Source organism: Vibrio sp. V30_P3S12P165, from assembly GCF_009904905.1.
Taxonomy (GTDB): domain Bacteria; phylum Pseudomonadota; class Gammaproteobacteria; order Enterobacterales; family Vibrionaceae; genus Vibrio; species Vibrio fujianensis.
The window spans coordinates 1-47,359 of sequence record NZ_WXWH01000010.1 but is presented as its reverse complement, the minus strand read 5'-3'; the positions used below and the strand labels follow the sequence as shown (position 1 = coordinate 47,359).

The window sequence follows — 47,359 nt, the reverse complement described above, 5'->3', positions numbered from 1 at the left end:
TTTTGCTCGTTGCGCGTAAGAGGGCATCTGATGCTGCTGCAAATGATGTTTTACGGTATTACGAGAAATGCCTAATTGACGGGCAATGTTACGAATGCTTTGGCCTTGTGCAAAGCGAACATGAATATCCACAAATGTCTCCTTGGTTAACATAAATCACCCGTATAAAAAATAAACGGATGATACCAAGTGGATCAGTTTTCGATGATCGTTAGTGGATCAGTTTTGCATGATCGGTGACAGCAGTGAACAGTTGGAAGGTATCCCGTAAATCTTACCGTTATTTCTAAGCTGCCTGTGCGGCAGTGAACGTTTCATCAGTCCAACCTTGAGAGATCATCGATTTCTAAGCTGCCTGTGCGGCAGTGAACCAAAAGTGATTAAAGTACCTGATTATTTGCAATTTCTAAGCTGCCTGTGCGGCAGTGAACTATCCCTATCGCTCGCATCAACACCAAGGAACTTTCTAAGCTGCCTGTGCGGCAGTGAACTGGGGTCTATTTCTTGGGATGGTTCAAAATACTTTCTAAGCTGCCTGTGCGGCAGTGAACGTGATCCAAATACCGATGAACGCGCATGTGAATTTCTAAGCTGCCTGTGCGGCAGTGAACCAGACGAAATAGGACGGTCAGAAGGTGGAAAATTTCTAAGCTGCCTGTGCGGCAGTGAACCGAGTATTTTGTACGTATTAAGCTTAACAATTTTTCTAAGCTGCCTGTGCGGCAGTGAACGCACCGCCCCGGCGGAACCGGGATTCCTGATATTTCTAAGCTGCCTGTGCGGCAGTGAACGTCTGACGCCGAACGGCAGCGAGCCAGTACCATTTCTAAGCTGCCTGTGCGGCAGTGAACAAATCCCAAAAGCCGCTGTGCCTGATAAAAAATTTCTAAGCTGCCTGTGCGGCAGTGAACGTTCAAGGTGGGCGATGGGAAGGTTCTTCGATTTTCTAAGCTGCCTGTGCGGCAGTGAACTACGTAAAGCGTTAGATAAAGTACCTAAAATTTTTCTAAGCTGCCTGTGCGGCAGTGAACTTGTTGTTAACCAGGCGAGACAAGGAGCAACATTTCTAAGCTGCCTGTGCGGCAGTGAACAGATCACTCAAGTATGTGCTGAACAAAGGCGGTTTCTAAGCTGCCTGTGCGGCAGTGAACAAAAAAATGCTGCCAAAGATATTGTCCGTCACTTTCTAAGCTGCCTGTGCGGCAGTGAACTTGCGGGTATTTTTTGCGGTATGCGCTCAAAATTTCTAAGCTGCCTGTGCGGCAGTGAACGCTATCGCAAAGCGGTCGAGCATAACTCAGGCTTTCTAAGCTGCCTGTGCGGCAGTGAACGTTTCCCCATCCTGCTCAAACGCACCGCGCAGTTTCTAAGCTGCCTGTGCGGCAGTGAACAAACACCGCTGGGCGGCATTGCTGCATGATGCTTTCTAAGCTGCCTGTGCGGCAGTGAACTCCGACTCCAACAGCTCCACCTGAGTCGGCACTTTCTAAGCTGCCTGTGCGGCAGTGAACAATTATCCGTGTAATGAACGGCTAACCATTATTTTCTAAGCTGCCTGTGCGGCAGTGAACGTTCGCGGCCCTACGGCATTTACAAGCACAGCTTTCTAAGCTGCCTGTGCGGCAGTGAACGTTTAGCTACGCTAATGCGTGATGCCGAACAATTTCTAAGCTGCCTGTGCGGCAGTGAACGCTTACTATGACAATTGTCATGTTGATTTGGATTTCTAAGCTGCCTGTGCGGCAGTGAACCGCTTCGTAGCTTTTCGCTTTATCCATTGCTATTTCTAAGCTGCCTGTGCGGCAGTGAACAAATAAGAATCAGAATTTAGAAGAACGTCCAAATTTCTAAGCTGCCTGTGCGGCAGTGAACGCTCGATAAAGAGCTGAACATCGCCGCCATCGTTTCTAAGCTGCCTGTGCGGCAGTGAACGACAATTTTTCCCAGCCGTCAATGGTGCCGGCTTTCTAAGCTGCCTGTGCGGCAGTGAACCTTGTTAAGCGATTCTCTTTCCTAAGCATCACTTTCTAAGCTGCCTGTGCGGCAGTGAACGTTTGAGGGCGGTGGTAGTTCTTCGACGTCTCTTTCTAAGCTGCCTGTGCGGCAGTGAACATTTTATTGCATTCAATGATTTTCCAGTGCCTTTTCTAAGCTGCCTGTGCGGCAGTGAACAAATACTATTGTTGATGCTCTGCTTTTAGCGATTTCTAAGCTGCCTGTGCGGCAGTGAACCACTGGTCATACTACACGTACTGATGATGATGTTTCTAAGCTGCCTGTGCGGCAGTGAACATGTTCAATACAAACAAATTGCTCATGACTTATTTCTAAGCTGCCTGTGCGGCAGTGAACGTAATTCGTAAAAATGAGCAACTAGCATTACTTTTCTAAGCTGCCTGTGCGGCAGTGAACGGATTCTCACGATGCCGTTAATTTATCTAGTCTTTCTAAGCTGCCTGTGCGGCAGTGAACGGGGTGGGGACTTTCACCCCGTATTACTATACTTTCTAAGCTGCCTGTGCGGCAGTGAACAAGGACACCGTGGCCAATGCCTTGGCCCGTGATTTCTAAGCTGCCTGTGCGGCAGTGAACCGGCGCTTTCATCAATCGGCACCGCCCACAAATTTCTAAGCTGCCTGTGCGGCAGTGAACTGCATAGCAATGCATCCCCGTGTAGTAATACGGTTTCTAAGCTGCCTGTGCGGCAGTGAACAAAAACTCAAAACCAACGACACAGCCGGAACCTTTCTAAGCTGCCTGTGCGGCAGTGAACATAAATATATAACCAGCATGTAATTAAAAAAATTTCTAAGCTGCCTGTGCGGCAGTGAACAAGTGTGAGAACGGTCAAAGAATGGGACAAAGTTTCTAAGCTGCCTGTGCGGCAGTGAACAATAGAATAAATCAATAAAAATAAGTTACAACAGTTAGTTAGGATAAAAAATGCATTTTTACCTTATAAAAAACCACCCATTGTAACTTATTGTATTTAAAGCTTATTTTTAAAGAGCAAAAATAAAGGGTAAAAACTACCCTTTTTCGTTCAATTTAAAAGTGCGGTACGGTCGCCAATGCGGATTGTCCATTCGCTTTGCTACTTAAACCATAGCAATCAAAGCTCCCATCTTGAGATGTGCTTTGGGACTGCATCTCAATAAACAGCGGAAACTTGCTGTTTTTTTCTGGTGAGCGTTGCTTGGTTTGCTGGCTATGCAAGTAAATAAACGGCAAAGAGCACAAGGCTGTCGGCTTGCTTTGTTGCAAATCCGCTAGACATTCCACCAGTGGTTTACCGGATTTTGCTGCCCATAGTTCGGCTTTTTGCTGCATATCCCGCTCTATTCGTTCGGGCGATTTCACCTGCTTGCGTACAAAGCTGACGTAAGTCACATCATTCGGTACGGATTTGATCCCTTTGATATGTACATAGTCTTCAAGCCGAGTTAGCCAGCGGTGGATATCTAACTTTTCCAATGTCGCTTGCTCTTTAGCAAATAGGCGCAACTTACTGCCCAGTGGAAACTTCGCTTGACGATAATCAGGGAAGCCAACTGCAACCAGAGATTGGTTGCTCGCCACTTTGTGCTCCACCAAGGCTATGTGGACTTGTTGAAAGACTTTTTGCCACAGGAAGCCTACTGCGATGTCGGCATCTGGCAATAAAGTGATCTCTTGGTAGTAGTTCATGACTTTCTCACTATTCTGCTTTACCACCAAATACACCACCGCGAATTAAGTTCGCCAGCACAAATTTTTTGTCATTTTCGTTAACTTCTTCGTCGTTTACCCATTTCATCATCAGAGTATAAAGATCTGTTTTCGTCTTTCTAAATGCTTGGCCTTGCTGGGTAACAGCCCCAAATGGCTCTATTGCAATGGGTAACTCTGCATTATCATACCAATCATCAATCGTTCTAATCGCATTGCCAATTTTCACACAAGTCATAGCCGCATGATTATCCAGCTTAAACAATACTTTTTTCTTTTCTCCCATATTCATTACCTGAGAGGGGAATATATGCTGCCCTTTTCCGAGTTTGACAAACGCATCAATCGTTAAACATACGAACTTATCGTCACTATTTAAGCCTTCAAAAATAGCGTTGGCCGCTCTCATTAGGTCAGCGTTGTCTCGCTGATTTTCGAAAGTTTTGAGTGAGAAATCATAACCATTAAATACAATCGTATCTTGGTTATTCACTGTAATTTGAATATACAGTTTTTCTGCAGCAACACGGTTGCGCCATAAAAAACGCCCTGCAGCAATATTATGTGCATATCGATAGGCCAGTTCCCTCAGCCCTTCTGATTTATAAGCCAAAACTTTTGTTTTGATCTTTGTAGAAAAGTCAGGATCATTACAACCAAAAGGCGCTCCCAAATCACCAATAACTCGCAGTGAAAAGCTAACCTTTAATGTATCATCGCCATGATATAAATTCGCATCATCGTTATCAGATGAAACTGGGTTCGGCTTTGTTTTATCTTCATCTTTTGTTCCAAAAGCACTCTGTGTGGAACGATTTTTTCTTTGCGCAACTTTTATTGCAGTCCAATTATCCATTTGGGGTTTCTGGCCACCCCCCCATATACCTGAAAACATCAATGCATCTGATGGCTCTAACTTACGCTCAAACGCCAACATATTTGGTAAAGTAAATTTTTTAGTCATTATATAAATCCTTATTTATTAAACTAATTCGTCGATTGGATCAAAAAGCGTTAAAACTTGCTGTTCTAATTCACTATCTTCTCTGTATGTTTCTGAGGTTTGTTGGCATAAGTACCAGCCATCATCATATTTATAGTTCCACAGGCAACTAGCGATATCTTCACTATTTTTTAAGCGATTAACTCCTAACCATTCACCGACCGAATGAACGGCCTCAACAAAACAAACAGGCGTTTCACTATCACGCGTATTGGCAACGTCACAATTGTCATAAACTGGAGATATGGCTTTATAACCCGTCATAATCGGAACGAGATAACCAATCTTAGGTTTAGGCAAATACTGCCAATCAGCATCCGTTTTACTCGTTGGGGTTATGTATTCTTCCCATTGCTTCAGTAAGGGTTTTGTTGGTTTTGACTCTTCTAGTTTCGAAAAATAGTCAGAGAGTTCTTGCGGAATATTATTACTGTAGGGTTGTTCTAAATGTTTAAGCCAGATTTCATATAACTTGAGATCATCCATTCCTTTCAAATGTTTATTTATCAAAGTTGAAACTGGCCTAGCTTGCTGTTTTAAAGCTATAAAATCTAACCAAGCATTTAATTGCTCAGATTCTGGATTTTCGCTTAAACAGTTTTGATAATGCTCCGCTAAATAGTTTGACCTATCCATTAACACAAAACCTGGCAACAGTGCTTGTTTTAGTTTGAAGATATCCTGCTGGTTATTGCCATCAAAAAGCTTTACGTCGCCAATAGTCAGAATGCTACCACCCGCCAATCTCTGCATTAAGCTCTTCTGCTTTATCCATGAAAGTAGCTCACCGACTTCTCTACCGATAAAACCGTCAAACTCGATAACCAAGGAGACTATCATATTCATTTTTCCCTCTTCGACAATCGAGGGCGCGCCACCTTGGACAACTTTATCTACATCACCTCGCAAATAAGCAGGGTTTTTACTTTGCAAAAATCTATCGTTGTATTTCCCAAAAGTATGCACATGATGCTCATGGGCAACAACAGCACAGCCTTTCAGGCTAGTATCTTGGTATTTTGACCTAGCTAATTTACGCGACAAGTTATGTGTAAAACCCAAAAAGTGCGTAATCGCAGGGAATCCCCATGTAAAGCCAGCAACCGCATTGGCATTCTGCACTTTAATACGGCTTAACAATAAATACTGTGTCATACCGTTTTCTCCGTGTTTTTTGGCGCTATCGTGATGTCCCGTAAAGCATTACTCATCAATAACGCCCATAATTTGGTGTGCTCTGGTTGTGGTGTAAAGCGCTTATCTTTACCGATCAACTTGCCATTGACCCACTTAGCAAAATCTTTGCTGACTTCCGATTGCCAATCAGTCGTTTTTCGGGCCGTTTGAAAGGCCTCATCATCTCGATAAGGGTCAAGAAAATACTGCTGCGATAGCTTAAGCTTAATACTCTCTACCCCACTCCAGCCCTCTGGTAGCAACTGTATCTGTTGTGCATAAAACAAAACGGTATCCGTTAAGCTTTGCCCCCACTTGATTAACCACTTTCTTTTCTGTGGATTGCGTGTGCTTAAAGAAAGCCTTTCGTTGCGCAACAAGAAATCTCGTAAATAATCAACGTCAGTTTTAACTACTGAATTTGGAATACCGTTGTAAAACCAAGATTTTTGATTGATTGGTGGTTTTATTTGGACTACCCATGTAGGTGGCTGGGTATTAAATAATCTTTGAATACCTCCTCTTTTGCCATTAAATACTGTCGCATTTTGGTGCTGACTTTGTGTAATCAAGAGCTTGCTAACACCCACAAAACTTTGTTGCACGCCAGGTATAAATTTGGATGCGTTTCTAGATTTGGTAAATTGGTCTTGTTTCTTACGGACTTCTTGATCAAAACATCGCTCATAAAGCTTTTGAATCAAAGAAGATGGTTGTAATAAAGCTAGTAAGTGGTAGTTTTGAGCTAAAGGGAAGTACAATTGCTTTTGTAAAATATCAGCCCTTAGTTTTTTATTAAGTATTGCTTGGTAACTCTCTAGCCAATAACTTAACTCTTCATCATCTTCTGCAAAATAAGCTAAAGAAGATCCATTACCCTTTTGTATATCTTCAAATAGATAAGAATCATTATGTTTAAGCATTAAGAACTTAACTTGTTTAGAAAAAACCGCATTAAGATATGTACCATCTATGGTTCTCTCTTGCATGCTACTGGTGCTGATATATTCAGTTCGACTATTGCTTGAAGTGTCTAAAATTGAAGAACCAGATGAACTTGAATGAGTTAACTTAGCACAATGCGTGGCTGGTAGAACGCCTTCGCTTATCTCAACTGAACGCGCTATCCAAATATTATAAAAATTACTTTTTCGCTTTATTTTTTCAATTTCATCAGAAATTGAATTTATCCACCCTCTTTCTAATGCAACTTGATAAGAGGCCATAAATTTGTCTTTGTTTTTCGCCGTAACAGGTATTTTCTGAATCTGACTTAAGAATTTTTTGACTTCCTTTTCATTTCCCCCTGAAACCTCAGCTAAAAGCTTTTTAGAGACAAACGTTGAGAGCAATTCATTGAGATAAGCACTTTCTTTACTATGCTCCTCAAGATTTGCTATGTAACTTTCGATTACATGGTGCCAGCTAAGCTGTTGAATTTCACTCACAGTTTTTAACCTCCTGATATAACCCAAAATTATTGTGATAGCAGTACTCACGATTACTGCTGTTTTCAAACTCCGTAATTCTCAACTCACCAAAGAGCTTACCTACTTCACAGATATCCATCTTGAGATCATTTACTAATTTTTGATAAATATTTTCAACTGATTGATCGAACCAAAGATAACTGTTTTCTCCGAGCTGTATTTTTGGCACTGTTGTTATGCCAATTTCTGTTACCTCACCAAATTTAATGGGGTGAACATTTTCATTAAGCCAACACCAGTATGGTTTACCAAATTCACCATCAAACATTAGGTAATAAGCTTCATCTTGATGACTTTTTCTAAATTGCTGTTGTCGCTGTACTTCTGCGCACCAATAGGGCATTTGTTGTTTTTCAGCATTCCACCAAACTTTAGCATTTCTATCACCAGAGAATAATTGCCAAGCTAGTGCCTTGTGCTCTAGCCCATTTAAGTCAATATAAAAGCCATCCTTGTTGGGCAAATATTGTTCTTTATCTGGCAACGTTATTCTTGGTATTGCATTGATAATTTCATAGGTCTCTTTCCTCAGTAGTCCTTCGAGCTTGAGATCCTTATCTAGTAACAACCTTTCTGTACTCGATTTCATTTCAAAACCGGGCCGTGTAAAGCAAATTTCTCTGCCATTTAATGCTTTATAGTTTTGATTCAATAACACTATATTTGGCTCTGTTATTGATTTATCTCGGTGTCTTAACACTCGACCAGCTAACTGAATAATAGAGCGCATAGAGCTGGGTTCGACAATTGCCCAATCATAATCATGGTCGCGCCCTACTTCTGCGACGGGTGAAGCTAACACGACAAAAATATGGTGCTTTTGTGGAAAGTCATTAATGACTCCTCCCACAGGATGGGAAGATTCAAAAATATTATTTGCATGCTTACGCTTTAATGCCATATCTAACTTATTTTCAATTTCGCTTCTTACCGCCAACGGATAACGACTATGGTAGATACAGAAGTGGATACAACAGTCATTATTTTGTTCAATAACTGGCGCATCAAAGGCTATTAAATTTTGCGCAACATTAACCAAAGGGTTTATGTTAGCCATGCGTACTAAGCCAATTGAAACTGTTTTCCCATTTTGGCTTGTATGGTGCTTTCTATGTAACTGACTAAATTGGTTGTAGATTGTTCGGGCTATTGCTTGTAAAGGTGAATCTCCATCACTTCGCTCAATCCCTACTATTTTCCCAATTCGTTTAGCTTTTGATTGTTCGCTGTGTAAAAACGACAAGCGCTTATTAACAAACTTACTATGTTCAGATTTAAACGACGTTAAATCTGCTATTTGACTCTTTTCAGCGTCTGAGACTGTATTCTCATCAAACCAAGCGCAGCAAATATTACCAGACCAATCGGTTAAATTTGCCTTAGCATATTGCTGCCAACCCGTTCTATATGATTCAAAAAGCGAAAATGCCAATGCAGGTGGCATGGTTGCTGTTGAAAGTAAAACTCTACTGCCTAGCATTCCAGCCCAATTAACTAAGCGGCAAAGTGCGGGTAGATCAGATAAGCCAAAGTCGTCAGGTTCATCCAGAACAAGATCTGAACTCAGTAAACGCAACATCGCTGCTGTTTGTCTACCACCCTTTGTCCCCTCGGTCGCTGAAATTAAATGGTCAATTGTGCAAACAAGCACTGGTGCACTGAGCAATTTATCAATGTTTTTATCATGCGCAGTCCATTGGCTTAAGCTATGGACTATGTTTCCTTCATAGTGCGTATAAATTTCTTCGTTTAAGTTCTCTTCCGCAGATTCGCTGCCACAACTTCTCTCATTTGTACCGTTTTCTTTATTTTGTGCATTTTCAAAGAGCTGTTTTACTGCTGAGCCACCGACAGCAATAGCCAACTGCTCATCATTTAAGCCAATGCTATCTTTAAACTCTCGACCAGTTTGCAGTGTTAATGTACGCAACCCCAGTGCGACAGAAAAACGCTTATTCCCCGTTTGCTCACCAATTGCATACATAATTTTCGCATTAGTTATGGTTTTCCCTTTACCTGTGGAGGCCATGTTAATGGCGAAAAAACCATTGTTAGTGCTTTCCCTGCCAAGCTTACTTGCCAACTTTTGAGCGCTATTTTGCCACCCATACTTCTCAAATTCTTTATCAGACTTTCTAATTAGCTCCGACAAAGATTTGGCATCTTCAAGCTTAGGCAAACTAAACTTCAGTTTGGGTAAAGCTCGTACAATATCCTTACTATGGATTGCTACACCGATTAAATGTTCATCGAGTTGTTGCTTTAAACCAGTTTTTCCCGCCGATTTATCATAGGTATTCGCGTGAGTATAATATTTAGAACTTCGCCACTCAGGCGTGACTTCAGGTTGAGACGAGTAATAACGATCAGCCAACATCATTGCTAATCTAGCTAGATGGCTGGTGAATACATGGTCGTTTATATAATCTTGTTCGAAATATTCTCTAGATAGTAAATTCGCCAGCGCTATTGACGCGACATTAGACGCGTGTGAACACCATTTTTTACTGTGATAAGGCAATGCGCCTTCGGAAAAACTCCAGTTTTCTTGTACCCGATGCTTCTGCTCAACAGCATTACACTGATACGAGTTCCAATTCGCATCAAAACTATTAATTAACCACTTATCAATATCTTTCAACGCTGGGGCATTAATACTGTCTTGCCAAGCAGGGCAAAGCGGTAATTTATGGTGAGAAACTATAATCCATGCAACTAACTGAGCAAATGGCGGTAAACTGAGAATGGGGTGTACGCCAAATCCATGTTCAATACCATCCTTGAAACAATCTGGTATATTTTCAAATTGTTGTTCTGCCAATTTTTCTAGCCATTTGACATCATCATGACTACCAACAAAAGCCTGAAACAAGCGTAATGAAACCCACTCATGCCTATATGGCTCTGAGTTTTCAGTTTTAACGTTAGGATCTAACTTCTTCTGGAATAGAACATTTGCTTTTCCAAAATCATGAAAAAGACCAGCGATTGCTGCCGCACTTGCTATAGCGTCTAACGTTTTCCAATTTGCACTATCGTAAAACACTGTCATTTCTTTTTCTGTGTAGTTTACTGGCACATATCCTTCTGCATTAAATTTCTTCTTGTTACCCACCACCCATAACAACTGACTGCGCGATCGAGAGCGGATCCAGTGGCAACTGACGGCGGTGCTGCGGCTAGCGGTTTGGCCTAGCATTTTTTTAACGGTGAGTAACCCATCTTCGGTGATCAGGGTTTGCCAAGTGTTATCACCAATGCGGTTGGCGAAAGCATCCAGTACACGGCGAGTTTTCTTGAGGGCGTTTTTCTCACACTGAGAAACAAAGGTGACCATCATAAAGCGTGTTCCTCGCGCTCTTCTTCCTCTTTGCCTTGCAGTGCGATGTGTTTCACTGTGTCGAACATATAATCGAGCGCTTTGTGTTCAATGAAAGATTGTAAAACTTGTTGGCGAAACTCTTGCTCGGTGGCGTTTTCTTTGGCGCAAACAAAGGCCCACGGCAGGACAATGGCATCTTTGATTAAGTCGGCGACATCAAACACCAAAGCGCCACGGCGAGTTTTGCCATGCATGACGGCAAAACCGTGCGGAATGCCAAGCACCCACAAGCAACTTGCCGCAAGGCCATAGGCTAAGTAGTTACCATGATTCAAAAAGTCATTGGCTTTATCGGTGGATTTTTTGTTTGGCTGATGTTGGCGAGTAAAGTCTTCTTTCCCCGTATTATTGGCAGCGTACTTGTACAGTGCTTTGGTGAGCTGCGCTTCAGTGAGGAGCAGATCGGCTGGTTTATTCGCGGCTTCAGTACGTTGGTGGAAAGTATCAAGGGATTGCTGTATTACTTCATCTTGAACATTGAATTTTTCAAGGGTTAATTCTCGGTCTGATCGCCAAACGCGCTGCAAGTAATCAATCCGTGCGTTTTGAAATTGTTTGGCGGCGGCCAAGCGCTTTTGATCATCAAACCAGAATGAGAGCCAGCCTTGTAAGTATTCGGTTGGGCGATACTCGCTCTGCGGCGTAAACCATTCCACCTCGCAAGCCATGTGCAGTGGCGTACCGCCGCCACCACAAAACCCGACCAATACGCCAGCCTGTGAGAGCATGCGCATGGCCGCTTGAGTAATGGAGGTGCCGTTGCCGAGCATGAGTACGGTGGTATTAGCAATCGGAATATTGAAGTAGAGGTTTTCTTTGTCGGCTTCGGTCAAATAGAGTACACGACCATCTTTTTGCATCACGCGGCAATATTCAAGGTAATACATATTGGCGCGCTTTGAGTGCAGGATGACTTTAAGATCGGAGGGTGAGAGATCGTCCATTTTTTGCTCCATGCCTGATGATTATGCATCGACTTTATCCCCTTCCTACTTGAATCTGCTGGGGTGTTGGCTACGTTCGCTTACCCCCAATCACATAAGCCTGTCTATACTCATGGGGATAATGAGAGTCATCTGTGGTTTTCATCAAAGGCCAGCCTACCTGCAACGCTAAGTTGTTTGGGTATGGGTTTGGCTAGTGGTGGTTTCAGTCAACACGGTGTCACATAACAACTTACCACGTTTAATCAACCGATTGCATGGTCATGGCACAGAGAAAAAGAGAAGTATGATGAGCTGCATATTTTTTAGAGTTATGCGGAGCTTCAGCAACAAAATGATGGCGCAAATATCTTCCATTTATCGGATAACCAATAATCTGATAAGACGATTCTATCGTTGACGCATGAAACGGAGAATTATGTTTAAAGGTAAAAACAAAAAAAACGCTCAAAAGCGCAGTGTTCGAATGGAAGTTTGGGGTTTGATAATAAAGTGACGTTACTGGGGAGTTGGAGCGTGCAGCGGGAATCGAACCCGCATCATCAGCTTGGAAGGCTGAGGTAATAGCCATTATACGATGCACGCTTTGTGTCTTGGCTTGCTGTCTACGGGAGTTATATTGCCACATTTATGAGAAAAGAAAAGTCTTTTTTAAGGATTTTTTTCTGTTTGCTCGTAAAATAAACAAAATAATATCAATAGGTTACTTTTCAAGCTATCCATCCCCTCAATCCTTGCTTACCCATCGTTCTCTGTATGGGACTCAGCGCACTTACCGTTTATTAGATTGATGAAGTTAAGTGGATGACAGGCGTTAAAACGCAAATTATCCGCATCAACCGCATCTAGGGTCTGTTGATCTTTCGCGATTAAATTTTGTTCAAAAAGTCAACGGATCGTAAAGAATAAGCATTCCATGTGAATCGGCAAAATTTATCAACTGGGTATATACTGACCAAGAGCAGCCAGTAACTCCCAACTCAAGTGAATTACAGGAGGTGTCAGATGAACATCAAAGACAGCATCGATGTACTAGAGCAACAAATCTATGTCGCTTGTTCAGAAGGTGATTACCAAACGGTTAATCAACTTGAGCAACAACTGGAAAAGTTACGTGGAGAAATGGAGTACCCTCTTGATGACGATCCATACGCACTCGAGGGGCGGACATTTCTTGATGATGACTGGCGATAAACCATCAAGGGAGCAATTAAGCTCCCTTTTTACTCACTTTAGATTTTTCACTTTAGAAAAAACGAATCGCACTGCGTCCACCTTTGGTGCTGGATGGTGCCTCTTCAATCGTCTCTTTCGTCGGCGTTTGCCTTTTATTAGACGGAGTTGGTTTTTTATTGGTGGATTTTTTTTCTGTTTTTTTTGCCGAATGACGCGCTTTGGGTTTGCTGACTGCTGGTGGCGGCGTGGTGTTGGTCATCAAACTTTGCTCTGATTTTTGTGGTTCAACCATCTCGGTCGTTGGAACATCACAAATCACTAAATAATACTCTTGGTCAAACTCCACTAAATCACCATCATATAGTTTTCTGCGTTTGCGCGTCTCTAATTCGCCATTGACCGCAACATAGCCTTCGGCGATTGCATACTTTGCCTCGCCTCCGCCACTCACGGCATTAGCAAGCTTTAAAACTTTATAAAGTTCGATGGGTTGAGCATCAACCTCAATACCGATGGCTTCAATTTCTACTTCTTCTGGATGATCACTCATTGGGAATTCTACTTTTCTGACATAACCATAGTGTATACTGAATCGATATCATGACAATGTTTCTATTCTACTGGGCGGGATTGCATTGAACACGATGTATGGGATTGGTACTATTTCCGCCATTCTTTTCCGTTTTATTATCAAGGCTTGGCCATGAAACTTATCGCAACACGTCTATTACCGGGCACCGATCTTAAACTGGCGATACAGTCGCTGGTCGCTCAGCATAATATTCGAGCGGGAACCATCGCATCTTGTGTCGGTAGTTTATCAACGTTAGCCATTCGCTTGGCAGATAGTACCACCACTCTACAGCAAAGTGCTTACTTTGAAATTGTCTCTCTTATGGGTACATTGACACCGGAACATCAGCATCTACATATCTCTGTCGCTGACCATCAAGGGCAAGTATGGGGTGGACATTTACAAGTGGGTAATATTATCCACACAACGGCTGAGCTGATGATACATCACTATCCTGAACACCAATTTTCACGCCAGTTTGATCCCAACACTGGATTTACCGAGCTTACCATTAGCCCCAATTAGCCTGCAGACAGCCGCACCAAAGTTTGAGTATAAGGGTGACTCGGGGCAGAAAAGAGTTGTTCTGTTGGCCCTTGCTCTACTATTTCTCCCTGCTTCATCACAATGGTGTAATGGCATAACGACTTCACCACATTTAAATCATGACTGATAAATAAATAAGTTAACCCATATTTTTCCTGTAGGGACTTCAATAGATCGAGCACTTGCGCTTGAACCGTACGATCCAGCGATGAAGTCGGTTCATCAAGTAAGATAAATTCCGGTTTTAAAACAAGCGCACGAGCAATGGCAATGCGCTGCCGTTGCCCTCCCGAAAATTCATTGGGATAACGATGTCGCGTTTCAGGATCAAGCCCAACTTCTTGCATCGCTAAACAGATAGCTTGATCAATTTCTGAGGCAGAGTGTTGGCTATGTACAGTCAGCCCTTCACCAATCACTTGAGCCACCGACATGCGAGGGTTTAACGCAGAAAAGGGATCTTGAAAAACCACCTGCATTTTACGCCGAAATGGCAACATCGCCTGCCTATCAAGTGATTGGATAGTCTGATCGGCATAACGAATCTCACCACTCGAATTGACCAACCTTAATACCGCCATGCCTGTGGTCGATTTTCCTGAGCCACTTTCCCCAACTAATCCAATCGCATGCCCTTGACGCAACTTAAATGTCATCCCTGTGACCGCTTTGATGTGATCCATGGTGCGTTTAAAAATCCCGCCTTTAATTGGAAACCACACATTCATTTGCTGAGTTTCTAATAAAACTGGGTTATTTTTATTGACGGCAACCGGTGTGCCACGCGGATCTGATTCAATCAGTAATCGGGTATAAGGATGCTGCGGCGCAGAAAATAATTCCGCGCAATGATTTTGTTCAATCACGCGCCCAGCCTGCATCACCGCGACCCGATCGGCAATACGTCGGACAATGCTTAAGTCATGGGTAATGAACAACATGGCCATACCTAACTCTTGCTGCAAAGATTTGAGTAGATCTAAAATCTGCGCTTGAACCGAAACATCCAAAGCGGTGGTTGGCTCGTCAGCAATCAAGAGTTCGGGCTCATTGATCAACGCCATCGCAATCATCACCCGCTGCCTTTCTCCTCCGGATAATTCATGAGGATAAGCATTAATTTTCACCTGTGGTTGCCGAATCCCAACTTTTTCTAACCAAGTCATGGCTAAGGATTCTGCGTGACGTTGACGCATCCCACGGTGAATCGCTAAGGTTTCAACCAGCTGTTTACCGATTTTATGCAACGGATTTAATGACACCATAGGTTCTTGGAAAATCATACCTATCCGTCCCCCGCGAATACCCCGCAGTTGACGCTCTGAACAGGTGAGTAGATTCAATCCCGCAAACTCAATTCTGCCCTGCTGATAATGCGCTGAACCCTTCGGTAAGAGTTTTAAAATAGCATTGGCGGTGACTGATTTGCCGGAACCACTCTCCCCGACTAATGCCAGTGTTTCCCCTTTATGAATGGAGAGGGAAACTTGATGAGTCACCGTTTCGATCGTTTGTGCTCGACCAAATCCAATCGAGAGATCGGTAATGGTTAATAATGGTTCGCTCATTAACTTCTTCCTTGCACATGTGGATCAAACGCATCACGCACCGCTTCACCAATAAACACCAGCAACGTGAGCATCAAAGATAACACTACAAACGCTGAAATACCGAGCCAAGGAGCTTGTAAATTCGCTTTGCCTTGCGCTAATAATTCACCAAGAGAAGGTGAACCCACGGGTAAACCAAAGCCGAGAAAATCCAGTGAGGTTAAGGTGGTGACTGAACCCGATAAAATAAAAGGCATCATAGTGAGTGAGGCAACCATAGCATTAGGCAACATATGTCGGAAGATGATGCGGGTATCCTTTACTCCCATCGCTTGTGCTGCGCGGATATAATCAAAATTTCGGCAACGCAAAAACTCAGCGCGTACCACGCCCACCAAACTCATCCAACTAAATAGCACCATGATGCCAAGTAACCACCAAAAGTTGGGCTCGACAAAACTAGACAGGATAATCAACAAGAATAAGGTCGGCATACCTGACCAAACTTCAATAAAACGTTGTCCGAACAGATCCAGCCAGCCGCCGTAGTAGCCTTGGGTTGCCCCGACCAAAATACCAATCACCGATGAAATAATCGTTAATGCAAAGCCGAATAATACTGAAACCCGAAAGCCGTAGATAATTCTGGCTAATACATCACGCCCTTTATCATCTGTACCTAACCAGTTAACAGAATCCGGTGCAGACGGCACCGAGCCGACCACATTGAGATTGATGGTATCGTAACTAAACCGAATCGGTGCCCAGATGAGATAGCCTTTTTGCTCAATTAATTCCACCACATAAGGGTCGGTATAGTCTGCTTCTGTCTCGAACTCGCCCCCAAAACGGGTTTCGGCATATTGAGTCACGACAGGGAAAAACCACTGATGGTCATAAGAGACCAGCAGCGGTTTATCATTGGCAATGATTTCAGCAAACAGACTCACAATAAAGAGCAGTGAAAAAATCCACAGCGAATAGAAACCTCGCCGATGAGATTTAAACCGTTGCCAGCGCGCCTGAGTTAATGGGTTGATCCTTGACTTGTTTACCATACTTAGCGCGCCTCAAAATCAATACGAGGATCCACCCAAGTGTAGGTAAGATCGGAAATAATACTAAGCAGTAACCCAAGTAACGTCATGATATAGAGTGAACTAAATACCACAGGATAGTCACGTTGAATGGTTGACTCAAACCCGAGCAAACCGATACCTTCTAAAGAGAACATCACTTCAATCAACATCGATCCGGTAAAGAAAATACCGATAAAGGCGCTAGGAAAGCCCGCAATGATGATCAACATAGCATTGCGAAAGACGTGTTTATATAAAATAGTCCGTTCATCCAACCCTTTGGCTCGTGCCGTTACCACATATTGCTTATTAATTTCATCAAGAAAGGAGTTTTTGGTCAGCATACTTAACGTCGCAAACCCACCGATCACCATGGCAAAAATGGGCAGCGCCAAATGCCAAAAGTAGTCAATTATTTTTTGATACCAGAGCAGTTGGTCAAAATGATCAGACACTAATCCTCGTAGTGGGAACCAACTAAAATAGTTTCCGCTCGCAAAGAGAATAATCAAAATGATGGCAAATAAAAAACCGGGAATCGCATAGCCTACAATCACCAGTGCACTTGACCAGACATCAAAACGAGAGCCGTGATGAATCGCTTTCATAATGCCAAGGGGAATGGAGATAAAGTAGATGATGAGGGTACTCCATAACCCCAAAGAAATCGAAACGGGCAAACGTTCTACAATCAAATCAATCACATCTCCGCCACGAAACAGACTCTCACCAAAATTAAAGGTCAGATAGTTTTTCAGCATCTCAAAGTAGCGTTGATGTATCGGTTTATCAAATCCAAACTGGCGTTTGATCGCCTCAACCACTTCGGGATCTAAGCCTCGTGATCCTTTGTAACCTGAACTATCATCCAGTTTGCTGGCGATAACCTCTTGCCCACCGCCAGAGAATCGTTCCATGACGCCAGAAGTGTGCCCTTCTAACTGAGCAATCGCTTGTTCAACAGGGCCACCTGGCGCAATTTGAATAATAAAAAAGTTAATGGTGATGATCGCCCACAAGGTGGGGATCACCAGCAATAATCGGCGAAAAATATACGCAGCCATGTCGACCTCTTAACGGCGTTTGGCAGGCAGTTTCTGCGCTTTTTGCTCAGAGATCCACCACGTGTCTAACCCTAAATCATAATCTGGCATCACATCGGGACGGGCAAATTTATCCCAACTGGCGACCCGATACATTCCGGTATACCACTGAGGAATTAGGTAAAAGTTCCATTGTAAAACGCGATCTAATGATCGTCCTAATGCGACTAACTGCGATGGATTTTGTTGATTTTGTACGATTTGCTCAGTAAGCGCATCAATCACCGGATCATTCACTCCCGCAGTGTTATAGGTAGAATCCATATAACTTGAGTGCCAAACAATCAGTAAATTGGGGCTCGGATAAGGGTTAGCGAAAAAGCTGGATGAGACCATGTCAAAATCTCGATCACGCAGCCGTTTAGTATATTGCGTGGTATCAATGGTGCGAATTTTCATATCGATACCCATCAACTTTAAATTGCGCTGGATAGGAATGGCAATTCGCTCTGCCGTTGGGCTATAAATAAGTAATTCAAAACTCATCGGCTCTCCGGTGGCAACGTTTTTCATCACTTTATTCTCCAGTTCCCATCCCGCCTCTTTTAGCAATCGGAAAGCTTCTCGCATCTGTGGGCGAATTCGGCCACTGCCATCGGTCACTGGCGGCTGATATTCTTGAGTAAAAACCCGAGCGGGGAGCTGTGCTTTAAACGGCTCAAGTACCGCTAATTCTTGTTCACTCGGTAAACCTTTTGCTTCATAGCGAGTATTTTGGAAATAGCTGCGAGTACGGGAATATTGATCGTAAAACATATTCCGATTCATCCACTCAAAATCCATGGCATAATTTAATGCTTCACGTACTCGAACATCTTGAAAAATCCGGCGCTGAGTATTAAAAACAAAGCCTTGAGTTGCAACTGGTGCATGATGTGGAATCTCTTCTTTTTTGATCCACCCCCGATCAAAATTAGCACCGGTATAAGAGGTTGCCCAAAATTTCGCCTGACTCTCTTGGCGCAGATCAAACTCACCGGCCTTAAAGGCTTCAAGCATCACAGTATCATCGCGGTAATAATCATACTGCACTTGCTTAAAGTTATTTCGTCCAACATTCACCGGTAGATCTTTCGCCCAATAATCATCCACCAGTTGATAAGTCACACTTTGACCGGGTTTAAAATCAACCACACGGTAAGGCCCGCTACCGACGGGAGGCTGATTTAAAGGTTCAGATAAATTTTTATCACGCCAAAAATGGGCGGGTAACACTCGAGTCGATTGAGCAAAACTAAAGAGCTTCTCACGGTTGCCTGTTTTCATTTCAACGCGGACAGTACGCTTATTTAAGGCTTGCACTGATTTGATTTCTTGATAGTAAACTCGGTACTGAGCAACGCCTTCGGTCATAAATTTATTAAAGGTGAACTCCACATCATAAGCGGTGATCGGAGTGCCGTCGTGAAAACGTGCCGCAGGGTTTATATCCAATTCAAGCCAGAGGTAATCGTCAGAATAACGGACTTTTTCGGCGATAAGTGGATAGTAGGTATCGATTTCGTCACTGGGTGAAAACATTAATGCATCGTATAACTCACCCGTTCCCGCAGCCGCCACTCCACGTGAAGCATAACGGTTAAAGTTATCAAAGGTGCCAATCTGCCCATAAGTGATTTTTCCATACTTGGGCGCTTGAGGATTCACATAATCAAAATGGGTAAAATTGGCTGGATATTTCGCTTTGCCGTAACCGACTAACTGGGTCGTCTCTATAACATCCGCCCAAGCCATCTGGCTGGATGTGACCAATAATGCTCCCAATACCCATCGTGAATATTTCCCCATGTAAACGTCCTTTTGGTTAACTGGTTATTTTTCGTCTTATCCTATTGTTTTTACTATACTCAACTCTGAATAAGATACCAATGCATAACGGATCTGATTTCATTCAATTGCCGCGCTTCGAACGAGATCGTATTAGCGACTTACGATTTCATTCTGTCCAAGCGTTTAATTCGCCCTAAATCTTACAGCAATTCTTTGGCAATCAAGCGCAGTAAAAAAGTTTCTCGCTCAATACTCATGCCTTTTTGTGTACTATGTGCCATTGTCTGCTCATTATGGGCAATGGCCTGATGAATATTCATCCACACAGGCTGCATACCATTGTTGATCTCATACTCTTCCAAACGCATTTGACCAAGCTGACGATCGGCTTTGCAGGTATAGCAATAAGAGATCATATGCATCACATCAGCATCCTCTCGATACCAAGGACGAAACTCTTCATATAAGCCAAATGGTTGGATCATTTGAATATTGCTTGCACCTGTTTCTTCTTGTAATTCACGCACCATGGCTTGGATGATATCTTCCTGTTTATCAACGCCCCCACCGGGTAAGGTGTAATCATCATAGCGCTCAGTATAGAGCAATAAAATCTCTTCACCTTCAAGCACAATGGCTCGAGCGGCTTTACGCTGTATGATTGAATAATGGCTTAAGTTAGCGATATCTGGGTGGGTTGCTGTCTGTAAATGTCTCATGAGTCTCTCGCTTTAATCCTTGCAGTGAATTTTATCATGTAGACTCATCGACCAGCGAATCCGTTCATTATTTTTATCGATAAATTATTGTAAACGACAACGATTATCATTGCCGATACGTAAAATTATCGTTATGGTAAGCCAGATAAAGTCAGCGAGATAAATACTATGAGTCATCCAAATAATCAACGCCCTTCTTACCCTGTCACCGTGGTAAAAACTGAACGAATCTCTCCGCACATTCAGCGTATTACTCTGCAAGGTTCAAGCATTGCTCACTTTGGAAAAGAGAGTGAAGGTGGCTATATTAAACTGCTGTTCACTCCGCAAGGATCCAGTGATCTCAGTCAACTTGGCAGTGAAGAACGCTCCGTCATGCGCACTTATACCATTCGTCAGTTCGATACACAGACTCACAGCCTTGTGGTCGATTTTGTTCGCCATTCCAGTGAGGATTTGGCTTGCAGTTTTGCCTCCCGCTGGGCAGAAACTGTACAAGTGGGTGAAAGCATTGCCATAGCAGGGCCGGGTAAAAGCCAAGACCCAAACTGGAAAGCAGCTGAATGGGTATTTCTTGCAGCAGATATGACCGCCCTGCCCGCCTTGTCAGTGACACTGGCGAGTCTTGATGCAAAAACAAAAGGTTATGCTGTGATAGAGATCAGCGATCCCGCCGATCAACAACGCTTAATCTCCCCAACCGGCGTGCAAATTATATGGGTCAATGCAGCGCAAGGAGAATCCTTAACTGAGGTTGTCAAAGCTCAATCTTGGTTAACGGGTCAATGCGCGGTGTGGTGTGCCTGTGAATTTGATGCCATGCGGACACTGCGGCAATATTTTCGAAATGAACGAGCCGTTGCGCGAGATTTTATTTACATCAGCAGTTACTGGAAAAATGGAGTAACGGAAGATGGGCATAAAGTGATCAAACGCCAAGATGCGGAAGAAAACAGTTAGCCATTCACTATTCAGTGGTATAAGTCAAATCACCTCAAACATGGCCTGCGGGCCATGTTTTTCTCATTTATCGTTTTTCTCACTTATCGGCACGAGTTAAACACGATGAGAGATCCGATTCAGCGGGGTGTGATAGCTCAGCCACCGATTCGATACTAATGGCATCATGTCGCCAATATTCAATACCACAGTCGATTAACTCGCCGTACTGGTTGTAATTCACTCGCTCAACTACCGTTGCCGGTGTTCCTGTTGTCGATCTCAAGGCCTGCGCAGTTTCACCGAATAGTGAACGAGTGGTGATCCGATAGCGTATTTTTTGATATTGTATCGAAAAGTGACGTTGATAGGTGTCAGTCAATGATTGTGACAAATCAAAATCTAACAAGTTAGGACAATATTCTGGACGCACGTAGTGAGTCACGAACGCCACCGGACGATGATCTAAATAACGAACACGCTCAATACAATACACTTCCGAAAATGGGGCTAATTGCAAAAGTTTCGAGGCTAATTTATTAGCCACCTCTACTTTGGCACTCACAAGCTCAGTTTTCGGCTGACGATGTTGTGCTCGTGCCATATTGGTAAAATTTAAAGTTTGAGTTGGGTCATAACGCAGTGGTGGTGGAGAAATAAACCAGCCTCGCCGATCTTCTCGATAGATTCTTCCTTCCGCTTCTAATAATGAAAGCGCTTCACGCAGCGTTACCCGTGTTGTATTAAAAGTCTCGGCTAATTGACGTTCAGCAGGTAATTTCTGCTTAGCCGTCAACATGCCTGCTTCAATTTGTTCAACAATGACATCTTTAATTTTTATGTACTGCACATTCGCCCTTATTTATTCCTAGGGTCTGTTGCCCCTAGCACATCATCAGCCACTAACACGACAAAACTGTGCGCGCAACGATTGAATTTTATCACCATTCAGTTTATGTTCTAGACACAATAGATGCAAAATTGCATACTGGACATGTTTTATGCCGCCCTGATTCGTTCGGGGCGGTATTTCTTTTGGAGAAAATAAAATGCCAAACAATCATTCAATTATCGTGTCAACCCTCGACATGGATCGCATCAGTGCATTAATGGATAACATGCCTAAGTTATCAGCAGAGCTGGAACGTCTAGAAGATGAGTTGGATCGTGCAACCGTACTCGCTCCTGAAGAAATCCCAGCGAATGTTGTCACAATGAATTCTACGGTGAAGTTTAAATTTTTGGGCAGTGATGAAATTATGCAAAAAAACCTAGTCTACCCCAAAGACCTAAAAACAAGCGACGATATCTCGATTTTTGCCCCAGTAGGCAGCGCATTGCTCGGTTTATCAGAAGGGCAGCAACTCTCTTGGCCAATGCCAAGTGGTGGCGAAAAAACGATTGAGATCATTGAAGTGGTTTATCAGCCAGAACGAGAAGGTGAATATACTCGTTAATCATCCCTGACACTTTGGTGCAAAGGCCACTCTTTGCACCAAGAGCGATGGACTTACGCCAGTAAAATGGTTTGCAACTCATACAAGGAAGCCACTTCATAGTGAGCATTAATCCCTTCTGGGCATGGGTGTTGATGTGTATTTAGCCAGCATGTTTCAAACCCAAAATTAAGCCCTCCCAAAATATCTGAGTGAGGATTGTCTCCTACCATCAGGACTTTTTCTTTCGAAGGATGCCCCATCCTCTCCATCGCATGGGCAAAAATTCCCGCATCGGGTTTAGCAATACCGACTTGCTCAGAAATAACAATATGCTCAAAATAATCCGTCATACCTGTTTTTGCTAAACGCACATCCTGCAGCTCTGTAAAACCGTTGGTAATAATCCCTAGCTTGGCTTTTCCTTTTAATCCATCTAATAACTCTTGTGCACCAGGTAATAAAGTACAAATATCTGCCATTGCGGTTAAAAATGCGCTATTAAGCTCTGTGGTGGTGGTCTCTAATTGTTCAGCCCAGTGCGTAAAGCGAATATGTTTGAGTTGCTCAGCGCTAATATCGCCATTTTGGTAGTCCACCCACAGCGGTTTATTAACCTGTTGGTATTGATGGAAATCCTGCTCAGTAAAATCGACCCCTTTACGCGCAAACATTAATTGCATGCCTTTAAAGGCATCAAAGTGGAATAACGTTTCATCCGCATCAAACAAAATCCAATCGTACTTCATTACTTGCTCCTCAAAATTATCCGCGCAGTGTAGATTGTTTTTAATAAAATGTTAACCTCATAGAGAGGTCTTATCGATGAAATAAGTAAGGAGCCTATCAATGAAAAAAGTGGCCGTAATTTTAAGTGGATGTGGTGTTTTTGATGGCGCTGAAATTCACGAAACGGTATTAGCCCTGTATGCCATAGAAAAGCAAAGAGCCAGTTGGCACTGCTTTGCGCCCAACATTGAGCAACAGGTCGTCATTAATCACTTGACGGGTGAAGTAATGAAAGAAACCCGTAATGTCTTGGTTGAAGCGGCCCGCCTCACTCGTGGTAACATCCAAGATCTAACCCAACTGAACGTTCAGGACTTTGATGCATTACTGCTTCCCGGTGGGTTCGGTGTGGCAAAAAACCTAAGTGATTTTGCCGATAACGGCGCTGAATGCGGTATTAACGAGCAAGTTGCGACGATTTGCCGAGCTTTTGCGAAAGTGGGTAAACCGGCGGGTTACCTTTGTATTGCTCCTGCGCTTATCCCCCATATTTACGAATCTGGCGTTGAAGGAACCATTGGTAATGATCCTGATACCGCTTGTGCATTCACTAAAATGGGGGGTGAACACGTAAACTGTCCGGTCGATGATTATGTGTACGATCAGCAGCATAATGTGCTTTCTACCCCTGCTTATATGCTCGCAGAGAATATCACTCAAGCAGCAAGTGGGATTGATCGATTAGTTAAAAGATTGATTCAATTGGCTTAATAGCATTCAGAATCCATCCTTAAGCTTTACATACTTTACTTAAATGATGGATTCTGATCTGCATATCACGACTTAGTTTAGCGAATGCTGTGTAAAAACTCTGCGCGAGTGGAAGGGTTTGACTTAAAAATCCCGCCTAATGCTGTCGTGGTTGTCATGCTGGTTGCGTCCATCACACCGCGAGATTTAACGCAATAGTGGGTCGCATCAATAGTGACCGCCACATCATCCGATTCAAGCAAGGTTTGCAATGCCACCAAAATTTGCTGGGTGAGCCTTTCTTGAACCTGCGGACGCTGGGCAAAAAATCGAACAATGCGGTTAATTTTTGATAAACCAATAATTTTCCCACGCGGGATATAGGCAACTGCGGCTTTACCATCAATGGTAACTAAATGGTGTTCACAGGTGCTGGTCAAGGTGATGTCTTTCACGCATACCATCTCACTGACCTTCATCTTATTTTCGATGACGGTGATTTTAGGGAAGTTCTTATAGTCAAGCCCAGAGAAAATCTCATCCACATACATTTTTGCGATGCGATGGGGCGTTTCTTCTAAGCTGTCATCAGTGAGATCAAGCCCCAGCAGATTTAAGATTTCACGCATATGATGTTCAATTTGCGTTTTTTTCTCTTCACGGCTGATCACATTGGGTTGCATTGGCGTTTCCTGGCCGCGGCTTTCGAGAGCCGCTTTCACTAACTGGGCGGATTCGCTCAAACTTGACATTTCCCTACCTCTTGTTTACCCCTTTTGAATGGCAAACAAGAATACTCGTATTTTTGAATAATTACATCCCTATTTTATGAGAGGGCATTATTGTCTCGCCCTTTGTATGCTAAAGTACGCCAAAAATAATAACCACAGGACGATTAATATGGGCTGTTGCGATGCACAAAATCTCATGCCAATTGAAGATGCTCTCAACTCAATGCTTGCACGCATTACACCGATTAATGACACACACCAACTTCCGCTAGCCGATGCCCTCGGTTTTGTGCTCGCAGAAGATATTCTCTCCCCAATCCACGTTCCTCCTTTTGATAATTCAGCCATGGATGGATACGCGGTAAGACGCGCGGAACTCGCACAACAAGTCCAGTTGCCCGTTGTGGGCAAATCATTTGCAGGACAACCTTATACCGGCAATTGGCCAGCAATGACATGCATCAGAATCATGACCGGTGCTCAAATCCCATCGGGATGCGATGCAGTGATCATGCAAGAGCAAGCCCAAGTGACAGAGCAAGGTATTCGGTTTGCGGTCTCTGAAGTAAAGCCGAACAGTAATATTCGCCCCACAGGTGATGATATCCGACAAGGTGATGTGGTGCTCAGCGCTGGTTCACGTTTAACCGTGCGCGATATTCCGATGATCGCCACCTTAGGGATAAGCCATGTGCGTGTGTTTCGTAAACCCAAAGTAGCCTTTTTTTCAACCGGCGATGAATTAAAGCCACTGGGTGAACCACTAAAGGCTGGGCAAATTTATGATAGCAACCGCTATGGCATGAAGCCGTTAATTGAAAAATTTGGCTGTGAAGCGATTGATTTAGGAATTATTCCCGACTGTCCTGCCCAATTAACCACTGCATTTGAGCAAGCACAAACTCAAGCCGATGTGGTGATTACTTCCGGAGGCGTGAGTGTCGGCGAGGCGGATTACACTAAAGATATTCTGGCTAAACTTGGTGAGATCGGCTTTTGGAAATTAGCCATAAAACCCGGTAAACCCTTCGCGTTTGGCTCACTCAATCATGCATGGTTTTGCGGCTTACCGGGTAATCCGGTTTCTGCTATGTTAACTCTATATGTGCTCGTGCAACCCATGTTGGCAAAACTTGCTGGGCACACGGCTTGGCAAGCCTCTCCCTCGATCCCAGCGACGACTCGCTCTCGTTTTAAAAAATCTCCCGGACGCACCGATTATCAACGAGGAATCTACTCAATTGAAGATGGGCAGTTTGTCGTTGAAAGCACAGGTAACCAAAGTTCTGGTGCCTTCCGTTCCATGAGTTTAGCTAACTGTTTTGTGGTGCTTGAACGAGAACGTGGCCATGTTGAGGTTGGAGAAACGGTTCACATTCAGCTATTTAATGCCAGCTTGTATTGAGGAACATTATGGATCTTTTGTCTGATCAGGAAATGCTGCGTTACAACCGCCAGATCATGCTAAAAAACTTCGATTTCGAAGGGCAAGAAGCGCTGAAACAAAGTTCTGTTTTAATTCTTGGTGCAGGGGGGTTAGGTTGTGCCGCAAGCCAATATTTAGCGACCGCGGGCATCGGTAGCCTGACGCTGATTGATGATGATGTGGTTGAATTATCTAACCTACAACGCCAAGTGTTGCACACGGATAACGATCTTGGCCGCCATAAAGTTGACTCGGCGGCCGAGTCACTGCATAAACTCAACCCACACTTGGTGATCAGGACGATTGCGCAACGCTTAGAGGATGAAGCGTTGAATGCGCTGATTGCCACTCATAGCCTTGTGCTGGACGCGTGTGATAACGTTGAAACTCGCAATCAGCTTAACCGCCTATGTTACCAAAACAAAACACCGCTCGTTTCTGGTGCGGCGATTCGAATGGAAGGGCAAGTCAGCGTATTTATGTATCAACACCCTGACGAACCGTGTTACCAATGCTTAAGCGCTCTATTTGGCCATAATTCACTCACGTGTGTTGAAGCGGGAGTTATGGCACCGATAGTCGGTATTATCGGTGCAGTGCAAGCATTAGAGGCAATCAAAGTCATTGCTAATTACGGCCAACCTTTGAGTGGAAAAATTTTGATGCTTGATGCATTAAGCATGACATGGCGAGAAATGAAATTACCTAAACAGGCTCACTGCCCTATTTGTCATGCTCAATCATGATCACGAAAAAGACGACAGAGCACCAGTGATAAGGACGCCCTGCCATATTTTGTTACTTAAGGAATCGTAACCATGTCCCCACTCGTAACTCCAGCTTGGCTATCTCAGCACTTAGCCTCTCCAGAAATCATCCTCCTCGATTGCAGTATTGAATTTCAAATGGCTAATGAAACGGAGAAGGATTGGCTCAATAAAATTCCTGGCGCACAACGCTTTGATTACGATAAAGAATTTTGTGATCCATACAGTACCCTGCCGCATATGATGCCAGATGAAATTCGGTTTAATTGTCTTGCACAAGCACTAGGGATCAATCAAGACTCTATCATTGTGGTGTACGACAATAGTGGAACTTTTGCTTCACCTCGTGCTTGGTGGATGTTTCAAGCCTTCGGCCATAAGCAAGTTTATATTTTGGATGGCGGGCTACATGAATGGAAATTGGCAGGGTATGACGTGTCACAGGAATACACCCAGACGCCACGTCGAGGTAACTTCGTGGGTAAGCTTTCACCTGACTATTTTGTTGATGCGGGCTATGTTTTCAATAAAATTGCCGACCCCACCAGCTTAACGATCGATGCTCGCTCTGCTGAACGATTTTTAGCGCAAGTCCCCGAACCAAGAGCCGGTGTGCGCAGTGGTCACATCCCAAACTCGTGTAATATGCCGTTTGCACAGGTAATGGATGGGCATAAAATGAAATCGTCACAAGCTTTAGCTCCTATCCTTGCCCAAGCTTTCGCACCCGCTAATGAGTATCTATTTAGTTGTGGATCTGGGGTGACCGCTTGTATTGTTTTGCTGGCCGCTTATCTCTGCGGCTATCCCAATCTCGCCATTTATGATGGTTCATGGACTGAATGGGGCCAACGACACGAATTACCGATTGCATAAATCCTATTTTTACCCAAACAACTTTGAGTTACAGGTAGGCAGCAAAGACGAGGCCTAAAGCCTCGTCTCATTCGAACGCCTAACCGTTTATTCTTTTAAGGTTATGATAGGCAACTCATCCCAAATTTTACTTTCATCCGATGCGCCACCAGAGAAGTTCCATGGCCCTTTGTCTTGATTTAACGGACGATAATTGGCCGATAAACCATCCAAATCCCAGGTAGTAACATAAAAGCGGACATCATCGAGTGACTCAGGTCGACCCAGCGCATCGCTGGCAAAATCGATCGAGATCGTGTTGTTGGCTTTTTCCACCGTGACCTTAGGTGCTGGTGTCACAGCCTCTCCCCATGTGGTGGCATTTGCTCCTTTGGTGTTGTAAATCGAGCTTTGCCAGCCAAAAATAACCGCATTGCGACTCCAGGTTCCGCTTGGCATCGATGCGTTGATCTTTGGCAGTTCCGTTAGGTTGGTTGCCGCTTCTTCTGGTAAATCAATGAAGATGGTGAAACCCACGTGGTCAAAGCCGTTTGGCGGTAACCAAGTATCGGTGATCTTGTCCATGGTGAAGGTCAAACGTACGTTACTGCCAACGGTAAACACCTCTGCTTGGTTGATTGCGAGTTGGCTGTTGTCTTTGTCGAACGTTGGATCGGTTGGCAACGAGTAGTTACCGTTAAGGCCGCCTGTACCGTCTTGCGCATCGCCCGCATCATCAATAGTCTCATCCGGCATGTTTGACCAACTTAGGTTCGAGATAAAATTCACATCCTCGATACCTGCTTTTTTCTCGGTGGAATAAATCGCGAAGCGGTGCTGTTGCTCACCAATCGCAAAGTGACGCGTCGACAGCGTGACGCTAAACTGACCATCAGCGCTTACAGTAATGGTTTGCGCGGTTTCCAAGTTACCGTCGACGACAAGGTTTAATTTCTCGTTCGCGTTAGCACTACCCGCGATAACAATATCACCAGTGATGGTTTGTCCTTCCCAATTCTCCGCCAGTTGGATGTTGAGATCCGGTCTGTCTACTGATTGGGTATCGGCACTTTTAAAGTAAATGGCGGCAGATTTCGCGGGCAATTCCAGCGTCACATGACCATTGTCATCGGTAACTAACTGTTCTGGCGCACCTGCCCAGTTCGACATAATTTGTTGTTGGAATACGGTACCGCCGGCTTGCTCTACGTCGAGTTGGTTCATCAACATCGGTGAGTTGGAGGTGTTCATCACCACTAAGACTTCGTCGTTATCCAATGTTCGAGTAAAGGCGAATACGCCCGCGCCCGCTTTATCGCTGCCAATCACTTTTATTTCGCCACGTGTCATGACTTTGTTTTCGGTGCGCAACTTAGCCAGTTCTTGAATAAACAAGTACATCTCACTGTTTTGGTCGAACGAGTCTACGTAGTTGCCATCTTCACGGTACCCTCCGGCGAACATCGCATCACGCGCCGCTGACATCGCTTGCTCTGTACCTTGGTAAATCACAGGGATGCCCGGCACTGCCATCATTGTGATCAGAGCTTGCTTCATATCGTTGACACTGCCTTGCGATAGAAAACGCGGCATATCGTGATTATCAATGAAGTTCGGCATGATGTATGGATTCGGGAACATCTCCATCATTTTTTCTAGCCGGAAACGCAAATAATCAGTTGGTTGTCCTGAAGCAAATACGCGCGTCATGGTCGCTTGCAGTGGGAAGTTCAATACCGAGGTTAGCTGTTTCGGCGAGCCATTTTCACCGATGTAAGTCAGCATCTTTTCTTCACCTTGCGTCTGGTAAGGTGTGGATGTTTCGAATACTTCACCAAAAGTGAGGAAGTTGTCACGCCCGGTATCAACCGCTTGCGTCATCACGCCATCGTCGGCGTGCAAGAAATCATGCCAAAAATCGTGTTCGACAAACTTTGCCGTGTCGATACGAAAAGCGTCAACACCCACTTCGCGAATCCATTTTCGGTAGCTCTCTTTTAGATAAGCGCGTACTTCTGGATCGGACGTGTTGAGATCATCCAAATCAGAAAGCTGCCAGGTTTTTTCTTGTATCGGATCATTGTGATCGGTGATGCTTGGTGTCCAGTGGTAACTGCCTGTGCCGTCTGTTTTACATTCGTTCATGTTGAGTGGGTAAGGCAGCTCTTGCCCTGCTGGCAACGCATTTTCAATCAAACGGAAGCCCTGACAAGGGAGGCTTGGATCATAATTATAAGGATTATCGTAGGTGAAGAAGTTGCCTACATGATTAGTCACGATATCCTGAATTAAGAACATATTGCGAGCATGCACTTCGCGCGCTAACGCTTGATAACTTTCTAGATCCCCAAAATGCTCATCCACTTTTTGGAAGTCACGCGCCCAATAGCCGTGGTAACCGCCGTAGTTTTGCTCTGCATCCCACCATTGGTTTGCAACCGGAGGCGTAATCCAGATCGATGTCGCGCCCAACTGCTCAATGTAGCCCAGTTTATCGCTCACCCCAACAAGATCGCCGCCACTGAATTTTTTCTCAGAGGTGGGGTCATATTCGTTCTGTCCTTGGTCATTAATCGCATGATCACCATCATTAAAGCGGTCAATCATTAAAAAATAAATGATCTGATCTCGCCAGTCAGGAGATGCCACGTGACTACCGGCTTCTACTGATGTCGTTTCATCACTTCCACAGCCAGAAAGAGCAAGAGCAATCGATAAAGAAAGTATTTTTATTTTATTCATAGGTTTAGGTATTATTTCAAACACAGTTATTGTCTCCGTTATGCAGCAATAACAGAACAATAAAGTAAAGGTTTGAAATCGATAGTGTCATTTCACGCCAAAAAAGACGTGAAATGATGTCACGTGATACAGTATTTGATCTCGCCGACAAATTTTATGTCAATGGCTGCACAATCGTGTATTGGACAGGATAATGTTCTTTCGCTTGTTCATTTCCCGATGAGTCATAAAGTCGAAATCGACACTGCTTCACCTTTTGATTGATTGGTAATTGAAGTGTCCAACAGCCGTATTCAGATGACGCTAGCGTACGGCTCATGATATGGGATGCGGGATCGTCATCAATAAAACACTCAATGTTCGCCACATGATTAAGCCTGCAGGCTAACTCAATAAATAACGTGTACTGTTCACCAAATTGAATGAGTTGGCATGTCCGGACAATGTACTCCGTCTCTCCAAGCAAAAGTCCTTTTGCGACGACATAATCTCGCTGGTGGTTGTTGTCGATATAGCGTTCACCATCCACTTCATAACAAAGCCTAAAGGTAAGCGGGTGAGCCACCGGTAGCTCTGTCGTGACCCAAAGCTCAGTCCCTTGATTTAAAAAACTCTCGAAAAACGCAGGGTAATGACGCCAAACTCCATCACGATCTCGACATTCGACCGACACCACTTTTTCAAACGCAATGTTATCGACTTCTAACCAAATTTTACCAACCGGTTGATTGATATCATGCTCAGACCATAAATTCGCTTTGGCGTAATATAAACGGATCGGTTGTTGGCGCAGTGGCGTGCGGTTTTCTAAGCACTGCTGGCGATACTGCATAGGAGAAAAAGGATACCAACGGCGAAACGTTCGATGAAAATTAGAAGGCTCTTCATAACCAAGCTGATAAGCAATTTGTTGGATCGTCAGTTGGGTATCTGCTAATAACGCCAGGGCGTGCTTCTTCTTAGCAAAGTCAACGCATTGCGAATAGCTCATGTGCTTTTCTTTCAGTCGGCGTTGCAAAGTACGCTTTGATACGCCCAATTTTTGCGCCGCTTGTGCTAATTTGAGCGCATAATTGCTATTTTGTGTAAAAATGGCATTTAAAACGCTAAGTAATTCAGGTTGTTCAATCGATTGATGAGAAAGCAATACATAGCACTGTTTCACCAATTCAAACACACTTGAACTGTCGTTTGAAACCGTACGCGGCGATATGCGAACCTCTATGCCAAATGGCGACTGAGTATGAACCGACAATTGCACCCAACGAGTCAAATTAAGCAGCTCTAATTGCATCATTAACAAATCAAACACCGCTTCCGACCAATTAGGCAATGTCGCGACTCTACATTTTAACGTCATGCGCATATGGTTATGATTCTGCTCAACGCTGATGTACAAGCGACGATCGAATAAAGACACCGTTTTACTCCACCATCGCAAGCCTTCTTCTAGGCTAGGTGCGGCTTCTAAAAGCATGCACTGCAGAGTAATCAGCTTTTCAATATGCCAATATTCACCGGCGATCCGTAGGTGATTGTGGCCCAACTTTTTACACCAAAAGGAGGTAATGTGGGTGTGTTCAGCGAACATATTTATCCTCTTACCGGCGCTAACACAGCTAAACGATTACTGCACATGACACATCTGCTCATCTAAGTTGAGAACTGTTAACGCATTACTCACACTGGTTGCAATAACATCAATCGCTCCGGTACGAAGTGCGCCCAATAGCGCAAGGGGCTTACTATTTTCAGCCGCAATGGCTATCACTTCCGAGATAGGTCGAAACTCATCAATGCCTAATCCGATCACTCGATCACTCATCACAGTATTCGCGATTTGGCCGTGGATATCGAAAAAATCATAACCGGCAAAATCGCCCACCACCCCTTGCTGAAGACGTGATTGCACAACTTCATCAGGAGTAAACCAGCCCAAATCGACCATGTAACTGTTCTCACTCATATCGCCAATTCCTACCAAGGCAATATCGGCTTTACGTGCTAAGTCTAATGTTTGTTTCACCGTCGCGTTTTGCATAAAAGCCAGTTTTTGCTCACGATTTTCGGCATAAGCAGGGGCATATAAGGTTTCCGATGTACCGCCATATTTTTTCGCCATTTGTCGACAGATATGATCCGCATTAAACATCCCACCTCGAGGATGAATACCGCCAATACTACAAACGAATTTACAATCTCTTGGCGTGATCACACCAATATGATGAGCAACCGCAGACACGTTTCGCCCTTGCCCAATGCTAACCACCAGACCATTTTTTAAATTACTGGATAGGTAATTGGAAACCAAACCAGCCACTTGTAACCTTTGCTGCTCTTCATTCGGTTGATCCAAAGCAACCAATGCGCGTTTTATACCAAAGCGTTCAATTAATCGTTGCTCTATTTTGGCACTAAACACGGGGTGGTATTTCACCGTAATTTCGACAATCCCTTCATCTCTTGCCTGTTTGAGCAAACGCCCAACCTTCGCTCGGGAGAGGGAAAACTTTTTTGAGATCTCCTCTTGAGTCGCACCATCTTGATAATACGCGACTGAAATTTCAGTCAGTAGATCGGTATTTTCCATTGAAAAATCTTTAGTTGAATGACTCATACCCTGCTCTCATGCGCAATTTTACCCTTAACTTATCATATAAACTTGAACATATGCTCATGGTGCTAGCATATGTAAAGCGGGCAAGATAATCAACATTTGCTCAGCAGCATGACATTTTCTCAGCCAGATTTTTTACGCCTATCCAGAGCAATTCATCCACAGACCACCTAGGCAAACGTTTATTTTCTTATACTGATTTATCATACGCAAAATTAGTGCGTTGAGGGCGTCATTCCACCGTCATGATGATTGACTTTCTGTATAGATAAGATAAATATGGGGTCATCATTTACTCATCGATAGAGCAAATGTTCAATGCATTTGTTTGGTCGCTGAAAATTAACGTTCGCATTAGCAATATCGAGCAAGTTAGCTAGCCAGAACTTTGCTAATTCGCTGCCAGCCTTCCAGCTGGTTTTGCCACAAGAAATAGGATGACCGAAATGAGCAACAAATTAGAGCAACTTCGTAAACTTACCACTGTTGTCGCCGATACCGGTGAAATTGATGCGATAAAAAAATATCAACCTGAAGATGCAACAACTAACCCATCTCTGATTCTTAAAGCAGCACAAATTGCTGAATACGCCCCCTTGATTGATGCCGCTATCGCATACGCCAAAACACAAAGTTCCGATAAAGCGCAACAAGTGCAAGACACTTGCGACATGCTTGCGGTTAATATCGGTAAAGAAATTCTCAAAACGATTCCGGGCCGAATTTCAACCGAAGTTGATGCTCGACTCTCTTATAATACCGAAGGCAGTGTGGCAAAAGCGCGTCAACTGATCAAAATGTATAATGATGCTGGGATCAGCAACGACCGTATCCTGATCAAACTCGCCTCAACTTGGGAAGGCATCCGCGCAGCTGAAATTCTAGAAAAAGAAGGCATTAACTGTAACCTCACGCTCCTTTTCTCTTTCGCACAAGCTCGTGCCTGTGCAGAAGCCGGTGTGTTCCTTATTTCGCCTTTCGTTGGCCGGATTATGGACTGGTATAAAGCCAAAGAAGGACGTGATTTTGCTCCGCAAGAAGATCCGGGCGTGGTGTCTGTCACCACCATCTATAACTACTACAAAGAGCATGGTTATAATACTGTCGTTATGGGTGCGAGCTTCCGTAACATCGGGGAAATTCTAGAGCTTGCAGGCTGTGATCGTTTGACGATTGCCCCTGCCCTACTGGCAGAATTAGAAGCGGCAGAAGGAGAAGTAATCGAGAAACTCATCGATTCGAAAGGCACCAAAACACGGCCAACCCCAATGACGCACGCAGAATTCCTTTGGGAACATAACCAAGATCCAATGGCAGTTGAAAAGTTAGCCGAGGGTATCCGTAACTTCGCTATTGACCAAGGCAAATTAGAAACCATGATTGCGGCAAAATTGTAACTCAAAGGCATCAAGCAGCTAGCTAAGCAGGATCGCAACGCGGTTTTTCTTGGCTAAGTCTAGCTTGTTAAGCGCTATTCTCTGATGGTGCTTTATGCACCATCGATATACCCAGACCATTTGCTGGCAAGCCAATGTGCTGCTCATAACCCTGGTAATGAACGAAAGTTACTTATATACCCAAACAACTTGGAGTTGCAGGTAGGCGGCAAGTGAATAAATCCCCATGAGCATAGACAGGCGATGTGATTGGGGTGAACGAACATAGCTACCCCCCCTGCAGCTTCAAGTAGGAAGGGAATAACCATTTCGTTGAGCGGTCGGGGGTCACTTTATTTAAATAATTCTGTTTTCAAATAACTCTGTCTTCAAATAACTCAGGAAAATATTATGGATCGTAAACAACTGGCCAATGCAATTCGTGCGTTAAGCATGGATGGCGTACAGCAAGCCAATTCGGGTCACCCCGGTGCCCCGATGGGAATGGCAGATATTGCCGAAGTACTTTGGCGAAACCATTTGAACCACAACCCACAAAATCCCAAGTGGGCCGATCGAGATCGCTTCGTCCTCTCTAATGGCCACGGCTCGATGCTGCTTTACTCACTACTTCATTTAAGTGGTTATGAACTTTCGATTGATGATCTAAAAAACTTCCGCCAGTTGCACTCTAAAACACCAGGTCATCCTGAATACGGTTACGCACCGGGCATTGAGACAACCACAGGCCCGTTAGGCCAAGGAATTACCAATGCTGTCGGTATGGCTATCGCGGAAAAAGCTCTTGCTGCTCAATTTAATAAACCCGAGCATGACATTGTAGATCATTTCACTTATGTCTTTATGGGTGATGGTTGTTTGATGGAAGGTATTTCTCATGAGGCCTGTTCACTAGCTGGTACATTAGGGCTGGGTAAACTGATTGCCTTCTGGGATGACAACGGTATCTCTATTGATGGCCATGTAGAAGGCTGGTTCTCTGACGACACACCTAAACGTTTTGAAGCTTACGGTTGGCATGTCATTCCCGCGGTGGATGGCCATGATGCGGAGGCGATTAACGCAGCGATTGAAGCGGCAAAAGCAGAAACAGCTCGCCCCACACTCATTTGTACCAAAACCATTATTGGTTTTGGTTCTCCCAATAAATCTGGTTCACATGACTGTCATGGCGCTCCTCTTGGCCATGATGAAATTAAAGCAACAAAAGAATTTTTAGGTTGGAAATACGGTGCGTTCGAAATTCCGCAAGAGATCTACTCAGAATGGTCAGCGAAGGAAGCTGGCGCAACTAAGGAAACAGCGTGGAATCAGAAATTTGCAGCTTATGAAGCAGCGTATCCCGAGTTGGCGGCTGAATTTAAACGCCGCGTAAACGGTGAATTACCCGCGCAATGGGAAGAGAAAGCGAGTCAAATCATTGCCGATCTACAGGCGAACCCTGCCAATATCGCGTCACGTAAAGCCTCACAAAATGCCTTAGAAGCCTTTGGTCAGTTACTCCCCGAGTTTATGGGCGGTTCAGCGGACTTGGCCCCGTCTAACCTGACAATGTGGTCTGGTTCTAAGTCATTAACCACTGACGATTTCGCAGGTAACTATATTCATTATGGGGTGCGTGAGTTTGGAATGACGGCGATCATGAACGGCATCGCCTTACACGGTGGTTTTGTACCTTACGGTGCAACCTTCTTAATGTTTATGGAATATGCTCGTAATGCAATGCGCATGGCTGCGCTGATGAAAATTCAAAATATCCAAGTCTACACCCATGATTCCATTGGCTTAGGCGAAGATGGCCCCACTCACCAACCGGTTGAGCAGATCGCCTCACTGCGGTTAACACCGAACATGAGCACATGGCGTCCTTGTGACCAAGTGGAGTCGGCAATGGCTTGGAAATTGGCCATTGAACGTAAAGAAGCGCCATCGGCCTTGATCTTCTCTCGTCAGAACTTGGCTCAGCAGCCTCGTACGGCCGAGCAAGTGGCAGATATTGCCAAAGGTGGTTATGTTTTAAAAGATTGTGCAGGCCAACCTGAGCTTATCTTGATTGCAACAGGTTCTGAAGTTAGCCTTGCGGTAGAAGCGGCAGAAAAACTGGCAGCGGAAGGTAAACAAGTGCGAGTCGTTTCCATGCCATCAACCGATACATTTGATAAACAAGATGCTGCTTACCGTGAAGCGGTACTGCCTGCTGAGGTAACCAAACGTATTGCGATTGAAGCGGGTATTGCAGACTTCTGGTACAAATACGTCGGTTTTGGCGGTAAGATCATCGGTATGACAAGCTTTGGTGAGTCAGCACCTGCGGATGAGCTGTTTAAATTATTTGGCTTTACCACCGATCACGTCGTTAAAACTGCGCAAGAGTTATTAGCATCATAAGATAGCTAAACTCATCTAATCACAATCACCGCCACTGGCGGTGATTGTGTATTCAACTCGTGACGTTTAAGAAACTTATTGATCTAAATATTGTGGCACAATTAAGCGCAGTGTCGCTCTTCGGTTACACGCTCTGCCTTGAGCAGTACCGTTTGAACAACTCGGCAAATGAGCGCCATACCCTCTAATATACACCACCTCTTGTGCAATTTTTTGGGCTAATAAGACTTGCTTCACCGCTTCAGCTCGCCGCATTGATAACCCATCATTGAATCGCTCTGAACCGGTATTGTCCGTATGCCCTTCAACGACAATGTCGATGGTCTGATCTTGAGCGAGAAAGCGGCCTAATGCGCTAATCCAACGGATTGAATCTGCCGATAGTTGCGCCTTCCCTGTTTGGAAAAGAATGGGACGATTGAGTTTCACCATCGAATGTTCACCGGCTTGTAATTCATAGTCAATACGGTAACTGGCTAAAAAATCTAACAACGATTGGGGCTCATCGGCATGGAGAGGTTGCCGCTCTGCCGTCTTTGTCACGGTGGTCTCAACCGCTGTCGGAGAAACATCTCTGCTAGACAGTTGGCTCGCTCTGCGCCAATCAGGATAGAGCACTTCTGCATCATTTTTCGGCGCGGTGTTTAATAGATTATCGCTAAACATTCGATCCACGGCTAAAGAACCGCATCCAGATAATAATAGGCATACTAGTAGCGTATAAACTTTCATTAATGCTGCACTCACTTTCCTTATCTCTCCTTTTGTTATCGGCCAACATCGTAAAACTTTATGCTGTCTAGCTAACAAATTCGTCTTATGCGATTTGCCTCACGTCGATTACTGGTTAGACTGAACCGGTATTTTTCACTGTTATGGATTTTTTTATGAAAACATCGGCTTTTCGCTTAATTACCCTTTTATTCAGCCTTATCGCGATCATTAGCTGCAGTGATAATGCAGAAACCCACCCCACCGAGGGGGTTCACTATAAAGAGTTACCCGTCAGCCTAACCAGCTACCAGCTTGCTCCTATCACGGAGGTTTTCTCTCTAACCTGTGGCCATTGTCGAACCATGGAATCGATGATTCCTGAGCTAGAAAAAATCACCGGAGAGCATTTTGGTAAGCTTCATGTCACTTTCAACCAAGGTGCTCAGATCAGTGCCATGCTTTACTACAGTGCAGTCATGCAATTAGAGGAGGTTCCTAACTCAAGTATCATGGAAGGGCTGTTTGCTGCTATTCAAGCCCCCATAGAAACCACTCCAGATGCCAGAAAAGCGGCAATTGATAAGATATTTCATCAACATCAATTAATCAGCCCCTATGATTTGAACGAGGCCCAGCAAAACCAACTGATGGAAATGATCACACTCGCGAGTGAAATTTCACAAAAATCACAAATTAATGCCGTTCCAACCTTTATCATTAAAGGAAAATATCAATTACTGACCAGTGGGCATGACGACATCAACAGTATTGCTACAACAATGCGCTACTTACTAAAACAACCGCAATAACAAGAGCACGACCATGAATAAAACTATCTTTACTCTCATTGCCTTATTGTTGGCGATTTTTTTTGTCTATCGTTCTTGGAATAACAGTAAACTTGCTGAACAAAACCGCATGCAGGGCGAAGCCTTTTTACTTAACAATAGCCAACAGCCGGGCATATCGACAACAGAAAGTGGCTTGCAATATCAATTACTACAAGCGGGTTCAGGAAAAATACATCCCACGGCAACCAGTAAAGTCACTGTCCACTATGAGGGGCGATTGCTTGATGGCACGGTGTTTGATAGCTCAATACAACGGAAAACACCGATTACTTTTGGCTTGAATCAAGTCATTAAAGGCTGGCAGGAAGGCGTCCAACTGATGGTAGAAGGAGAAAAAATGCGTTTTTTCATTCCAAGTCATCTCGCCTATGGAAAAAGTGGTGCGGGCTCTATTCCGCCCGCTTCAACCTTAATTTTTGAGGTCGAACTGCTTGAGATTAAATAACACTCTCACATTCACCTGACTAAAATGAGCAGTAATCCCTGCTCATTTTAAAATAATCCGGTGACGATAGATGCTCACTGAGTTATCGGATTGGCGGGCGTTTTAGCCGCATGAAACGTTAATCCATTTGACGTAACCATGACACAATCCATTCCCCCTGCATGTGCTGCCTGCATTCCCAATGCGGTATCTTCAAAAACGATACACTCTTGCGGTGATAAATCTAACAGCTCGCTAGCACGAACAAAGGTTTCAGGATGCGGCTTATGGTGAGTCACATCCGTTGCCGTCACTAATGCATCTAATTGTTCTAAAATACCCGCTTTAGTCAGCAATCGAATCGCACTTTGTCGTTGACTGCCAGTTCCAACGGCTATTTTCTTCTCGCCTCGATTTGAGCAAAAAATGGCATAAGTTTGAGCAATTAAGGGGCTATCCGCTCCCTGCTGATCAAATGATCGCATTTTATATTGCGCAACCTGCTGCGGATCTAACGCAAGCTGAAAGCGCTGGTTAATTTCTCGAACAATGTTAAAACTGGGCATTCCCCCCATACTATGTAACCACTGCGAATCAAAAGGGAACTGAAAATGTTCGGCTGTCATTCGCCATGCCGTAAGGTGTGCTGGCATCGTATCAATTAAGGTTCCATCCATATCAAAAATGAGACCTTTATAGCGGCTTAAATTTAATAACATTCATTACTCCAAGGTGTGAGGTGTGATAATCCCGGATCTTACAAGCGTGTTTTTCATCATCATGATTAAATCAAAATGGTATCTAGGGTCTGCTAGGCAGCTAACTCTAACTCACGGCTTGCAACATGACTTGCGATGACGGCCAAGTAAACACTTTTTCCAGTAACTGATAGCCACTGGGAGCTTGCCACGTTTTTATCAAGGTACTTTGTCCACCAATATGTTCATAAAAATCCAGAGCTGATTGATTTTTCTCTGCCACTTCCAAATAAATACCATGTTCAGGAAAATAGTGTTCAACCCATTCAAGCATCGCCTTAATCAGCCACTTTCCTAATCCTTGACCTTGATAGTCAGGGCTGACATGTAATGCATCAATCATGGTACCTTTTTCAACATCATGATTGCCAAAAGCACAAATAAATCCCAGCAAACGATCGTTAGCTTCCAATAATAAAATATGTTGATTATAAGGAGGGTTAGTCAGTCGAGTCTGCCAGATCAGTAAACAATCTTGTAACGCCTCATTATCCAGATAATCTTGCTCTAGAATGCCTTGATAATGGCGTTGCCAATTGTGCGCATGCAAGTGTGCAATCCGTTCAAAGTCCTTATATTCCGCTACTTTTATTTCCATTTTATAGCCCTTATCACTTCCTGTTGCTGTTTCTACTTCACATCATACTATTCATTTATATAGTAAAAGCAAAACTGACCGATCACATCCGCCTCTACCCAAACAACTTGGAGTTGCAGGTCGACGACAAGTGAGTGAGCCCTGATGAACATAGACAAACTATGCAATTGAGGTGAATGCACGTAACCGACACCGCAACAGCTTCAAGTAAGAAGGGGATATTTGCTCCCTAAAAGTGACAAGACTGTCACTTTTATTTTCTCATGACCATTAAACCCAATAGCAACCAATAAAACTAGCTCATGGTTTTAACATGAAATTTACCACTAAAATCAATCCCAATAACCTTATTATTCACTCTATAAACTTATTGTTTTTTTGTTTGTTTTAGATCATACAAAGTACAACTTTACCTCGTCTCTCGCTCCTGTTTTGAGTAAATTCTCAGTTATAAATTGTATTAGACTGTTACAACTCAACATATTTGACTGGAGATCACTATGCTAGAGCTTCTTATCGGCGCAATTGTGACCATTGCTGTCGGTTATTTTATCGTTAAAGGTTATAAACCCGCAGGGGTACTCCTAACCGCGGGGATTACATTATTATTGATCACCGGTTTGTTAGGTTATGACGTGCTACCAGAATCAATTACCGCAACCGGTAATTTAGTGACTGATACCATGGAGTATATAAAATTCACACTACAAAGCCGTGGTGGTGGCTTAGGTATGCAGATTATGCTGCTATGCGGTTTTGCTTCTTATATGACACATATTGGTGCTAATAATGTCGTGGTCAAACAGTTTTCAAAACCCCTTTCTGTTATCAACTCGCCTTATGTACTGCTCGTAGCCGCTTATATCGTTGCCTGTTTAATGTCACTGGCGGTTAGTTCTGCAACCGGGCTTGGTGTGTTATTGATGGCCACCCTATTTCCGATGATGACTGCAATGGGCATTTCTCGCCCAGCTGCCGTTGCCGTTTGTGCTTCACCGGCAGCGATTATTTTATCGCCGACCTCTGGCGATGTCGTGATCGCGGCTGAAAAATCCGGCCTTGCTTTGCATGTATTTGCTGTTGAAACCGTCTTACCGGTTTCTATTTGTGCCATTATTGTGATGGCGGCTGCCACGTTTTTCTGGAATAAATACTTAGACAAACGCAACAATACTCCGATGGAACGTATTGATGTGTCGACTATTGAAGTCAATGCCCCCGCCTACTATGCCGTATTACCATTTCTTCCTATTATCGGTGTATTCCTCTTTAATGGAGAAACCATTCCGGGCCTGTATCTTGACATTTATACCATTGTGGTTGTTTCTATTTTTGCCGGTGCTCTGGTTGATTTTATTACCAAACGCTTTGATGGCAAAAAAACGCTTGAAGATTTGGAGTCATGTTATGAAGGCATGGCAGAAGCATTTAAAGGCGTGGTTATGTTATTGGTGGCCGCTGGAGTATTCGCGCAAGGTTTAATGTCTATCGGGGCAATTGATAACTTACTAGGCTTGGCAGAAACAGCCGGCGCTGGCGGTTTAGCACTCATGATGATTTTAACGATCCTAACAATGGCGGCTGCGATTGCAACCGGATCAGGTAATGCTCCATTTTACGCTTTTGTCGAGTTAGCCCCTTCGCTCGCAGCAAAAATGGGCGTAAACCCTGCATTTTTAATTATTCCTATGCTGCAAGCGTCTAACTTAGGTCGTACTGTGTCACCAGTTTCTGGCGTTGTGGTCGCCACAGCAGGTATGGCGCATATCAGCCCATTTGAAGTGGTAAAACGGACCTCTGTTCCCGTATTGGCTGGATTAATTACCGTAATTATCGGTACCATGATCCTTGTCCCGATGACGGCTTGATTGTAAATCAACATAATGAACAGCGGCGAGAATGAACGCTCCTGTTCGTTATGTTTTTAATAAGCAAGTAAAAAGAAAATCAATAATTAAAAGCATAACAGATACTAATATATTCTACGCCAATTTCTTGTTTAATCTATTTATTATACGAACATAATATAGAGATTAATTAACATTTCCATCTCAATTTACCAACTCAACACTGTAAAAGAAAACGAACATTTCATTCAGCTAATAAAATCTATTTTTCCTTAGTTTATCAATCAGCTCCGTGCTAAACTTTCCTGCCATAATGCAGGCTTAATATTCATCCATTCTGCCTCTTTAATTAAAATATTTTTATTATACGGATAAATATATTCAGTCAACTTGAATTGATCGGTAAACGACAAGTCAGTCCCCTTACTTATAAGCATAGCCATACGATGCCATCGTCAGGGGTAAACGAGCGTAGCCCTCAGTAGTAAGGGAATAATACCGCGGCAAATTTAAGGAGAATGGATATATCCATTCGTTCTTACCATGAGGTTACTCACTGTTATGTCGTTTTTAAAAAACTTAGCAATCCGTAATAAAATTGCACTATCTTTTAGTATTATTGCCCTGGTCAATATTGCGTTTGGTCTTTATATTTATTTATCTATCAATTCAATTGAAAAGAAAGTATGGGAATTAACCGACACGACGTTACCTTCTCTGATGCTGGTTAATGATTTGAAATATAATATGGCTTCGGTACGTCGAGGACAGCTTGGCATTCTTTCCGCTGCGAATGATTCAGCCATTAACGCTGAAATAGAATGGATGAATGGTATCGAAAAAAAAATTCAAGAAGAATTCGCCAGCTATGAACAATCAATATGGGATGATGACCATGCTGATCGAGAAAAATTTTTGGCCGTGAAAAACTATTGGCAAACTTATTTACGCGATCTCCAATCATTTAATAATCATGCGCTCAGCCATGATATTGATAAAGCGGCAAATCAACTAGCAAGTACTTTAGCCACTTATGAAAAAATCGAAGCTGCGGTCGATGAGTTGCTGCAGTTTAACGTCTCATACGCCAATGAGAACCGCACCACCCTAACTGAATCAATTAGTCATATTATTCAATTTACCGTTATTTGTTTTATTGCCATTCTCATTTTTATGGCCGCGATGACAGGGCTATTATCGAAGTTAATTTGCCGTCCACTACATTTGGTTGTAGCTCAAGCCCAATCGATTGCCAAAGGTGACCTCACCCATACGCTAAATCGACATGAAATCGGTGAAGACGAATTAGGTCACCTTGCTGATGCGTGCCACACCATGCAAAGTAACCTCGCCAAAACTGTAGAAGAAATCGTTGCAGGCGCAACACAATTGGCGCATGCGGTCGATGAAGTGAGTGCGGTATCGGAGCAAACGTCACAAGGGATGCATGAGCAACAAGCTGAAGTGATGCACATCGCAACCGCAATGACTGAGATGAAATCCACGGTAGCGGAAGTCGCTCGCAATACTGAAGTCGCTTCTGATGCGGCTCGAGAGAGCAACCAACAAGCGATCACCGGCTCAGAGCAGATGGCGAACGTGACGAATTCGATTGACCGAGTGACACACGAAATCTCACTGGCTGAGCAACGTGTTTTAGAGCTTGAAGAGCAAGCTCAACAAATTAATATGGTGGTCGATGTGATCAGCAATATTGCCGATCAAACTAATTTGTTAGCCCTCAACGCTGCGATTGAGGCGGCTCGGGCAGGTGAACAAGGCCGTGGATTTGCCGTTGTTGCTGATGAAGTGCGAGCCCTTGCCGGTAAAACTCAGCAATCAACTGGCGATATTGTCACTATTATTCAAACATTACAGCATTGTGCGCTAAAAGCTCGTGAAGCGACGGCACAAAGTAGCACACTAATGGCTCAATGCGTTGAACAGGGCCATCAAACCCAACAAGTTATTCAGCAAATCAGTAACCAAAGTGAACAAATTGCTGATATGACCATTCAAATTGCCAGTGCTTGTGGTGAACAAGACTCGGTAAGTGAAGAGCTAAACCGCAATATTGAACGGATTAATGAATCCGCTAAACAAGTTGCCCAAGGCTCATCAGGTGCTGCGCAAGCATGTATTGAGTTAAGCCAATTAGCCTCCCAATTACAAAACACCGTCAACCGCTTCCAAGTATAACGGAACCCACTCGGCCACCTTCCTCTGGCCTAAATCATGACCGATTGAGCGAGGCACTAAGCCTCGCCTTCGTCCGCAAACCAATGATGATTGAAGATACCCATTCTTTTAAGTGATGGATCATGCTGTATCCCAAAACCACTTTCATGCTAGAATCCGCCGCCGCAATACGTCAAAAAACACGACGGTATTGATTGGTATGCCCAAACAATTGGAGCGTTGCAGGCCAGCGGTAAGATCAGTGATCAATGATTAACTCAGCCCAAAGCTGGCCTTTCGTGAGAGCCAAGAGCCCCATACTCAGCGACATCGCTCAATGATGTTATTGTAGTGATGAACGGCCTCCACCACGACCAACTCCAGTTGTAAAGGGATCGAAGGATTAATTTTATCATATGGATGTGACCATTCGTTTTTAGTATAAGGTCACTCACTGTTATGTCATTTTTGAAAGATTTAGCGATACGCAAAAAAATAGCTCTTGCATTTACTATTATTGCGTTAATTAATATTTTGTTTGGGATCTACCTCTATCGTGCTCTTGAGTCAATTAAAGGCGATGTACTTAACCTGACTGACGATACGTTACCATCTATGATGATGGTCAATAATATCAAATATAATATGTCCTCCGTTCGACGGGCTCAAATCAGCTTACTAACCGCAACCGATCCAGCCGAAATTGATGAAGAAATCACTTGGATGGACGGGCGTTATCAAGAAATTGCCGCTGAACTAACCCACTATGAACGCAGTATCTGGACAGAAAATGAACGTGCAGTTTTTGCTCCGGTGAAAAATCTCTGGCTAGAGTATCAAAATGCATTAAGTTCTTTTAATAATGAAATTCGCGCGCAAAAAACGGAAAAAGCTCTCAACGATATTCGGCACTCGCTACACACATATGAAAAGCTAGAAAATGCCATCGGTGAGTTACTTAAGCTAAATTTAAGCTATGTTGATAATAACCGTTCAGAATTAACCGCATTAACTGATACTATCCGACACTTTTCTATTTCCAGCATTGCTGCATTACTTGGCTTTATGGTCGGCATGACGCTCCTTTTAGCCAACTTAATTTGCCGTCCTTTGCAGCAAGTCGTCAATCAAGCCCATGCCATTGCTCAAGGTAATTTAGCCCATCACTTGGATCGCCAACAGATCGGGCAAGATGAGCTGGGTAAGCTGGCTGATGCGTGTAGCAGCATGCAAAATAATTTACGCACTATGGTCGAAGAAATTGTTGCTGGTGCAACACAACTGGCACATTCAGTTGATGAAGTCAGTGCAGTCTCAGAGCAAACGTCACAAGGGATGCATGAGCAACAAGCCGAAGTGATGCACATCGCAACCGCAATGACTGAGATGAAATCAACCATAACGGAAGTTGCTCGCAATACTGAAGTCGCTTCTGATGCAGCTCGAGAGAGCAATCAACAAGCGATCACTGGCTCAGAGCAGATGGCAAACGTGGCCCATTCCATTGACCAAGTAACACACGAGATCTCACAGGCTGAGCAACGTGTTTTAGAACTTGAAGAGCAAGCTCAACAAATTAATATGGTGGTCGATGTGATCAGCAATATTGCCGATCAAACTAATTTGTTAGCCCTCAACGCTGCGATTGAGGCGGCTCGAGCAGGTGAACAAGGCCGTGGATTTGCCGTTGTCGCTGATGAAGTGCGAGCCCTTGCCGGTAAAACTCAGCAATCAACTGGCGATATTGTCACTATTATTCAAACATTACAGCATTGTGCCCTCAAAGCTCGTGAAGCGACGGCGCAAAGCAGCGCATTGATGACCCAATGTGTTGAACAAAGCCATCAAACCCAGCAAGTTATTCAGCAAATCAGTAACCAAAGTGAACAAATTGCTGATATGACCATTCAAATCGCCAGCGCTTGTGGTGAACAAGACTCGGTAAGTGAAGAGCTAAACCGCAATATTGAACGGATTAATGAATCAGCTAAACAAGTTGCCCAAGGATCATCAAGTGCGACACAAGCTTGTATTGAATTAAGTCAATTAGCCTCTCAGCTACAAAACACCGTGAATCGTTTTCAGGTCTAAACCACCAGTTCCGCAACGTTTCACGACGGCTTAGCCCATGCAGTGAATAATAAATTTGTCTAAAACAAATTTGCATAGCCGAAGCCCCGTAAGCACGAACCGCCCCATAAGCAATAACCACTAGGTACTCCCTGATCAGAGTCAGGGAATACCTAGTGGCACCTCAACACGCTTTTTTACTCCTGCCTGCAACATCATAAGACAAATGAAAACCATGTGTCCCAGATACTCTATACTAGTAGCATGAGAAAATGAGTGTTATTGGGATGTGTTTCTACCACTACCAATAATACGCTGTTACTTTTAATGCTTTATCGATCAGGAAACGCTATGCACTATAAGGACATACCACAAAATCCCTGGCTCAGTCGTATTGGCAAAAAAATAATCCTCACTATGGTGCTGGTGAGCAGCCTCTTTACTCTTGTCGCAACTTCGATTCAATTATTTAATTACTACCGGATAGAAATGAATGAAGTCAAGGATAGGCATCAAGAAATTGAAACACTGCATATTGAACTGATTGCCAGTGCTTTGTGGGCTTATGATCTTCCGTTAGTTCAACAACACATGAACTTACTCGCACAACTTCCTAAGATCGACTATTTAGAAATACAATCTAATGGAACCCAAATCTCTTCAGGTACCCCACCGCCAACTTATGCGATTGAACACGTCTATCCTATAAATCATATTGACCAAAATGAACAGTATTCACAAAAGATAGGAATCCTAACGGTACTTTCTAATACAGAGGAGATATATAATAATTTAGTTAATCAGTTTATCTCAATTCTAATTATTAATACAATCAAGACTCTCTTTGTTTGTATTTGTTTATTATTCGTATTTCATATGAGTATCAATAGACGCATTTTTAATATCGTTGACTATCTACATC

37 protein-coding genes, 1 tRNA gene, 1 pseudogene and 1 CRISPR repeat array are annotated in these 47,359 nt (G+C 43.7%); of the genes and pseudogenes, 16 read left to right on the top strand and 23 right to left on the bottom strand.

What is annotated here, in order from left to right:
- The 8 genes from CAG57_RS02420 to CAG57_RS02385 form a co-directional block, all read right to left on the bottom strand.
- On the bottom strand, positions 1–153 hold a 153-nt coding region (locus CAG57_RS02420; RefSeq protein WP_161433708.1), incomplete at its 3' end, for a helix-turn-helix domain-containing protein.
- 130 nt (positions 154–283) lie between these two features.
- A CRISPR array of direct repeats spans positions 284–2,893; the repeat unit is 28 nt; unit sequence TTTCTAAGCTGCCTGTGCGGCAGTGAAC.
- Between the two features lie 155 nt (positions 2,894–3,048).
- Positions 3,049–3,687 (bottom strand): type I-F CRISPR-associated endoribonuclease Cas6/Csy4, encoded by a 639-nt coding sequence (gene cas6f, locus CAG57_RS02415; protein ID WP_161430569.1) that lies wholly within the window; start codon positions 3,685–3,687, stop codon positions 3,049–3,051.
- Positions 3,688–3,697: 10 nt separating this feature from the next.
- Positions 3,698–4,672, bottom strand: a complete 975-nt coding sequence (gene csy3 / locus CAG57_RS02410) for a type I-F CRISPR-associated protein Csy3 (RefSeq protein WP_161430571.1) — start codon at positions 4,670–4,672, stop codon at positions 3,698–3,700.
- Between the two features lie 18 nt (positions 4,673–4,690).
- Positions 4,691–5,866 carry a type I-F CRISPR-associated protein Csy2 gene (gene csy2, locus CAG57_RS02405; RefSeq protein WP_161433927.1) on the bottom strand — a complete coding sequence of 392 codons (1,176 nt, stop codon included), beginning with the start codon at positions 5,864–5,866 and terminating at the stop codon, positions 4,691–4,693.
- Positions 5,863–7,335 carry a type I-F CRISPR-associated protein Csy1 gene (csy1, locus tag CAG57_RS02400; protein WP_161439487.1) on the bottom strand — a complete coding sequence of 491 codons (1,473 nt, stop codon included), beginning with the start codon at positions 7,333–7,335 and terminating at the stop codon, positions 5,863–5,865. Before csy1 ends, csy2 begins: the two co-directional genes overlap by 4 nt.
- On the bottom strand, positions 7,328–10,717 hold the full coding sequence (gene cas3f / locus CAG57_RS02395; protein WP_161426818.1) for a type I-F CRISPR-associated helicase Cas3f: 3,390 nt from the start codon (positions 10,715–10,717) through the stop codon (positions 7,328–7,330). The genes csy1 and cas3f overlap by 8 nt, the downstream gene beginning before the upstream one ends.
- Complete coding sequence (gene cas1f, locus CAG57_RS02390; RefSeq protein WP_161426819.1) at positions 10,714–11,703, bottom strand: type I-F CRISPR-associated endonuclease Cas1f; 990 nt, start codon at positions 11,701–11,703, stop codon at positions 10,714–10,716. Before cas1f ends, cas3f begins: the two co-directional genes overlap by 4 nt.
- Before the next feature lie 510 nt (positions 11,704–12,213).
- Positions 12,214–12,288: transfer RNA gene (locus tag CAG57_RS02385), tRNA-Gly, on the bottom strand.
- A gap of 420 nt (positions 12,289–12,708) precedes the next feature.
- Between CAG57_RS02385 and CAG57_RS02380 the strand changes: the two genes are divergently transcribed.
- Entirely contained in the window at positions 12,709–12,897 is a 189-nt protein-coding gene (locus CAG57_RS02380; protein ID WP_161426820.1) for a hypothetical protein, read from the top strand.
- 52 nt (positions 12,898–12,949) lie between these two features.
- Here CAG57_RS02380 and CAG57_RS02375 read toward each other — a convergent pair whose 3' ends face one another.
- A complete protein-coding gene (locus tag CAG57_RS02375; RefSeq protein WP_161426821.1) occupies positions 12,950–13,429 on the bottom strand; it encodes an RNA-binding S4 domain-containing protein in 480 nt (159 codons plus the stop codon).
- A gap of 153 nt (positions 13,430–13,582) precedes the next feature.
- On the opposite strand from CAG57_RS02375, the gene CAG57_RS02370 reads away from it, so the two are divergent.
- Positions 13,583–13,978 carry a PPC domain-containing DNA-binding protein gene (locus tag CAG57_RS02370; RefSeq protein ID WP_161426822.1) on the top strand — a complete coding sequence of 132 codons (396 nt, stop codon included), beginning with the start codon at positions 13,583–13,585 and terminating at the stop codon, positions 13,976–13,978.
- Here CAG57_RS02370 and CAG57_RS02365 read toward each other — a convergent pair.
- The 5 genes from CAG57_RS02365 to CAG57_RS02345 all read right to left on the bottom strand — a co-directional run bounded on the left by CAG57_RS02365 (position 13,975) and on the right by CAG57_RS02345 (position 20,220).
- Complete coding sequence (locus CAG57_RS02365) at positions 13,975–15,567, bottom strand: ABC transporter ATP-binding protein (RefSeq protein ID WP_161426823.1); 1,593 nt, start codon at positions 15,565–15,567, stop codon at positions 13,975–13,977. The genes CAG57_RS02370 and CAG57_RS02365 overlap by 4 nt on opposite strands.
- Positions 15,567–16,607: an ABC transporter permease gene (locus CAG57_RS02360; RefSeq protein WP_161426824.1), complete on the bottom strand. Its 1,041-nt coding sequence runs from the start codon at positions 16,605–16,607 to the stop codon at positions 15,567–15,569. The genes CAG57_RS02365 and CAG57_RS02360 overlap by 1 nt, the downstream gene beginning before the upstream one ends.
- Positions 16,608–16,609: 2 nt before the next feature.
- Positions 16,610–17,692, bottom strand: coding sequence for a microcin C ABC transporter permease YejB (locus CAG57_RS02355; protein WP_161426825.1), 1,083 nt, complete (start codon positions 17,690–17,692; stop codon positions 16,610–16,612).
- Between the two features lie 9 nt (positions 17,693–17,701).
- On the bottom strand, positions 17,702–19,519 hold the full coding sequence (locus tag CAG57_RS02350) for an extracellular solute-binding protein (protein WP_161426826.1): 1,818 nt from the start codon (positions 19,517–19,519) through the stop codon (positions 17,702–17,704).
- A 182-nt stretch (positions 19,520–19,701) separates the two neighbouring features.
- On the bottom strand, positions 19,702–20,220 hold the full coding sequence (locus CAG57_RS02345) for an NUDIX hydrolase (RefSeq protein ID WP_099611131.1): 519 nt from the start codon (positions 20,218–20,220) through the stop codon (positions 19,702–19,704).
- Positions 20,221–20,388: 168 nt separating this feature from the next.
- Here CAG57_RS02345 and CAG57_RS02340 point away from each other — a divergent pair, with 168 nt between their 5' ends.
- The gene (locus tag CAG57_RS02340) at positions 20,389–21,180 is read left to right on the top strand and encodes a siderophore-interacting protein (RefSeq protein ID WP_161427946.1); all 792 of its coding nucleotides are present in this window, start codon (positions 20,389–20,391) and stop codon (positions 21,178–21,180) included.
- Between the two features lie 79 nt (positions 21,181–21,259).
- On the opposite strand, the gene phnR is transcribed toward CAG57_RS02340, so the two are convergent.
- Complete coding sequence (gene phnR / locus CAG57_RS02335; protein ID WP_161427947.1) at positions 21,260–22,009, bottom strand: phosphonate utilization transcriptional regulator PhnR; 750 nt, start codon at positions 22,007–22,009, stop codon at positions 21,260–21,262.
- Between the two features lie 199 nt (positions 22,010–22,208).
- On the opposite strand from phnR, the gene rnk reads away from it, so the two are divergent.
- Positions 22,209–22,616 (top strand): nucleoside diphosphate kinase regulator, encoded by a 408-nt coding sequence (gene rnk / locus CAG57_RS02330; RefSeq protein WP_099611129.1) that lies wholly within the window; start codon positions 22,209–22,211, stop codon positions 22,614–22,616.
- Positions 22,617–22,669: 53 nt separating this feature from the next.
- Here the strand turns inward: rnk and yjjG are convergent, their stop codons facing one another.
- The gene (gene yjjG / locus CAG57_RS02325) at positions 22,670–23,344 is read right to left on the bottom strand and encodes a pyrimidine 5'-nucleotidase (RefSeq protein WP_099611128.1); all 675 of its coding nucleotides are present in this window, start codon (positions 23,342–23,344) and stop codon (positions 22,670–22,672) included.
- Between the two features lie 100 nt (positions 23,345–23,444).
- Here yjjG and elbB point away from each other — a divergent pair, with 100 nt between their 5' ends.
- Positions 23,445–24,095: an isoprenoid biosynthesis glyoxalase ElbB gene (gene elbB / locus CAG57_RS02320; protein ID WP_099611127.1), complete on the top strand. Its 651-nt coding sequence runs from the start codon at positions 23,445–23,447 to the stop codon at positions 24,093–24,095.
- A 77-nt stretch (positions 24,096–24,172) separates the two neighbouring features.
- Here elbB and folE read toward each other — a convergent pair whose 3' ends face one another.
- The gene (gene folE / locus CAG57_RS02315; RefSeq protein WP_099611126.1) at positions 24,173–24,826 is read right to left on the bottom strand and encodes a GTP cyclohydrolase I FolE; all 654 of its coding nucleotides are present in this window, start codon (positions 24,824–24,826) and stop codon (positions 24,173–24,175) included.
- Positions 24,827–24,974: 148 nt separating this feature from the next.
- Here folE and moeA point away from each other — a divergent pair, with 148 nt between their 5' ends.
- The 3 genes from moeA (at position 24,975) to CAG57_RS02300 (ending at position 27,874) form a co-directional block, all read left to right on the top strand.
- A complete protein-coding gene (gene moeA / locus CAG57_RS02310; protein WP_099611125.1) occupies positions 24,975–26,210 on the top strand; it encodes a molybdopterin molybdotransferase MoeA in 1,236 nt (411 codons plus the stop codon).
- An 8-nt stretch (positions 26,211–26,218) separates the two neighbouring features.
- Positions 26,219–26,977 (top strand): molybdopterin-synthase adenylyltransferase MoeB, encoded by a 759-nt coding sequence (gene moeB / locus CAG57_RS02305; RefSeq protein ID WP_161427948.1) that lies wholly within the window; start codon positions 26,219–26,221, stop codon positions 26,975–26,977.
- A 72-nt stretch (positions 26,978–27,049) separates the two neighbouring features.
- Positions 27,050–27,874: a sulfurtransferase gene (locus CAG57_RS02300; RefSeq protein WP_099611124.1), complete on the top strand. Its 825-nt coding sequence runs from the start codon at positions 27,050–27,052 to the stop codon at positions 27,872–27,874.
- 87 nt (positions 27,875–27,961) lie between these two features.
- On the opposite strand, the gene CAG57_RS02295 is transcribed toward CAG57_RS02300, so the two are convergent.
- The 3 genes from CAG57_RS02295 to CAG57_RS02285 form a co-directional block, all read right to left on the bottom strand.
- A complete protein-coding gene (locus CAG57_RS02295; protein WP_161427949.1) occupies positions 27,962–30,619 on the bottom strand; it encodes an alpha-amylase family glycosyl hydrolase in 2,658 nt (885 codons plus the stop codon).
- Positions 30,620–30,749: 130 nt separating this feature from the next.
- Complete coding sequence (locus CAG57_RS02290) at positions 30,750–32,186, bottom strand: helix-turn-helix transcriptional regulator (RefSeq protein ID WP_161427950.1); 1,437 nt, start codon at positions 32,184–32,186, stop codon at positions 30,750–30,752.
- 36 nt (positions 32,187–32,222) lie between these two features.
- Positions 32,223–33,212 carry a sugar-binding transcriptional regulator gene (locus CAG57_RS02285; RefSeq protein WP_161427951.1) on the bottom strand — a complete coding sequence of 330 codons (990 nt, stop codon included), beginning with the start codon at positions 33,210–33,212 and terminating at the stop codon, positions 32,223–32,225.
- 446 nt (positions 33,213–33,658) lie between these two features.
- Between CAG57_RS02285 and tal the strand changes: the two genes are divergently transcribed.
- A complete protein-coding gene (tal, locus tag CAG57_RS02280) occupies positions 33,659–34,609 on the top strand; it encodes a transaldolase (RefSeq protein ID WP_099611120.1) in 951 nt (316 codons plus the stop codon).
- Positions 34,610–34,999: 390 nt separating this feature from the next.
- Positions 35,000–36,997 carry a transketolase gene (tkt, locus tag CAG57_RS02275; protein ID WP_161427952.1) on the top strand — a complete coding sequence of 666 codons (1,998 nt, stop codon included), beginning with the start codon at positions 35,000–35,002 and terminating at the stop codon, positions 36,995–36,997.
- A gap of 75 nt (positions 36,998–37,072) precedes the next feature.
- On the opposite strand, the gene CAG57_RS02270 is transcribed toward tkt, so the two are convergent.
- Positions 37,073–37,744, bottom strand: a complete 672-nt coding sequence (locus tag CAG57_RS02270) for an OmpA family protein (protein ID WP_245868847.1) — start codon at positions 37,742–37,744, stop codon at positions 37,073–37,075.
- A gap of 140 nt (positions 37,745–37,884) precedes the next feature.
- Here CAG57_RS02270 and CAG57_RS02265 point away from each other — a divergent pair, with 140 nt between their 5' ends.
- Together CAG57_RS02265 and CAG57_RS02260 are read left to right on the top strand one after the other, a co-directional pair.
- A complete protein-coding gene (locus CAG57_RS02265; RefSeq protein ID WP_161431019.1) occupies positions 37,885–38,520 on the top strand; it encodes a thiol:disulfide interchange protein DsbA/DsbL in 636 nt (211 codons plus the stop codon).
- 13 nt (positions 38,521–38,533) lie between these two features.
- Positions 38,534–39,007 carry an FKBP-type peptidyl-prolyl cis-trans isomerase gene (locus tag CAG57_RS02260; protein WP_161427276.1) on the top strand — a complete coding sequence of 158 codons (474 nt, stop codon included), beginning with the start codon at positions 38,534–38,536 and terminating at the stop codon, positions 39,005–39,007.
- A 74-nt stretch (positions 39,008–39,081) separates the two neighbouring features.
- Here CAG57_RS02260 and CAG57_RS02255 read toward each other — a convergent pair whose 3' ends face one another.
- Positions 39,082–39,705 carry a beta-phosphoglucomutase family hydrolase gene (locus tag CAG57_RS02255; RefSeq protein WP_161427275.1) on the bottom strand — a complete coding sequence of 208 codons (624 nt, stop codon included), beginning with the start codon at positions 39,703–39,705 and terminating at the stop codon, positions 39,082–39,084.
- Positions 39,706–39,811: 106 nt separating this feature from the next.
- Positions 39,812–40,342, bottom strand: a complete 531-nt coding sequence (locus CAG57_RS02250; protein ID WP_161427274.1) for a GNAT family N-acetyltransferase — start codon at positions 40,340–40,342, stop codon at positions 39,812–39,814.
- Positions 40,343–40,842: 500 nt separating this feature from the next.
- Here CAG57_RS02250 and dcuC point away from each other — a divergent pair, with 500 nt between their 5' ends.
- The 4 genes and pseudogenes from dcuC to CAG57_RS02230 form a co-directional block, all read left to right on the top strand.
- Positions 40,843–42,210 carry an anaerobic C4-dicarboxylate transporter DcuC gene (gene dcuC / locus CAG57_RS02245; RefSeq protein ID WP_099611113.1) on the top strand — a complete coding sequence of 456 codons (1,368 nt, stop codon included), beginning with the start codon at positions 40,843–40,845 and terminating at the stop codon, positions 42,208–42,210.
- A 540-nt stretch (positions 42,211–42,750) separates the two neighbouring features.
- The gene (locus CAG57_RS02240; RefSeq protein ID WP_161439486.1) at positions 42,751–44,388 is read left to right on the top strand and encodes a methyl-accepting chemotaxis protein; all 1,638 of its coding nucleotides are present in this window, start codon (positions 42,751–42,753) and stop codon (positions 44,386–44,388) included.
- A gap of 438 nt (positions 44,389–44,826) precedes the next feature.
- On the top strand, positions 44,827–46,458 hold the full coding sequence (locus tag CAG57_RS02235; protein WP_161427172.1) for a methyl-accepting chemotaxis protein: 1,632 nt from the start codon (positions 44,827–44,829) through the stop codon (positions 46,456–46,458).
- Between the two features lie 330 nt (positions 46,459–46,788).
- Positions 46,789–47,359: pseudogene (locus CAG57_RS02230) on the top strand (ATP-binding protein); the annotation flags it as partial.

Coding starts and splice junctions, on each gene's coding strand:
- csy2 (WP_161433927.1), bottom strand. CDS start 5,866: ATGACACAGTATTTATTGTTAAGCCGTATTAAAGTGCAGAATGCCAAT.
- CAG57_RS02300 (WP_099611124.1), top strand. CDS start 27,050: ATGTCCCCACTCGTAACTCCAGCTTGGCTATCTCAGCACTTAGCCTCT.
- tal (WP_099611120.1), top strand. CDS start 33,659: ATGAGCAACAAATTAGAGCAACTTCGTAAACTTACCACTGTTGTCGCC.
- CAG57_RS02350 (WP_161426826.1), bottom strand. CDS start 19,519: ATGGGGAAATATTCACGATGGGTATTGGGAGCATTATTGGTCACATCC.
- CAG57_RS02340 (WP_161427946.1), top strand. CDS start 20,389: ATGAGTCATCCAAATAATCAACGCCCTTCTTACCCTGTCACCGTGGTA.
- CAG57_RS02365 (WP_161426823.1), bottom strand. CDS start 15,567: ATGAGCGAACCATTATTAACCATTACCGATCTCTCGATTGGATTTGGT.
- CAG57_RS02255 (WP_161427275.1), bottom strand. CDS start 39,705: ATGTTATTAAATTTAAGCCGCTATAAAGGTCTCATTTTTGATATGGAT.
- CAG57_RS02265 (WP_161431019.1), top strand. CDS start 37,885: ATGAAAACATCGGCTTTTCGCTTAATTACCCTTTTATTCAGCCTTATC.
- CAG57_RS02240 (WP_161439486.1), top strand. CDS start 42,751: ATGTCGTTTTTAAAAAACTTAGCAATCCGTAATAAAATTGCACTATCT.
- CAG57_RS02375 (WP_161426821.1), bottom strand. CDS start 13,429: ATGAGTGATCATCCAGAAGAAGTAGAAATTGAAGCCATCGGTATTGAG.
- CAG57_RS02235 (WP_161427172.1), top strand. CDS start 44,827: ATGTCATTTTTGAAAGATTTAGCGATACGCAAAAAAATAGCTCTTGCA.
- tkt (WP_161427952.1), top strand. CDS start 35,000: ATGGATCGTAAACAACTGGCCAATGCAATTCGTGCGTTAAGCATGGAT.
- yjjG (WP_099611128.1), bottom strand. CDS start 23,344: ATGAAGTACGATTGGATTTTGTTTGATGCGGATGAAACGTTATTCCAC.
- rnk (WP_099611129.1), top strand. CDS start 22,209: ATGCCAAACAATCATTCAATTATCGTGTCAACCCTCGACATGGATCGC.
- CAG57_RS02370 (WP_161426822.1), top strand. CDS start 13,583: ATGAAACTTATCGCAACACGTCTATTACCGGGCACCGATCTTAAACTG.
- CAG57_RS02345 (WP_099611131.1), bottom strand. CDS start 20,220: ATGAGACATTTACAGACAGCAACCCACCCAGATATCGCTAACTTAAGC.
- CAG57_RS02380 (WP_161426820.1), top strand. CDS start 12,709: ATGAACATCAAAGACAGCATCGATGTACTAGAGCAACAAATCTATGTC.
- moeB (WP_161427948.1), top strand. CDS start 26,219: ATGGATCTTTTGTCTGATCAGGAAATGCTGCGTTACAACCGCCAGATC.
- dcuC (WP_099611113.1), top strand. CDS start 40,843: ATGCTAGAGCTTCTTATCGGCGCAATTGTGACCATTGCTGTCGGTTAT.
- CAG57_RS02290 (WP_161427950.1), bottom strand. CDS start 32,186: ATGTTCGCTGAACACACCCACATTACCTCCTTTTGGTGTAAAAAGTTG.
- CAG57_RS02360 (WP_161426824.1), bottom strand. CDS start 16,607: ATGGTAAACAAGTCAAGGATCAACCCATTAACTCAGGCGCGCTGGCAA.
- csy3 (WP_161430571.1), bottom strand. CDS start 4,672: ATGACTAAAAAATTTACTTTACCAAATATGTTGGCGTTTGAGCGTAAG.
- CAG57_RS02250 (WP_161427274.1), bottom strand. CDS start 40,342: ATGGAAATAAAAGTAGCGGAATATAAGGACTTTGAACGGATTGCACAC.
- cas3f (WP_161426818.1), bottom strand. CDS start 10,717: ATGATGGTCACCTTTGTTTCTCAGTGTGAGAAAAACGCCCTCAAGAAA.
- CAG57_RS02355 (WP_161426825.1), bottom strand. CDS start 17,692: ATGGCTGCGTATATTTTTCGCCGATTATTGCTGGTGATCCCCACCTTG.
- elbB (WP_099611127.1), top strand. CDS start 23,445: ATGAAAAAAGTGGCCGTAATTTTAAGTGGATGTGGTGTTTTTGATGGC.
- CAG57_RS02285 (WP_161427951.1), bottom strand. CDS start 33,212: ATGAGTCATTCAACTAAAGATTTTTCAATGGAAAATACCGATCTACTG.
- folE (WP_099611126.1), bottom strand. CDS start 24,826: ATGTCAAGTTTGAGCGAATCCGCCCAGTTAGTGAAAGCGGCTCTCGAA.
- CAG57_RS02260 (WP_161427276.1), top strand. CDS start 38,534: ATGAATAAAACTATCTTTACTCTCATTGCCTTATTGTTGGCGATTTTT.
- moeA (WP_099611125.1), top strand. CDS start 24,975: ATGGGCTGTTGCGATGCACAAAATCTCATGCCAATTGAAGATGCTCTC.
- cas6f (WP_161430569.1), bottom strand. CDS start 3,687: ATGAACTACTACCAAGAGATCACTTTATTGCCAGATGCCGACATCGCA.
- cas1f (WP_161426819.1), bottom strand. CDS start 11,703: ATGGACGATCTCTCACCCTCCGATCTTAAAGTCATCCTGCACTCAAAG.